At 58.1% G+C, this 57,671-nt stretch carries 51 protein-coding genes (1 of these 51 running past the window's edge); 27 read left to right on the plus strand and 24 right to left on the minus strand.

The features are described from left to right. Positions 1–136 precede the first annotated feature (136 nt). A complete protein-coding gene (locus DET50_RS14740; protein WP_113863571.1) occupies positions 137–1,912 on the minus strand; it encodes an acyl-CoA dehydrogenase C-terminal domain-containing protein in 1,776 nt (591 codons plus the stop codon). Between the two features lie 237 nt (positions 1,913–2,149). Between DET50_RS14740 and DET50_RS14745 the strand changes: the two genes are divergently transcribed. Further along, positions 2,150–2,887 (plus strand): SDR family oxidoreductase, encoded by a 738-nt coding sequence (locus DET50_RS14745; RefSeq protein ID WP_113863572.1) that lies wholly within the window; start codon positions 2,150–2,152, stop codon positions 2,885–2,887. A 55-nt stretch (positions 2,888–2,942) separates the two neighbouring features. On the opposite strand, the gene DET50_RS14750 is transcribed toward DET50_RS14745, so the two are convergent. The 3 genes from DET50_RS14750 to speA all read right to left on the minus strand — a co-directional run bounded on the left by DET50_RS14750 (position 2,943) and on the right by speA (position 6,258). Further along, positions 2,943–3,581: a ChrR family anti-sigma-E factor gene (locus tag DET50_RS14750; RefSeq protein ID WP_113863573.1), complete on the minus strand. Its 639-nt coding sequence runs from the start codon at positions 3,579–3,581 to the stop codon at positions 2,943–2,945. After that, positions 3,578–4,177, minus strand: a complete 600-nt coding sequence (locus tag DET50_RS14755; protein WP_113863574.1) for a sigma-70 family RNA polymerase sigma factor — start codon at positions 4,175–4,177, stop codon at positions 3,578–3,580. The genes DET50_RS14750 and DET50_RS14755 overlap by 4 nt, the downstream gene beginning before the upstream one ends. A gap of 170 nt (positions 4,178–4,347) precedes the next feature. After that, complete coding sequence (gene speA / locus DET50_RS14760) at positions 4,348–6,258, minus strand: biosynthetic arginine decarboxylase (protein ID WP_113863575.1); 1,911 nt, start codon at positions 6,256–6,258, stop codon at positions 4,348–4,350. A 201-nt stretch (positions 6,259–6,459) separates the two neighbouring features. On the opposite strand from speA, the gene speE reads away from it, so the two are divergent. Both speE and DET50_RS14770 read left to right on the plus strand, forming a co-directional pair. Further along, a complete protein-coding gene (speE, locus tag DET50_RS14765) occupies positions 6,460–7,341 on the plus strand; it encodes a polyamine aminopropyltransferase (RefSeq protein ID WP_113863576.1) in 882 nt (293 codons plus the stop codon). 104 nt (positions 7,342–7,445) lie between these two features. Next, complete coding sequence (locus DET50_RS14770; RefSeq protein ID WP_113863577.1) at positions 7,446–7,637, plus strand: DUF6316 family protein; 192 nt, start codon at positions 7,446–7,448, stop codon at positions 7,635–7,637. Between the two features lie 113 nt (positions 7,638–7,750). Here the strand turns inward: DET50_RS14770 and DET50_RS14775 are convergent, their stop codons facing one another. Then, complete coding sequence (locus DET50_RS14775) at positions 7,751–9,022, minus strand: ammonium transporter (protein WP_113863578.1); 1,272 nt, start codon at positions 9,020–9,022, stop codon at positions 7,751–7,753. 72 nt (positions 9,023–9,094) lie between these two features. Then, positions 9,095–9,433: a P-II family nitrogen regulator gene (gene glnK / locus DET50_RS14780; RefSeq protein WP_091997389.1), complete on the minus strand. Its 339-nt coding sequence runs from the start codon at positions 9,431–9,433 to the stop codon at positions 9,095–9,097. Positions 9,434–9,814: 381 nt separating this feature from the next. On the opposite strand from glnK, the gene DET50_RS14785 reads away from it, so the two are divergent. From DET50_RS14785 to trmB, 3 genes are all read left to right on the plus strand, one after another. After that, entirely contained in the window at positions 9,815–10,069 is a 255-nt protein-coding gene (locus DET50_RS14785; RefSeq protein ID WP_113863579.1) for an accessory factor UbiK family protein, read from the plus strand. A 51-nt stretch (positions 10,070–10,120) separates the two neighbouring features. Beyond that, a complete protein-coding gene (locus DET50_RS14790) occupies positions 10,121–11,653 on the plus strand; it encodes a YifB family Mg chelatase-like AAA ATPase (protein ID WP_113863580.1) in 1,533 nt (510 codons plus the stop codon). 71 nt (positions 11,654–11,724) lie between these two features. After that, positions 11,725–12,456 carry a tRNA (guanosine(46)-N7)-methyltransferase TrmB gene (gene trmB, locus DET50_RS14795; protein ID WP_113863581.1) on the plus strand — a complete coding sequence of 244 codons (732 nt, stop codon included), beginning with the start codon at positions 11,725–11,727 and terminating at the stop codon, positions 12,454–12,456. Positions 12,457–12,470: 14 nt separating this feature from the next. Here trmB and DET50_RS14800 read toward each other — a convergent pair whose 3' ends face one another. The 10 genes from DET50_RS14800 to DET50_RS14845 all read right to left on the minus strand — a co-directional run bounded on the left by DET50_RS14800 (position 12,471) and on the right by DET50_RS14845 (position 21,525). Next, the gene (locus DET50_RS14800) at positions 12,471–13,004 is read right to left on the minus strand and encodes a hypothetical protein (RefSeq protein WP_113863582.1); all 534 of its coding nucleotides are present in this window, start codon (positions 13,002–13,004) and stop codon (positions 12,471–12,473) included. Then, complete coding sequence (hemW, locus tag DET50_RS14805; RefSeq protein WP_113863583.1) at positions 13,004–14,152, minus strand: radical SAM family heme chaperone HemW; 1,149 nt, start codon at positions 14,150–14,152, stop codon at positions 13,004–13,006. The genes DET50_RS14800 and hemW overlap by 1 nt, the downstream gene beginning before the upstream one ends. A 4-nt stretch (positions 14,153–14,156) precedes the next feature. Beyond that, entirely contained in the window at positions 14,157–14,756 is a 600-nt protein-coding gene (gene rdgB, locus DET50_RS14810) for an RdgB/HAM1 family non-canonical purine NTP pyrophosphatase (RefSeq protein WP_113863584.1), read from the minus strand. 3 nt (positions 14,757–14,759) lie between these two features. After that, positions 14,760–15,215, minus strand: a complete 456-nt coding sequence (locus DET50_RS14815; RefSeq protein WP_113863585.1) for a DUF4426 domain-containing protein — start codon at positions 15,213–15,215, stop codon at positions 14,760–14,762. Further along, complete coding sequence (gene metW / locus DET50_RS14820) at positions 15,212–15,817, minus strand: methionine biosynthesis protein MetW (RefSeq protein ID WP_113863586.1); 606 nt, start codon at positions 15,815–15,817, stop codon at positions 15,212–15,214. The genes DET50_RS14815 and metW overlap by 4 nt, the downstream gene beginning before the upstream one ends. Next, positions 15,814–16,962 (minus strand): homoserine O-succinyltransferase MetX, encoded by a 1,149-nt coding sequence (gene metX, locus DET50_RS14825; protein ID WP_113863587.1) that lies wholly within the window; start codon positions 16,960–16,962, stop codon positions 15,814–15,816. Before metX ends, metW begins: the two co-directional genes overlap by 4 nt. Positions 16,963–17,090: 128 nt before the next feature. After that, a complete protein-coding gene (locus tag DET50_RS14830; protein ID WP_113863588.1) occupies positions 17,091–19,055 on the minus strand; it encodes a dynamin family protein in 1,965 nt (654 codons plus the stop codon). Positions 19,056–19,308: 253 nt separating this feature from the next. After that, positions 19,309–19,893 carry a YggT family protein gene (locus tag DET50_RS14835; protein ID WP_113863589.1) on the minus strand — a complete coding sequence of 195 codons (585 nt, stop codon included), beginning with the start codon at positions 19,891–19,893 and terminating at the stop codon, positions 19,309–19,311. Between the two features lie 22 nt (positions 19,894–19,915). Then, positions 19,916–20,749, minus strand: coding sequence for a pyrroline-5-carboxylate reductase (gene proC, locus DET50_RS14840; protein WP_113863590.1), 834 nt, complete (start codon positions 20,747–20,749; stop codon positions 19,916–19,918). Positions 20,750–20,811: 62 nt separating this feature from the next. After that, on the minus strand, positions 20,812–21,525 hold the full coding sequence (locus DET50_RS14845; RefSeq protein WP_113863591.1) for a YggS family pyridoxal phosphate-dependent enzyme: 714 nt from the start codon (positions 21,523–21,525) through the stop codon (positions 20,812–20,814). Positions 21,526–21,577: 52 nt separating this feature from the next. On the opposite strand from DET50_RS14845, the gene DET50_RS14850 reads away from it, so the two are divergent. From DET50_RS14850 to DET50_RS14860, 3 genes are all read left to right on the plus strand, one after another. Continuing rightward, entirely contained in the window at positions 21,578–22,612 is a 1,035-nt protein-coding gene (locus tag DET50_RS14850) for a type IV pilus twitching motility protein PilT (RefSeq protein ID WP_091997362.1), read from the plus strand. A 17-nt stretch (positions 22,613–22,629) separates the two neighbouring features. Then, positions 22,630–23,751, plus strand: coding sequence for a PilT/PilU family type 4a pilus ATPase (locus DET50_RS14855; protein WP_113863592.1), 1,122 nt, complete (start codon positions 22,630–22,632; stop codon positions 23,749–23,751). A 123-nt stretch (positions 23,752–23,874) separates the two neighbouring features. Next, on the plus strand, positions 23,875–25,392 hold the full coding sequence (locus tag DET50_RS14860; protein ID WP_113863593.1) for an OmpP1/FadL family transporter: 1,518 nt from the start codon (positions 23,875–23,877) through the stop codon (positions 25,390–25,392). 46 nt (positions 25,393–25,438) lie between these two features. Here the strand turns inward: DET50_RS14860 and DET50_RS14865 are convergent, their stop codons facing one another. Together DET50_RS14865 and polA are read right to left on the minus strand one after the other, a co-directional pair. Beyond that, positions 25,439–25,819, minus strand: a complete 381-nt coding sequence (locus DET50_RS14865; RefSeq protein ID WP_113863594.1) for a hypothetical protein — start codon at positions 25,817–25,819, stop codon at positions 25,439–25,441. A 276-nt stretch (positions 25,820–26,095) separates the two neighbouring features. Next, positions 26,096–28,816: a DNA polymerase I gene (gene polA / locus DET50_RS14870; RefSeq protein WP_113863595.1), complete on the minus strand. Its 2,721-nt coding sequence runs from the start codon at positions 28,814–28,816 to the stop codon at positions 26,096–26,098. 88 nt (positions 28,817–28,904) lie between these two features. On the opposite strand from polA, the gene DET50_RS14875 reads away from it, so the two are divergent. Continuing rightward, complete coding sequence (locus tag DET50_RS14875; protein ID WP_113863596.1) at positions 28,905–29,243, plus strand: DUF2782 domain-containing protein; 339 nt, start codon at positions 28,905–28,907, stop codon at positions 29,241–29,243. A 123-nt stretch (positions 29,244–29,366) separates the two neighbouring features. Then, positions 29,367–29,795: a hypothetical protein gene (locus DET50_RS14880; protein ID WP_113863597.1), complete on the plus strand. Its 429-nt coding sequence runs from the start codon at positions 29,367–29,369 to the stop codon at positions 29,793–29,795. An 82-nt stretch (positions 29,796–29,877) separates the two neighbouring features. Here DET50_RS14880 and DET50_RS14885 read toward each other — a convergent pair whose 3' ends face one another. Both DET50_RS14885 and pyrE read right to left on the minus strand, forming a co-directional pair. Beyond that, a complete protein-coding gene (locus DET50_RS14885) occupies positions 29,878–30,525 on the minus strand; it encodes a DUF4124 domain-containing protein (protein ID WP_113863598.1) in 648 nt (215 codons plus the stop codon). A gap of 3 nt (positions 30,526–30,528) precedes the next feature. Beyond that, positions 30,529–31,167 (minus strand): orotate phosphoribosyltransferase, encoded by a 639-nt coding sequence (gene pyrE / locus DET50_RS14890; protein WP_113863599.1) that lies wholly within the window; start codon positions 31,165–31,167, stop codon positions 30,529–30,531. A gap of 81 nt (positions 31,168–31,248) precedes the next feature. On the opposite strand from pyrE, the gene DET50_RS14895 reads away from it, so the two are divergent. Continuing rightward, on the plus strand, positions 31,249–32,055 hold the full coding sequence (locus tag DET50_RS14895; protein WP_113863600.1) for an exodeoxyribonuclease III: 807 nt from the start codon (positions 31,249–31,251) through the stop codon (positions 32,053–32,055). Between the two features lie 143 nt (positions 32,056–32,198). Here the strand turns inward: DET50_RS14895 and rph are convergent, their stop codons facing one another. Beyond that, positions 32,199–32,915, minus strand: coding sequence for a ribonuclease PH (rph, locus tag DET50_RS14900; RefSeq protein WP_113863601.1), 717 nt, complete (start codon positions 32,913–32,915; stop codon positions 32,199–32,201). A gap of 189 nt (positions 32,916–33,104) precedes the next feature. Between rph and DET50_RS14905 the strand changes: the two genes are divergently transcribed. Further along, a complete protein-coding gene (locus tag DET50_RS14905) occupies positions 33,105–33,971 on the plus strand; it encodes a YicC/YloC family endoribonuclease (RefSeq protein ID WP_113863606.1) in 867 nt (288 codons plus the stop codon). Between the two features lie 185 nt (positions 33,972–34,156). Next, positions 34,157–35,398, plus strand: coding sequence for a tyrosine-type recombinase/integrase (locus DET50_RS14910; RefSeq protein WP_113863602.1), 1,242 nt, complete (start codon positions 34,157–34,159; stop codon positions 35,396–35,398). Positions 35,399–35,408: 10 nt separating this feature from the next. On the opposite strand, the gene DET50_RS14915 is transcribed toward DET50_RS14910, so the two are convergent. Genes DET50_RS14915 through DET50_RS14925 form a run of 3 tightly spaced genes read right to left on the minus strand, consistent with a single transcriptional unit; the run spans position 35,409 to position 37,580 of the window. Further along, complete coding sequence (locus DET50_RS14915; protein ID WP_023008356.1) at positions 35,409–35,651, minus strand: helix-turn-helix transcriptional regulator; 243 nt, start codon at positions 35,649–35,651, stop codon at positions 35,409–35,411. Beyond that, the gene (locus DET50_RS14920; protein WP_022987608.1) at positions 35,644–37,368 is read right to left on the minus strand and encodes a DUF927 domain-containing protein; all 1,725 of its coding nucleotides are present in this window, start codon (positions 37,366–37,368) and stop codon (positions 35,644–35,646) included. The genes DET50_RS14915 and DET50_RS14920 overlap by 8 nt, the downstream gene beginning before the upstream one ends. 11 nt (positions 37,369–37,379) lie before the next feature. Continuing rightward, on the minus strand, positions 37,380–37,580 hold the full coding sequence (locus DET50_RS14925; protein ID WP_022987609.1) for a helix-turn-helix transcriptional regulator: 201 nt from the start codon (positions 37,578–37,580) through the stop codon (positions 37,380–37,382). 737 nt (positions 37,581–38,317) lie between these two features. Between DET50_RS14925 and mobI the strand changes: the two genes are divergently transcribed. The 13 genes from mobI to brxL all read left to right on the plus strand — a co-directional run. Next, positions 38,318–38,920, plus strand: a complete 603-nt coding sequence (gene mobI / locus DET50_RS14930) for a conjugative transfer protein MobI(A/C) (RefSeq protein WP_023011724.1) — start codon at positions 38,318–38,320, stop codon at positions 38,918–38,920. Between the two features lie 249 nt (positions 38,921–39,169). Beyond that, positions 39,170–39,379 (plus strand): helix-turn-helix domain-containing protein, encoded by a 210-nt coding sequence (locus tag DET50_RS14935; protein WP_008174223.1) that lies wholly within the window; start codon positions 39,170–39,172, stop codon positions 39,377–39,379. After that, positions 39,376–39,990, plus strand: a complete 615-nt coding sequence (locus DET50_RS14940; RefSeq protein ID WP_022988852.1) for a DUF1819 family protein — start codon at positions 39,376–39,378, stop codon at positions 39,988–39,990. Before DET50_RS14935 ends, DET50_RS14940 begins: the two co-directional genes overlap by 4 nt. Before the next feature lie 17 nt (positions 39,991–40,007). Next, complete coding sequence (locus DET50_RS14945; protein ID WP_011784100.1) at positions 40,008–40,598, plus strand: DUF1788 domain-containing protein; 591 nt, start codon at positions 40,008–40,010, stop codon at positions 40,596–40,598. Between the two features lie 43 nt (positions 40,599–40,641). Continuing rightward, positions 40,642–44,223: a BREX system P-loop protein BrxC gene (gene brxC, locus DET50_RS14950; protein WP_113863603.1), complete on the plus strand. Its 3,582-nt coding sequence runs from the start codon at positions 40,642–40,644 to the stop codon at positions 44,221–44,223. 40 nt (positions 44,224–44,263) lie between these two features. Further along, positions 44,264–45,937 carry an ATP-binding protein gene (locus tag DET50_RS14955; RefSeq protein WP_022992170.1) on the plus strand — a complete coding sequence of 558 codons (1,674 nt, stop codon included), beginning with the start codon at positions 44,264–44,266 and terminating at the stop codon, positions 45,935–45,937. 84 nt (positions 45,938–46,021) lie between these two features. Further along, complete coding sequence (pglX, locus tag DET50_RS14960) at positions 46,022–49,528, plus strand: BREX-1 system adenine-specific DNA-methyltransferase PglX (protein WP_113863604.1); 3,507 nt, start codon at positions 46,022–46,024, stop codon at positions 49,526–49,528. A 10-nt stretch (positions 49,529–49,538) separates the two neighbouring features. Further along, the gene (locus DET50_RS14965) at positions 49,539–50,819 is read left to right on the plus strand and encodes an AAA family ATPase (RefSeq protein ID WP_022988845.1); all 1,281 of its coding nucleotides are present in this window, start codon (positions 49,539–49,541) and stop codon (positions 50,817–50,819) included. Then, a complete protein-coding gene (locus DET50_RS14970; protein WP_022988844.1) occupies positions 50,816–51,457 on the plus strand; it encodes a retron system putative HNH endonuclease in 642 nt (213 codons plus the stop codon). Before DET50_RS14965 ends, DET50_RS14970 begins: the two co-directional genes overlap by 4 nt. 61 nt (positions 51,458–51,518) lie before the next feature. Further along, the gene (locus DET50_RS14975) at positions 51,519–52,631 is read left to right on the plus strand and encodes an AAA family ATPase (protein WP_022992172.1); all 1,113 of its coding nucleotides are present in this window, start codon (positions 51,519–51,521) and stop codon (positions 52,629–52,631) included. After that, a complete protein-coding gene (locus tag DET50_RS14980; RefSeq protein ID WP_022988842.1) occupies positions 52,628–53,305 on the plus strand; it encodes a DUF4276 family protein in 678 nt (225 codons plus the stop codon). Before DET50_RS14975 ends, DET50_RS14980 begins: the two co-directional genes overlap by 4 nt. Further along, positions 53,302–55,800: a BREX-1 system phosphatase PglZ type A gene (gene pglZ / locus DET50_RS14985; RefSeq protein WP_022988841.1), complete on the plus strand. Its 2,499-nt coding sequence runs from the start codon at positions 53,302–53,304 to the stop codon at positions 55,798–55,800. Before DET50_RS14980 ends, pglZ begins: the two co-directional genes overlap by 4 nt. A 12-nt stretch (positions 55,801–55,812) precedes the next feature. Beyond that, on the plus strand, positions 55,813–57,671 hold the 5' portion of the coding sequence (gene brxL, locus DET50_RS14990) for a BREX system Lon protease-like protein BrxL (protein ID WP_022992174.1). It continues 193 nt past the right edge of the window; the window shows 1,859 of its 2,052 coding nt (coding positions 1–1,859); its start codon is at positions 55,813–55,815; its stop codon lies off the right edge, out of view.

Below are 57,671 nucleotides of genomic sequence, written 5' to 3' on the forward strand. Positions count from 1 at the left end.
CGGCTCTTTGAGCATGGGGCAGCCTCTGAAAAGTCGATACCCCAATTACAACAAACCCCCGCCGCGATGGCGAGGGTTTGTCAGCAATCTGAGCCACGCCCGAAGGCGTGGCCTTGAGGAGGGGGCTATCGGGTCATCAGGCAGCCCAATGGTCATCGGAAAATGCCATCAGGCTGTCCTTGCCGCTTTCGATGTCCCTGAGCAGCCAGTCGATTTCCGGCAGCAGCTTATGGAAGTAGAAGCGTGCGGAAACCTGCTTGCCTTCGAGCAATGGCTGGTTGCCCTCACCACTGGCAAGTTGTTCGCCGGCAACACCGGCCATGCGTGACCACAGGTAACCGATCACGGTCAGGGCCATCAGGCGCAGGTAGGGTGTCGCGGCCGCACCGGCCTGCTCGGGATCCTTGGGAGCGTTGCTGGCAAGCCATAGAGTGGCCTGTTCCAATGCCTTGATCGCACCTTTCAGTTCCTCGCGATGGGGTGCCTCCGGATTGTCCTTGAGGTAGTCGGTCAGCGTGCCAAACAGGGTACGCACCAGTTGGCCACCCTTGAGTGACAGTTTGCGGCCCACCAGGTCCATGGCCTGGATACCATTGGTGCCCTCGTAGATGCGGGCAATCCGGCCGTCCCGGACCAGCTGCTCCAGCGGCCAGTCGGTGGTGAAGCCGGAGCCACCGAGGACCTGCAAGCCGGTGTTGGCGTTGTTGAAGCCCTCGTCGGTCAGGAATGCCTTGACCACCGGGGTCAACAGCTGCACCAGGTCATCGGCGGACTCACGAACGCCGGCGTCCGGGTGCGCCACGGACAGGTCGAGCTGGTGACCGGTGAACAGGGCGAGGGCGCGCATGCCTTCGTTCAGCACTTTCTGGCGCATCAGCATGCGGCGCACGTCCGGATGCACGATGATCGGGTCGGCCGGGCCGTCCGGGTTTTTCGGGCCGCTAAGCGAACGGCTCTGCAGGCGCTCCCGGGCAAAGCCGAGGCTTTCCTGATAGGCCATTTCGGCGAGACCAAGGCCCTGCATGCCGACCATCAGGCGGGCCTCGTTCATCATGGTGAACATGGCCCGCATACCGTCATTGGGTTCGCCCACCAGCCAGCCTTTGGCGCCCTCAAAGTTCATCACGCAGGTGGCGGAGCCCTTGATGCCCATCTTGTGCTCCAGGCCGCCACAGAAGGCCGGGTTGCGCTCGCCCGATTCCGGCAGGAATTTGGGCACCACGAACAGGGAAATACCCTTGGTGGTATCCGGTGCGCCGGGCAGCTTGGCCAGCACCAGGTGCACGATGTTGTCGACCAGATCGTGCTCACCACCGGTGATCCAGATCTTGGTGCCTTCCAGGTGGTAGCTGCCGTCATCGTTGGGCTTGGCCCGGGTACGGATCAGGCCCAGGTCGGTGCCGCACTGGGGTTCGGTCAGGCACATGGTGCCGGTCCACTCCCCGGAGATCAGCTTTTCCAGGTAGGTCTGTTTGAGTTCCTCGGAGCCGTGGGCATAGAGGGCGCTGATGGCGCCGTGGGTCAGACCCGGATACATGCCCAGGGACAGGTTGGTGGAGCACACCATTTCATCCACCACGAACTTGAGGGTATGGGGCAGGCCCTGGCCGCCGAACTCCAGGGGCGCGTCGAGGGCAGTCCAGCCGCCTTCAACAAATTTGCGGTAGGCCTCTTTGAAGCCATCCGGAGTCGTCACACTCCGGGTTTGCGGATCGTACTGACAGCCTTGCCGGTCACCGGTCTGGTTGGTGGGCTGAATGACTTCCGCCGCCAGCTTGCCGGCCTCGTCAATCACCGCGGACATCAGGTCCGGGGTGGCGTCGGCGTATTTTTCCAGCTCGTGCAGCTTGTCAGCTCCCAAGACATCGAACAGCAGGAAGCGAAGGTCATTCGAAGGTGCCTGGTATTGCATGGACGCTCTCCTCGTCGTTTTCAGGTCAGTCAGCCTGGATGTGATAGGCCCGGGCGTCTCAGCCCGGTACCCGTCTTCAAACTGGTGATTCATACGGCTGTTTGAACGCTTTGGTCTTCACGAATCGGGTAAAAAAGTGGCGCAACTTCATAAAAAAAACGTATCGACCTGTTGGGTTCGATTAATGGGTTTTTCTGAAAACCCTTTGGTAATCTTTTCAACCAGTTGGAGCACATCATGAAGCAGGTTTTGATTGCAGGTGTCAGCGGGGCGATAGGCTCCGCCCTGGCCCGCCAGTTACTCGATACGGATCCCGAACGGACCGTTCTCGGGCTGTGCCGGAACCCGGAGGCACTGCGGGAGCAGATCCCGGACAATCGGTTGCGACTGGTCCAGTGGGACGCGGAAACCGGCAGCGTGGAAGAACTGGGTAACGGCCTGGCGGAAGGGCTGGGTCCGGATGGCGAGCTGGACACCGTAATCTATGCCGCCGGCTTGCTGCACGACAGCGAGATTTTTCCCGAAAAACGGATCGAGGATCTTGAGGCTGGAGCGATGGCACGCTGCTTTGCCGTCAACTGCACCGGCTTTGGTACTGTGATGCGCGCGACCATACCCCATTTGCGGCATCGCCGGTTCAAGCGGATTGCGGCGATTTCCGCCAAGGTCGGGTCGATCGGAGATAACCGGTTTGGCGGGTGGTACGCCTACCGTTGTTCCAAGGCGGCGCTCAACATGCTGGTCAGGAATCTGTCGGTGGAATTGCCAAGGCGATGTCGGCCGGTGAGCTGTGTTGCCGTGCATCCGGGAACCACCGAATCGGGGCTCAGTGAACCATTCCAGCAGTCACTGGCCAGTCTGCAGGTACATAAGCCCGGGGAAACTGCAGCCAACCTGTTGAGGGTGATCGGATCACTGGATGAGAGCAGTAACGGGCGTTTCTTAAGTTGGGATGGTAGCGAATTGCCCTGGTGAGGTTGGATTCTGTACCGCCCCGAAGGAAAGGGCGGCACAGAATAAGGGTAGTAACCTACCGGATGAACGGATTGAGAAGGCGAGTAAATCGTCCGGTCAGCTTCACCGGAGCGCTTAGAACGGACAGAGTAATGCAGTCCTCACAGCCAACCGCAACCGGTTTGTGTTCATCCTGCTCGTTGAGCACGACAAAGTCCCACTGATTGAACACACCATTCTGGTCCGCGAACGCACCCTGGAGAACAATCGTCGTTTCATTGCCCCGGTGGGTGTGAGCGGGCGCCTTGCCTCCGGCCGCCAGTTTCTGCAACACCACCTGTTCGCTCTGGCCGGGAAATTTCTCGCTGATGTCCAGCACGCTGACATCGCCCAGCTGTCGCTTCCAGGGCAGTTCGTTCAGGTTTTCCCCGAGCAGCTTCTGCAGTGCGCTTATCCTCGGCGGAGCCGGTTGCACCGGTTCTCCGGCGGGCTCACTGTCAATGCGGGACAGAATGCTGTCAAACATGCTCTCGGAGACGTTGACCTTGGGCTGCTCTTCCATCATCACCGCGCCCAGGCTGTCCAGGGTGTCTACACGGCTCCTGCAGTGCGGGCACTTATCCAGGTGGAGCCGGATACACAGGGCATGGGGCTCGCTCAGGTTTCCTGCGCTGTACTCCATGAGGGTCAGGCTATCGGGATGGTGCCGTGTCATACGTTCTGATCCTGCAAAATCACTTTCAACTTGTTCAGGGCCAGGCGAACCCGGCTTTTCACCGTACCAAGGGGGATATTCAGCTCGTCCGCAACCATCTGGTGGGACTTGTTCTCCATGTAAACCTTGGCAATCACTGTGACCTGCTCCTCGGGCAGATGACTCAGTGATTCGCGGATTCGCCGCTCAGACATAAGACGGTGCAGAGAGGTAACCGGTTCATCCTCGTTGTCGCCCGGGATCTGCCAGAGGTCTTCGGTCTCTACCAGCATCTCGGCGCTGGATCTCTGCATCTTGCGCAGCATGTCGATGCGCTGGTTACGGGCAATGGTGAAAATCCAGGTGGATGCCGCCGCCTTGCGCCAGTCATAGAGACAGGAGCGCCGCCAGATCGAGACAAATACTTCCTGCACCAGTTCTTCCGCGTGGCTCGCCAGGCCATTGGCCATGGCGTAATACTTGATCTGCGGACCAAAGTGCTCGAACAGCGCGTGGTAGGCCTCGCGGTCCTGGTGTTTGCCCACTTTGTTCAGCAACTGGCTCCAGGGATCCTTTCGGCCCTCGGCTTTTGCTGGTTTCGGATCCAGTGTTGTCACCGGACGCTCCTTGACAGTCGCATGGCTTGAGCTTGTTCTGGTCATCATTCTATGCACTCGTCGCGGGTTTGTCAGTCGGAGGATTTACGAGGGCATAAAGACACCGGATCAGTGGGACCACAAAAAATCGGAAAAGTTTTCCGTTGCGGCCGGGCCGGCCGCAACGGCCGCTATTCCTCCAGGTAGGTGTAACCTTCCAGTCCGGCGGCCAATTCAGCCAGCAGGGCTTTCTGCTGGCTTTCTGACAGATCGCTGGCGGAGAACTTCCGACGATAGGCGGCCAGCAGCTGCTCCGGCTCGAAATTCACGTAGCGCAGTACCTTGGCCACGGTATCGCCGGTGATGGGGTCACCGATGACATAACCGCCCCGGTCATCCAGGCGGACGTCGACGGAGTGAGTGTCGCCGAACAGGTTGTGCATGTCGCCCAGGATTTCCTGGTAGGCGCCGGTCATGAAGAAGCCCATCAGTAATGGCTCATTGGGATTCTCTTCCGGCAGGGGCAGGGTGGTCTCGATGCCCTGGCCGTCCACGTACTGGTCGATACGGCCATCGGAATCGCAGGTGATGTCCTGGATGACCGCCCGGCGGGTGAGGGGACGGTTCAGCCCGTTGACCGGCATCAGCGGGAAAATCTGGTCGATGCCCCAGACGTCGGGCAGGGACTGGAACAGCGAGAAGTTCACGAACAGTTTGTCGGCCAGCTTCTCGTTGAGCTCGTCAATGATTTCCCGGTGGGCGCGGTTGGCGCTGTCCAGGCGGCTTCTGAGTAGCCGACAGCACCGGGTGTACAGGGTTTCCGAACGGGCCCGTTCGGTCAGTGACAGCAGGCCGTGGGCAAACTGGCTGTGAACTTCGGCCATGGCATGTAGCACGTCGTGGTAGATCTCTGCCAGTGAGCGGGGGGATTCGTTGTCCTCAAGGCTGGCCAGGTCTCGCCAGAGATCGTGCAGGGGCGCCGGCGCCTCTGCTTCCGGTTCGGTGGGGGTGCGGTTGTCCGGCTGTTCCTGGTCAATGACGTTGGTGACCAGCACCGAGTGGTGGGCGGTCAGGGCTCGCCCGGACTCACTAATCAGGTCGGGGTGCGGAATGCCCTGGCGCTCGCACTCGGCCTGAAGGACGTGGACCACGTTGTAGGCGTATTCGGACACGCTATAGTTCATGGAACAGCTGCTGCGGGAACGGGTGCCTTCGTAATCCACACCCAGGCCGCCGCCGATATCCACGGTTCCGATGGGGGCACCGAGATCGTGCAGCTCGGCGTAAAAGCGGGCACATTCCTTCAGGCCGGTCTGGATATCCCGGATGTTGGCAATCTGGGAGCCCAGATGGAAGTGCAGCAGTTGCAGGGACTCCAGAGCGCCGGCGCCGCGCAGGGTGTCCACCACATCCAGAACCTGGCTGGCGGAAAGCCCGAATTTCGATTTCTCGCCCCCGGTGTTCTGCCAGTTGCCCTTGCCGATGGTGGCCAGGCGGGCTCGTACGCCGATCAGCGGGGTTACCTCAAGCTCCCGGGCCTGCTCCAGGATCAGGGGCAGTTCGGATTGTTTCTCCACCACGATAAAGACCCGGTGCCCCAGTTTCTGGCCAATCAGGGCAAGACGGATGTATTCACGGTCCTTGTAGCCGTTGCAGACAATCACGGAACCGTTCTGGCGGGACAGCGCCAGTACCGCCATCAGTTCCGGCTTGCTGCCGGCCTCGAGGCCGATCTGGCCGGCGGAGGCGGCGGGTTCTGCCGCCAGCAGTTCTTCCACCACCCGGCGCTGCTGGTTGACCTTGATCGGGTAGACCGCAGTGTAGCGGCCCCGGTAGCCCTGGTCCGCTGCGACACGGTTGAACGCATTGCAGAGCGTGTTGACCCGGTCATGGAGGATGTCGGTGAAACGGATGAGCACCGGTAGCTGCACTCCCGACTGGCCGAGGTTGCGGGTCAGTTCCGGCAGGTTGATGGCGGCCGGGGTGCGGCCCCGGTCCGGCCTGATCAGGACCTCACCCTGCGGGTTGACGCTGATGTAACCGTCGCTCCAGTGGGCAATGTTGTAGACCTTGTGGGCAGGAGTGCCGTTGGCTTCGCTCATGCTTGCTATCCTTTCAGGAAACCGGGCCGGACGGGTGCCGGAAATATGGGCGCCATTGTAGGGCCAACCTTCGTTGGCTGAAAGAACCGGATGTGGAAAATACGTGCTTCCGGACGACCATAAATACTTTGGCTGCCGGGATCCCGGCCCTACAATACGCCCCTTTCAACATAGCCCATGGTGCACAGCGGGAGGCAACAGATGACAGCATTGAACGAGGGATGGTTTACCGAGGTCTTTCAGGATCAGGGTACGGCCTTTTCCCTGCAGGTGAAGAAGAAACTGCACGAGGAACAGACACCGTTCCAGAAACTCGAAATCTACGAGACCGAAACCTTCGGCAACCTGATGGTGCTGGATGGCTGTGTGATGCTGACCACCCGTGACAACTTCCTGTACCACGAGATGATGACCCATCCGGCCCTGTTCACCCACCGGGATCCGAAAAAGGTGGTCATTGTCGGAGGTGGTGACTGTGGCACGCTGAAAGAAGTGCTGAAGCATCCGGGTGTGGAAGAAGCCTGGCAGGTGGAAATCGACGAGCGGGTGACCCGCATGTCCGAGAAATATTTCCCGGAACTGTGCGAGGCCAATGACGATCCCCGCGCCAACTTCTTTTTTGGTGACGGTATCCAGTGGATGCGCGACATTGAGCCCAACAGCGTTGACCTGATCATTATCGACAGCACCGATCCGGTCGGCCCCGCCGAGGGCTTGTTCGCCCTGGATTTTTACCGGGATGCCATGCTGGCGTTGCGGGAGGGTGGCCTCATCGTGCAGCAGAGTGAATCACCGCTACTGCACACCGACACCATCATCAAGTCCATTCACGAGGACATGCGCAAGGCCGGTTTCGAACACGTGCAGACCCTGCCATTCCCCCAGCCGGTCTATCCCACCGGGTGGTGGAGCTGCACCATGGCCAGCAAGGCCAACCCGCTGCGTTATTTCCGGGAGGAGGATTCCGCAAATCGCCCGTTTGTCACCCGTTATTACAATCCGGGCGTCCATCACGGAGCCCTGGCCATGCCGCAGTTCATGCTGGATGCCCTGGAGGATCAGGTCGTTCCCGGGGAAGCGTGACGCAAAATTAGACACTTCCCGAGTCTGATCTAGACTTTAGGCAGTGATCGTCTTTCGATCATCAGCATTGGATTCAGCCAGAGGAAGTTGTAGAGGAAGTCGTTATGGATGTACGCAAGGGAGAGCAGGAGCGTAACTGGTTCCGCAGTAAGCGCTTTGAAATGATCAACGGTCAGTGGTACTTCCAGACCCGGGAGGGAACCATCGAGGGGCCGTTCGACAGCATGCGGGAAGCGGAGATGGAGTTGCTGCTGTATCTGCGTCATGCCGACGATGCCCTGTTCCAGGGCGTCTGAATGAAAGAAGGGGTCAGATGAAAGCGTTCATCTGACCCCATGTTCACTTCCAGTCTGCGGTATCCCTCGGGGTCAGATGAAGTTCTTCATCTGACCCCTACTTCACAGCGACTTCACTGCTTGCCGCTGACAAACTCCGGATAGGCTTCCATACCACACTCGGACAGGTCCACACCTTCGTACTCGTCTTCCTCGCTGACCCGCAGACCGATGACGGCCTTCAGGATGCCCCAGACAACCAGGCTGGCCACGAAGACCCAGACGAAGATGGTGATGGCGCCGATGATCTGGCCGCTGAAGCTGACGTCACCATTAGTGACCGGCACCAGCAGCAGACCCAGCAGACCACACACACCGTGTACGGAGATGGCACCCACCGGGTCGTCGATGCGCAGCTTGTCCATGGTCACGATACTCAGCACCACCAGGACGCCGCCGATGGCGCCGAAGAGGGTGGCTGTCAGGGCGCTAGGCGTGGAAGGCTCGGCAGTGATCACCACCAGGCCGGCGAGGGCACCGTTGAGCAGCATGGTCAGATCAGCCTTGCCGAACATCAGGCGGGCCGTGATCAGGGCGGCAACTGCACCACCGGCCGCGGCGGTGTTGGTGTTCAGGAATACCATGGCCACGGAGTTGGCGCTGGCGATGTCACCCAGTTTCAGGACAGAGCCGCCGTTGAAGCCGAACCAGCCCATCCACAGGATGAAGGTACCGAGGGTCGCCAGCGGCAGGTTGGCACCGGGGAAGGCCCGGATCTCGCCGTTCGGGCCGTACTTGCCTTTACGGGCACCCAGCAGGAGAACGCCAGCCAGGGCCGCAGCCGCACCGGCCATGTGCACGATACCGGAGCCGGCAAAGTCACTGAAGCCGAGGTCGCCAAGGCTGTACATGCCGAATACAGAGGCACCGCCCCAGGTCCAGGCACCTTCTATCGGGTAGATGAAGCCGGTCATGAATACTGCGAAGACCAGGAAGGCCCAGAGCTTCATGCGCTCGGCCACGGCACCGGAGACGATGGACATGGCTGTGGCGACAAACACCACCTGGAAGAAGAAGTCAGAGGCGCCGGAGTAGATGGAGCCACCCTCGAAGCCGTCTTCACGGCCGGCGAAATCGCCCAGTACACCAGCAACGTCCACATCGGCAATGCCGGACAGGAACACGTTGCCGCCGTACATGATGGCGTAACCGCAGACCAGGTACATGATGCAGGAAATCGCGAACAGCGCGACGTTCTTGGTCAGGATTTCAGTGGTGTTCTTGGCTCGCACCAGGCCGGATTCCAGCATGGCAAAGCCCGCGGCCATCCACATGACTAATGCGCCGCACACCAGGAAATAAAACGTATCTATAGCGTATTGCAGGTGAAAAAGATTGCTTTCCATTTGAAGCCCTCCGCACAAGGCTCTTCAGGTTATAGGTTTTTTGCGTTGGCTGACTGGTTGGTCAGGTCAGGCTCAGACCGCTTCTTCGCCGGTTTCACCGGTCCGGATGCGGATCGCCTGTTGCAGCTCGGTCACGAAGATCTTGCCGTCACCGATCTTGCCGGTGTTGGCTGCCTTGGTGATCGACTCGATAACCTGGTCCAGCAGGTTGTCGCCGATGGCGATCTCGACCTTGACCTTGGGCAGGAAATCCACCACATATTCAGCGCCACGGTAGAGCTCGGTGTGGCCTTTTTGCCGACCGAAGCCTTTGACTTCAGTGACGGTTACGCCTTGAACGCCAATCTCGGATAGTGCCTCACGGACATCATCCAATTTGAAAGGCTTGATGATCGCTGTCACAAGTTTCATTGCTTTCTCCTTGGTAAAGCCGTCCCAACAGTGAGGGCCCGTCGGCCGATTGTTGAGTTCGGGATGCTGCCACCTCGCACACCAATTGTGCGGATTGCGTACGAGTGTTCTAGCATCGGGTATGCCAACGCAAAAAAAATATTTTAAAACAACAAGATATCTATTGCTTGTCCCAGATTGGCGCAAAAGTGCGCACCAAAACAGGGCGGCTCGCTGCCCGGCGGTCCATTTTGGAGCCATTCGCCGCACAGCGACGGCAGCCATTATATAGCTGACAGGCAACAGTATGGCAGGCCCACGTGTGTGATACACTCCCGGAACTGCTTTTTGGTGTCCGGCCCAGGCCGGAATCCGCAAGTTTGGGAACCAGTGAGGTAAAACGTGAAAGGTCCGCAGGATATACTCGCTCAGCTACAGGGCCAGTTTGGTCAGTTCGTCCCCGATATGGCCCGTGCCGCCCGGGAAGACTTTGAAACCCAGGCCCGCGCCACGGTGATGTCGGTCCTGTCGCGCCTGGAACTGGTGACCCGGGAAGAATTTGATGCCCAGCAGGCGGTACTGATGCGGACCCGGGAAAAGGTGGAGGCACTGGAATCCCGCGTGGCCGAGCTGGAACAGAAACTCCAGGGCAAGTAATGCCCTGTTGGTGGGCAGGATGCCCGCCCGAACGAACCATGGAAGGTGATTATGCTTGCCGTTGTCCATTCCCGCGCCAGCATTGGCGTGTCGGCCCCTGCGGTTACCGTGGAGGTCCATCTCTCCGGCGGCCTGCCCGCCCTGTCCATTGTCGGCTTGCCGGAAACCGGTGTCCGTGAAAGCAAGGAACGGGTGCGCAGTGCACTGCTGAACGCCGGCTTCGAATTTCCCGCCAAACGCATCACCATCAATCTTGCTCCGGCCGATCTTCCCAAGGAGGGTGGGCGCTTTGACCTGCCGATTGCCCTGGGCATCCTGGCGGCTTCCGGGCAGATTCCGGAGCAGAGTCTGGAGGGCTGCGAGTTTGTCGGCGAACTGTCCCTGGATGGCGCGCTTCGACCCCTCAAGGGCATTCTCCCGGCCGTACTGGCGGCCCGGAGTGAGGGGCGTCAGCTGCTGGTGCCCCAGGCCAACGCCGAAGAAGCGGCGCTGGCGAGCCGGGATGATGTGCTGGCGGCTGCTCACATCCTGACCGTAAGCGAGCATTTGTCCGGCCGGGCGCGACTGGTTCCTGTCCCCGGCGCGACCCGGGAGCAGGCCGCGGACGACCGCCAGCCGGTGGCCGATCTCTCCGAGGTGCGGGGCCAACGGGTGCCCCGCCGGGCGTTGGAGGTCGCTGCAGCCGGTGGTCATAACCTTTTGTTGTTTGGTCCGCCTGGGACGGGCAAGAGCATGCTGGCGAGTCGTTTGCCCGGCATTCTGCCCATGCTGACGGATGACGCCGCCATGGAAGTGGCGAGCGTACATTCGGTGGCCGGACTGCCGGTCCGGGAAGGCCGCTGGCGGGAGCCGCCGTTTCGCGCACCCCACCACACTGCTTCCGCCGTGGCACTGGTGGGTGGCGGCAGCAGCCCCCGTCCGGGTGAGATCTCCCTGGCGCACCGGGGCGTACTCTTCCTTGACGAGTTACCGGAGTTCGAACGGCGGGTACTCGAGGTGCTGAGGGAACCGATGGAAACCGGGGAAATCGCCATCAGCCGGGCGGCCCGGCAGGTGCGATTCCCGGCCCGTTTCCAGGTGGTGGGAGCGATGAACCCCTGTCCCTGTGGTTACAGCGGTCACCCATCCATCGACTGTCAGTGCACGCCTTCCCAGGTGATGCGATACCGCTCGAAAATCTCGGGGCCTTTGCTGGACCGTTTCGACCTGCACGTGGAGGTGCCGGTGCAAAGCGGCGAAGTATTGATGCAGTCGGGTACGGAAGAGGAATCGAGCGCCTCGGTGCGTGTCCGGGTGGAAGGCGCGCGGGCGCGTCAGCTGGAACGGGGGCAGCTCAACGCCCTGTTGTCCGGGCGTGCCCTGCATGAGGCCTGCCGCCTCGATGCTGATAGTGAGCGGATGCTGGCCGGCGCCATGGAACGGCTGGGACTGTCGGCCCGGGCGCTCCACCGTATCCTGAGACTGGCACGCACGCTGGCGGATCTGGAGGCGGTGGAAACGGTGTCCTACGCCCACCTTGTGGAAGCCCTGGGCTACCGTCAGCTCGATCGGCAGCAGGGCCGGCACTCGGTGGTATCCGCCTGAGCCGACGGACTCTGGTAAACTGTGGCCCAGATTGTTAACCAGAACCCGCAGCCTGCGGTTAAGGATTCCAGATGACCGACCAGAAAGAACCGCAAGACCAGAAGGATACCGCGGATTCCCCGGTAACCACCCGCCGCGGTGTCCGCAGCTTTGTGCTCCGTCAGGGTCGTATGACCGAGGGCCAGAAAAAAGCTTTTGACCGGGGCTGGGCCAAGTACGGCCTGAGCCGCGATGACGGCATGATCGATCCCCGTGAGGTGTTTGGCCGTGATGCCATGCTCAACCTGGAAATCGGCTTCGGTATGGGCAAGTCCCTGGCCGAGATGGCCGAGGCCGCGCCGGAGCAGGATTTTATCGGGGTGGAGGTGCATCTGCCGGGTGTTGGCGCACTGCTCAAGGAAATCGAGGACCGGGGCCTGGAAAATGTCCGCATCTACAACATTGATGCCAATGATGTCATTGACCTGTGTCTGCCGGATGCCTGCCTTGATCGGGTCATGGTGTTTTTCCCGGATCCCTGGCCGAAGAAGAAGCACCACAAGCGTCGGTTGATTCAGCCGGAGTTTGTCCAGCGTCTCCGGCACAAGCTCAGGGTAGGCGGTGTGCTGCACCTGGCGACTGACTGGGAAAACTACGCAGAGCACATGATGGAAGTGATGAGCGAATCGGAGGGCTTTGCCAACGCGAAGGAACCGGGGGAGTTCTCACCGCGTCCGGATGACCGGCCGATCACCAAGTTTGAAAAGCGCGGTGAGCGCCTGGGCCACGGCGTCTGGGACGTGCTGTTCCACCGCACCAACTGATCAAGGTGACCGGGTCAGCCGTGTGCGAGGGGATGTCGCCGGGCGGCCCGGATGATCACCAGGCCGGCCACGCCCAGGGTCAGACCGGTAAACTTGACCAGCGCACAGAGCGTGGCGGAAAGGCTGACCGCGTCCGTGGGCGGGTTGAAGTTGTTCAGCAGCAGGACGTTCTCGGTAACATCCGCAAGGCCCGCCGCAATAAACAGTGCCCGTACCCAGCGGGCAATCACCCTCTCCCTTACACCCGGCCGGTCCCGCATCAGGTGACGGGTCAGGTGCAGCAGGGCGAGCAGGTAGGCAGCTATAAAGACGAAATCGAGCCACAGGGAAACCCGGGCCCAGAACTGGCCGTCGGAGCGCCAGCTGCGAAGAATGGCATGGGTCTGGTCAGCGGTGGCGGCCAGCTGGAAGCTGACGATGCCCTGGGGCGCAGAACCGGTCTGCAATGGCTGGTTGACCACCAGCAATCCTCCCAGCAGGAGAGCAGCGGTGATCAGGCTGGTCTTCAGCGTTTTTGGCAGGGCTGCCCATCCGTGTGCCGGGTCCATCAGAGAAAACGCTCCAGCAGGCTGTTGAGATATCGCTGGCCAAGCTCCGTTGCCTGCAACCGGTCGCTTACCAGCAATCCTTCCTTCCGTAACTGATCAAGTTGTACCCTAACTGACTCGAGGGGTAAACCCGTTCGTTCCGCAAACAGCGATTCCGCCACACCGTCCTTGAGCCGCAACACATTCATCAGGAATTCCAGCGGCCGCTCGTCCGGTTCAATGGTTTCCACACCGGCGGTGCGGCTGCCGATGCGGTTGAGGTAGGCCTCGGGCTGGCGGGTTTTCCAGTAACGCCGGATGCTGCCATCGGCGAGGCTGATCTTGCCATGCGCGCCGGCGCCCAGCGCGAGGTAGTCGCCGAACGTCCAGTAGTTCAGGTTGTGCCGGGAGGCCCGTCCGGGCTGGCACCAGGCTGACACCTCGTAGTCCTCGAAGCCGTTCTCCCGCAACAGTCCGGCACCGGCCCGGTAGATGTCCCAGAGCCGGTCATCGTCCGGCAGGTCCGGCGGGCGGCTGAAAAATTCCGTGTTCGGTTCCAGAGTCAGCTGGTACCAGGACAGGTGCGGCGGCTCGTGGCTGAGCGCTTCGCGCAGGTCCGACAGGGCCTGATCCGGGGTCTGGCCGGGCAGCCCGTGCATCAGGTCCAGGTTGAAGTTGTCGAAGCCTGCGGTTCGGGCCGCTTCCACGGCACGGTGGGCGGAATCGCGATCGTGAATGCGCCCGAGCACACGCAGGTGCTCCGGGTTGAAACTCTGGATGCCGATGGAAAGGCGATTGATGCCAGCCTGCCGGAACGCTTCGAAGCGGCCCTGTTCCAGGGTGCCGGGGTTGGCTTCCAGAGTGATTTCCGCATCCGTCGCAAAGGCAAGCTTGTCCCGCAGGGCTTCGAACAGCTGGAAATAGAAATCGCCCGTCATCAGGGAGGGCGTGCCGCCGCCGATGAAGACTGTCTGGATCGCCCGGCCCTGAACCAGCCCCAAATCCTGCTCCAGATCCTCCAGCAAGGCAGCCAGGTAAGCCTTCTCCGGAATGTCGCCGCGGATCGCGTGGGAGTTGAAGTCGCAGTAGGGGCACTTGCGCACGCACCAGGGCACGTGGATGTAGAGGCTCAGGGGCGGATTCACCGCCACCGGGGTAGTGGCGGACATGGCCTCAGAGCTCCGCCTTCAGGTGTTCCAGCAGCTGGGCAAGGGCACGGCCCCGATGGCCGATGCGGCCCTTTTCGGCCCGGCTGAGTTCAGCGGCGCTGCAATCGTGTTCCGGCGCCAGGAAGATCGGGTCATAGCCGAAGCCGCCGTCGCCCCGGGGCTCGCGCAGAATCCGGCCCGGCCAGCGACCGTGGCAGATAATGGGCGTCGGATCGTCGGCGTGGCGCAGATAGACCAGTACGCAATGGAACTGGGCTCCGCGGTTCCCATCGGGGACGTCCTTGAGGGCATCAAGCAGGGCGTCGATGTTGTCCGAATCGGTTGCCTCCTCGCCGGAAAACCGGGCAGAGCGCACGCCGGGTCGGCCGCCCAGGGCATCCACGGCAATGCCGCTGTCGTCGGCAAGCGCGGGCAGGCCGGTCTCGCGGGCAGCGTGCCGGGCCTTCAGGATGGCATTCTCCACAAAGGTAACCGCCGGTTCTTCCGCCTCACCCACGCCCAGCTCGCCCTGGGCAACTGGTGCGAGACCCAGGGGGGCGAGCAGTTCGGTCAGTTCGGCAATCTTGCCCTTGTTGTTGCTGGCGATAACGAGTTGCTGTGACATGATTCAGTCGCTGAACAGGGTGTGGGCAAAACGGATCGACAGGTCCTGCTGGTGGCCGGTCGGGCGCGCGGTGATATTGAAGGTCATCAGCTCACCCGACGGATACTGGTACTCGGCGATGAAGTAGACCGCATCGCCTTCCTGGATGCGTCGGAACGCCAGGAAATTGACCTGCTGGATATCGTTGGTGACTTTGCCCTCTACCTGCCCTCCGACGGGTTTGAGGGTGCCGTTTTCCTGCTCCTGCATGATGGAAATATTGACGATGCCGATGCCCTTGCTGCGTTGCAGGTCGTTGGCCTTGGCCACTTCCGGTGACAGGAAGGTGCTCGGCAGCACACTCCAGTGCACCTGGTAGTCCCCGAAGTCCTTGGAGCCGGCGGCCTGGGCCTGCAGGCTGGCCAGGGCCAGGAGGGCGGTGGCCAGAACGGTTGTGAAAATCCGGAGTTGCTTGATCATTGCTCGTTCTCCCGTGTGATGCGGTAAATGGCGATTTCCCCCAACAGGTTAGGCCATAACCGGGCAGACCAGCTGTTCTGGTGCTGGCCGTCGACCACCCGGCGGCTCTTGATCCGGATGCCCTTCTGGCGGCACAGGGCCTCGAAATCCTTGAAGGTACACAGGCGGATGTTGGGGGTGTTATACCATTTATACGGCAGTGCCTCGGATTCGGGCATACGACCGCTCAACGCCAGGCCCCACCGCAGCCGCCAGTGGGCGAAGTTGGGGAAGGTGACAATGCCCTCCCGGCCCAGTCGCAGCATCTCGTCCAGCACCTTGTCAGGCCGGCGAACGGCCTGCAGGGCCTGGGTCATCAGTACAACATCGAACATGCCGTCATCGAAGTTGTCCAGGCCCTGGGTATCCAGGTTCTGTTCGATCACGGCCACACCCCTGTTCATGCAGGTGGTGATGTGGTCCGGGTTGATCTCCAGGCCGAAGCCGGTGGCCCGGCGTTCCCGCTGCAGGTAGTCGAGCAGGGTACCGTCACCACAACCCAGATCCAGCACGTGATGACCGGGTTTGATCCATTGCTGGATGATCTCGAGGTCAGGTCTCATGCGCCCACCTCCCTGGCTACCCGGTCCATGTAGGCGGTGAAGACGTCGGTATACCTGGGGGTGGGGATGAGGAAGGCATCGTGCCCCCAGGGTGCGTCAATCTCGGCGTAGCTGACTTTCTTGCGGGCAGAGATCATGGCGTTCACCATTTCCTCGGAGCGCTGGGGCGTGAAGCGCCAGTCGGTGCTGAAGGACAGCACCAGAAACTCGCACGTGGCCGCGGCAATTGCCCGGGACAGGTCGCCGCCGTGCTCATAGGCCGGATCGAAATAGTCCAGGGCCCTGGTCATGAGCAGGTAAGTGTTGGCATCGAAGGACTCTGAGAACCGCTCGCCCTGGTACCGCAGATAGCTCTCCACCTGGAACTCGGCGTCATAGCCAAACTTGTAGGCTTCCTCCCTCAGCTCCCGGCCAAACTTCTCACCCATGGAGGCATCGGACAAGTAGGTGATGTGACCGACCATCCGTGCCAGCATCAGGCCGCGGCGGGGCAGGGTGTCAAAATCGTAGTAGCGGCCGCCATGGAATTCCCGGTCGGAGGTGATGGCCTGGCGTGCCACTTCGTTGAACGCGATGTTCTGGGCGGTCAGCCTGGGCGTGGAGGCAATCACCACCGCGTGCCGGAGCCGGTCAGGGTAATCGAGGCTCCACTGAAGGGCCTGCATGCCGCCGAGGGAGCCGCCAACCACCGCCGCCCAGCACTCGATGCCCAGGCGATCGGCGAGCAGGGCCTGGCTTTTCACCCAGTCACTCACGGTAATTACGGGGAATTCGGGGCCAAAGGGTTTGCCGGTGGCCGGGTTATCCGAACTCGGGCCGGTACTGCCGTGGCAGCCCCCCAGGTTGTTCAGGGAAACCACGAAGAAACGGTTGGTATCGATGGGTTTGCCGGGGCCGATGCAGCTGTCCCACCAGCCGGGCTTGCGATCACCCATGCTGTGGAAACCCGCGGCATGGTGATGGCCGCTGAGGGCATGGCAGATCAGCACGGCATTGCTGGCGTCGGCGTTCAGCTCGCCGTAGGTTTCCACCACCAGGTCGTAGCTGCCCAGTTTCTGGCCGCAAGCCAGTTCGATGGGAGTGTCAAAGTGGTAAGACTGTGGGGTAACTATCCCGACAGAATCCGCGGGCAGGGAATCGGGCATCGGCGCGACAGGTTCCTGGTTCGATCCGTAAGTAACTGGAACGGCGACAGCAAAGCCATCGCCAGCCCAGCAGTTTATAGCCGGGTGGAGATGGCTGCAACCGGGAAGCAGGTGCCTGGGAACCGGGACTAGATCACCCCGGAAATATTCACCACCTTCTGCTGGATCAGGGTTGGCGCCGGTTTACGGATCTGGCGCTGCATGGCATCGGCCAGCTCAAGCTGGCGACGCAGGTCGGCAATGGTGGTTTCGAGCTTCTCCCGCTCGGCCCGGCCGTCCCGGTCGCTCCTGACCATGTCTCTCAGCCGGCGGATCTGGTGTTCCAACAGCTGCTTCTGCTCCATGGAATACTGCATGATGGGGAGCAGGGCCTCGTGGGGCCAGCGTTCTACATCCTTGCGTACCCGCTTGTGAAGGGTGCGGGCCTCTCCGACCATGACGTTGAAAAAGCGCCGCACCAGCAGGGATTGCTCGGTCAGCAAGTTTTTCGGGCTGATCCGGAAGCGCCTGGCTTTCTTGCGCAGCTCCCGGATGGCGATGACATGCCGACCGGCGCGCAGTGGAATGGGTTCCAGGTGCCGGGCCCGGGTGTCTTCGTTGTAGCGCCGGTAAATGGCGCCGACCATCTTCTCCGCCAGGTGACCCTCACTCATCAGGTTGGTGAGGTCGGCCTCCAGCAGTTCGAAGAAATGATCCATGGCCCGGTTCATGCCGGCGGTGGTCCAGCTCTTCGACATCGACGCCCGGATTTTCTCGGCATGCTCTTCGAAGCGTTGCTCGCTGACCAGTCCCTTGAGCGTCTTGCCCTGGGAATCCACCAGCCGCCGGCTGGAGCGCAGGGAGATGAGCTTCTTGTAGTAGAAGTCGTAATCCTTCTGGGCCCGCTCCGCTAGCCGGCTCAGGGCGTCTTTGTCCATGGTAGCGCCGGAGCAGGCCTGGAGTTCCTCTTCCAGGGCCTCGAGCCGGGTCTGCATGGCCGCCTGGCTGTTCTGGAGCATGCCCAGCAGATCATTGATCAGGCTCTGGGTAATCAGCTGTTCCTTGTGCATCAGGATGCGTTTGATGATCAGCTGTTCCAGCTGGCCGATGTTGGCTCGTTCGAACAGGTCGGCATCCCGGCGGACGCGGGCAATCAGGCCCTGTTTGGCCGACAGCGGAATGACGTCGTGCTGACGGATGCCCAGGTGATCAGCAGTGTAGCTGCGCACCCGTTCGATGGCGTCCCGGGTGTGTTTTTCACCCTGCAGGTCATCCCAGAGCACATCGATCTTGTTCAGGGCTGCAAACCGGCCGGCCCGGTGATCGGCATGCTCGGTGTCGATGTGTTCCTTCCAGATGGTCATGTCACTGGCGGTGACACCGGTGTCGGCGCTGAGTACAAAGATCACCGCGTGGGCCCGGGGCAGCATGCTGATAGTGAGTTCCGGTTCGGAACCGAGGGCGTTCAGGCCAGGGGTGTCAAGAATGCGCAGGCCGCGCTCGAACAGGGGGTGGCGGATGCTGATCTGGGCGTTACGCCAGGCCGGTACCAGAACATTGCCGGGATTGTTGCGGTCATGCTCGAGCATGGCCTCGTCGAAACCCAGGTTCCGGGCCTCGTGCGGTGGCACGCTCTTGACTCGGGCAACCTCGGCCAGGACTTCGCGCATGATTTCCGGGTCGCGTTCGTCGAGCTCGTGCTTGACCCAGCGTTCCGGCTGCTTGCGCAGTTGCTGCAGGGACAGTTCTCCGGTGCGGGTTTCGATCGGAAGCAGGAGCAGATAGTTCTGGTTGGCCGTGCGGTCAAAGAACAGCTCGGTCGGGCACATGGTGGTTCGCCCGGCCTGGGAGGGCAGCATACGCTGGCCATACTCCGAGAAAAACAGGGCATTGATGAGCTCGGTCTTGCCCCTGGAATACTCGCCGACAAAGGCAATCGTGAGCTCATCCTCGATGAGCAGCTCGAGCCCGTTTCGGATGCGGGTGCTGATGTCGTCGGAAAACAGGTCGTTATCCTGCAGCCAGAGGCGATAGCGCCCGATCTGCCGGATCAGTTCCTTCTTCCAGTTATGGTAAGCCTCTACCTGCTGCGACAGAGTTCCCTGCGGGTTCATTGGAGTTTCCTTCTGCGCGACTTCCCGGTATACCGGCGCCCGCCGCCTGCCGGGCGCGCGGACTACAGCAATTCATGAATAAGTAGTAATACTATCCCGTCTTCTGAATCCATGTGTACCTTCCCTTGGCATTTCGACGGACAGGTCACAATTTTTTGCAATAAAAAGCCGCAAAATCAATGAGATGATTTTGCGGCCTGGATTCATTGTTTTTCGTTTCCGGGTGTTACCGAATGTATATCCGAAAGACAGGTTACATGCCGAGGCCAATGGACCCGAGGCCGGCGGCCAGTTTCATGTGATCAATCACAACCGAGATCACGTTCAGGATCAGGAACACGATAATCGGGGACAGATCCAGCCCGCCCATGGCGGGCATGATGTTGCGTACCGGGCGCATGACCGGCTCGGTGATCTGGGCAACCAGCTGAATGGCCGGGTGGCCACTCTGGGGAGCGATCCAGCTCACCACCACCACCGCGATGACCGACCAGAAGTAGATTTTTACTATCAGGCTGAGCACATTGAGAACGGCCCAGACCAGCAGGGTGATCGGGTTGATCGCCGGAATGCCGCCGTTGAGTGCGATCAGGATGAAGAAGAAGGTGATGGCCTGGATGATGATCGCCAGCACCAGGGAGGCGCCGTCGATACCGCCCCAGCCCGGAATGAAGCGCCGCAGCGGGCGTAACAGCGGGTTGGTCGCCTTGACCACGAACTGGGAAATCGGGTTGTAGAAATCGGCCCGGGCCAGCTGCAGCAGGAAACGCAGTAGCACAATCGTCAGGTAAAAGGTGGACGCGATCAACAGGATGGTGATCAGGATGTCTGCCAGCATGAAGCTGTGTCTCCGTTATCGGTTACTGTTTGCCGGCCAGTTCTTCGGCCATTTCTTCCGAGCGCTTGAATGCGGCGCCATAGGCTTTCTTGACCAGGTCTCGCAGGCCGCCTTCCTCGAAGGTATTGATTGCCTGCTCGGTGGTGCCGCCGGGGGACATGACATTGCGCTTGAGCTGGGCAGGGTCGTGCTCGCTCCGGGCGGCCATTTCCGCGGCGCCGGCCATGGTCTGGATCGCCAATTCCCGGGCGGTGGCCGGTTCAATGCCGGCTTCTGTGGCTGCCGTCTCGAGCGCTTCGAGCATCAGGAAGAAGTAGGCGGGACCACTGCCGGACAGGGCAGTCACCCCGTGCAGCAGGTTTTCGTCATCCACCCACAGCGCAGAGCCGATACTTTCAAACACGGCCTGGACCATCTTCTTCTGGTCGTCTTTCACGTGATTGTTGGCGAACAGGCCGGCAGCGCCTTTTCCCACCAGCGAGGGTGTGTTGGGCATCACCCTTACCATGGGCAGCCCCCCGCCGAGCCATTCGTCGAGGGTGTCGGCAGTGAGTCCGGCGGCAATGGAGACCATCAGGGGGCGGGTGTTCTGTACCACCGGGGCAATATCGCGGCAAACGTCCGCCATGACCTGGGGCTTGACCGCCAGGATGACCATGTCAGCCTGCTGGGCGCAATAACGGTTGTCGGTGGTCACGCTGACGCCAAAGCGCTTGCGGATGGCCTGCAGATGACCGTCATCCGGGGCGCTAACCCAGATATCACCGGCTTTATAGCCGTTGTCCAGCATGCCACCGATAATGGCGCTGGCCATGTTGCCGGCTCCGATAAACGAGATAGTGGGCGATGTGCTCAAGGTTCACTCCAACGGTTGAACGGTTAACAGTTTGAACCGGATGATAGCAGGAACTGAGGGATTCAGCTCTGGGGCTCCTTGGGTGGCCGGGCTCCGAACACCGCGGTGCCAATCCGGACCCAGGTCGCGCCCTCGGCAATGGCCATTTCCAGGTCACCGGACATGCCCATGGACAGGGTATCCAGCGGGCCGGCCTCAGGACATTTCTGCTTCAGGGATTTGAGGGCGTTGGCCAGTTTGCGGAAGCTGGACCTGAGCTCCGATTCCGGCTGCTCGGGATCCGGAATGGCCATCAGGCCCCGCAGGCTGAGGTTGGGAAGTTCGCCGATTGCCGAAACCAGCTCGGGCAGCTCCTCCAGGGTACAGCCGGACTTGGTGTCTTCCTCATCGATATTGACCTGCAGACAGATGTTGAGGGGCGGTAGTGACGGCGCACGCTGCTCGCTGAGGCGACGGGCGATCTTCAGGCGGTCGACACTGTGGACCCAGGCAAACGATGCGGCGATCTGCCGGGTCTTGTTGGACTGGATCGGACCGATGAAATGCCATTCGATGCCGTCCAGATCCTCCAGGGCCTCGATCTTCTCGAGGGCTTCCTGCAGGTAGTTTTCGCCAAACGCAATCTGGCCCGCAGCGAAGGCTTCACGCAGGTCTTCCGGCGGTCGGGTCTTGCTGACTGCCAACAGGCGCACACTGCCGGGGTCCCGCCCCGCGTTCAATGTTGCTTTTTGTATGCGTCGGGTTACGCTCCCGATGTTGTCTGCTATGCTGCTCATACTGTGAGTTTGCCGCTTCTGGATTAAAAGAAAAAGCCCTCCGAGGAACCCTATGGATATTACTGAACTGCTTGCCTTTTCGGCCAAACAGGGTGCGTCCGATTTGCACCTTTCCTCTGGTTTGCCCCCCATGATTCGTGTCGACGGCGATGTACGCCGGATCAACCTGCCGCCGATGGAGCACAAAGAAGTGCACGGCCTGATCTACGACATCATGAACGACAAGCAGCGCAAGGATTACGAAGAATTCCTGGAAACCGACTTTTCCTTCGAGGTTCCCGGTGTTGCCCGTTTCCGTGTAAACGCATTTAACCAGAATCGCGGCGCCGGTGCCGTGTTCCGGACCATCCCCTCGAAAGTGCTTACCATGGAAGATCTGGGCATGGGCCAGGTTTTCAAGGATATCTCGTCGGTTCCCCGCGGGCTGGTGCTGGTGACCGGGCCCACCGGTTCCGGTAAATCCACCACGCTGGCGGCCATGATGGACTACATCAACGACACCCGCTACGAGCACATCCTCACCATCGAGGACCCGATCGAATTCGTGCACGAATCCAAGAAATGTCTGGTCAACCAGCGGGAAGTGCACCGGGACACCCTGGGCTTCAACGAGGCCCTGCGTTCGGCACTGCGGGAAGACCCGGATATCATCCTGGTGGGTGAGCTCCGGGACCTTGAAACCATCCGCCTGGCACTGACCGCCGCAGAAACCGGTCACCTGGTATTCGGCACCCTGCACACCACCTCGGCGGCCAAGACCATCGACCGGGTGGTGGACGTGTTCCCGGCCGAGGAGAAGTCCATGGTCCGGTCCATGCTCTCCGAATCCCTGCAGGCGGTTATCTCCCAGACCCTGATGAAGAAGATGGGCGGCGGACGGGTTGCCGCGCACGAGATCATGATCGGTACCCCGGCTATCCGGAACCTGATCCGGGAAGACAAGATCGCCCAGATGTACTCCGCGATCCAGACCGGCGGCTCGCTCGGCATGCAGACTCTGGACCAGTGTCTGGAGCGGCTGCTGCAGAAAGGCCTCGTTTCCCGTGAGGCTGCGCGCGCCAAGGCGAAGATGCCGGATAACTTCTGAGGTAAGTAGGTAACAAAATGGAATTCGAGAAACTGTTGCGGCTGATGGTGGAAAAGGGCGGCTCGGACCTGTTTATCACGGCAGGCGTGCCGCCGAGCATGAAGGTCAACGGCAAGGTTCTCCCGGTCACCAAGAATGCCCTGACCCCGGAACAGACCCGTGAACTGGTCTACGGGTCGATGAACGACAAGCAGCGCGCGGAGTTTGACGCCACCCACGAGTGCAACTTTGCCATCAGTGCCCGGGGTATCGGGCGTTTCCGGGTCAGTGCCTTCTTCCAGCGCAATCTGTGTGGCATGGTGCTGCGGCGGATCGAGGTCAAAATTCCGCAGATTGATGACCTCTCCCTGCCGGAAGTCATCAAGGACCTGGCCATGACCAAACGGGGCCTGATCATGTTCGTGGGCGCCACTGGTACCGGTAAGTCTACCTCCCTGGCCGCCATGCTGGGACATCGCAACCGGAACAGTCGCGGTCATATCATTTCCATCGAGGATCCGATCGAATTCGTGCACCAGCACCAGGGTTGTATCGTGACCCAGCGCGAGGTGGGGATCGATACCGAGAGCTTCGAGGTGGCCCTGAAAAACACCCTGCGTCAGGCCCCTGACGTGATCCTGATCGGTGAGGTGCGGACCCAGCAGACCATGGAATATTCCGTGCAGTTTGCCGAGACCGGTCACCTGTGTCTGGCGACCCTGCACGCCAACAACGCCAACCAGGCGCTGGACCGTATCATCCAGTTCTTCCCGCCCGAGCAGCACAACCAGATCTGGATGGACCTGTCCCTGAACCTGAAAGCCATCGTGGCCCAGCAGCTGGTGCCCACTCCCGATGGCAAGGGGCGCAAGGCAGTAATCGAGGTGCTGATCAATACCCCGCTGGTGTCGGACATCATCCGCAAGGGTGAGGTGCACAAGCTCAAGGAGCTGATGGCGAAATCCGGCGAGGCGGGAATGCAGACCTTCGACCAGGCACTGTACAAGCTGTACTCCGAAGGCTCGATCACCTACGAGGACGCCCTGGCCCATGCCGATTCGGCGAACGACCTGCGCCTGATGATCAAGCTTGGCGCCGATTCCGCCGGAGCCGATCAGCTCTCCACGTCGGTGGACAAACTGTCCATCCAGGATGACTGAACCACGATTCATGCCTTCAGACTAAAGTCGTAAGTAGTTAGGGCCTCGAACCAGTAGTTTTGGCATTTGAGGCCCTTGGCCCGTGCTGCGTATACTCCGCCCCGAATCAATCAAGGAGATACCATGCACAAGAATACCAACGCACTCGTAAAGGCAATCCGCCTTGCAACCCTGGCAGCTCTTGCCGCGCCAGCCAGCGTCATGGCGGGTGGTTTCTCGCTCAACGAACAAAGCGCCAGCGCCATGGGCGTGGCTAATGCCGGTGCCGCCGCCAATCCCGAGAATGCGACCACCGTGCTGTTCAACCCGGCCGGGATGAGCCAGCTTTCCGGGATGAACGTTTCCTTCGGTGCCGCGGTTCTGGATATTGATGCCGAGGCGAAAGAGGGCACTACCTCGGCAACCAACCAGCTCGACCTGCCAGTTACCGGCACTACAGGCGGAGACATTGCGGATCCTGCGGTCCTCCCCAATTTCTACTATACCCACGAGATCAGTGACACCATTGACGTCGGGTTTGGGATCCATGCTCCGTATGGCCTGGCCGCTGATTACGACAATGACTTCATCGGTCGGTACTTCGCGGACAAAACGGAGCTGACCGCGATTGCTTTCAGTCCTTCGATTGCTGTCAATAACGGCAAAGGGCTGTCCATGGGGGCCACACTGAATATCATGTACGCCGAGGGTCGTTTGTCTAAATTCCAGGACATTCGGGGTGGAGTTTACCAGCAGGGAGTTCAGCAATACCTGACGGCTAACAATCTCAACAGCCTGGACGAGTTGCCGGCTGCTGCCCGGCAGCAGGTGCAAGACCAGGTCAGTCAACAGACCGCGGCACTCGCTGATGCCTACGAGGCGAATTTCGGCGCACCCTACGCTGACATCGAGGGTGACGATATCGCGATGAACTTCCGCGTGGGCTTCCTTTATGAGCTCTCGGATAGAACCCAGGTTGGCCTCACGGCTCAAACTGGTACAGAGTTCAACCTCGAAGGAGACATAGAGCTATCCGGGTATCCCGTGCCAAATCCGGAATCCCCGATTGGAGTGTCTCCCACTACCCTGACGGAAGAGGTTCGGGTGCCATTGGCAATTCCCGAAAGCGCTACCTTCGGTGTTCGCCACCAGTTATCTGATTCTTTTACCCTTCTTGCTGGAGCGACCTATGCGCGGTGGAGTCGTTTCGAAGAATTGGATATTTACAGCCGGGAGGGTGATTCAGGCGAGGTCTCCAGTGCAATCGGTCGCACTGGAGACGCACCTATTACTCACATTACTGAAGAGTGGAAAAACACCTGGCAGTTCAATGTGGGCGGCATCTGGCAAGCCACACCGGAGTGGGCCCTGAAAGCAGGGTACGCGTGGGACGAGTCTCCGGTCGATAACTACGTCACTGCCCGGATTCCGTCAGAGGACCGTCACTGGCTGACCCTTGGTACCCAGTGGAAAGATGTTCAGAGCGGCTGGACCGTCGATGCCGCGGTTGGGACGCTCATTTTCGCAGACGATGCGAAAGTGGATGACAGGGAATACAGTCACGAGGATCCCACCGGTGAGCCGGTCAGCGCAGCAAGCTACCAGGGTGAATACGACCTGAGTGCCTGGAGTGCCTCAGTCCAGGTCAGCAAAGCCTTCTGATCTCGCTTTCAATCGGCACTTTGTGTGAGGCTGGCGGCCAGCGCCGTCAGCCGATCACCTGGCCCCGGTAGATCACCTGCTTCTTCCTTGCAGGCATTCCGCCATCCTGCGCTCCCTCCTCAGTCGATCTCGCGGGCCGATCATCGGCAATCGCCTGACCGCGATACATTCGCCTCGGATTTTCGTCGTCCGTGTTCCCTGAGTCCTGCTGCAATTGCGGTACCTGTGCCTTGAGCGCTTCCCACGTCCGGACCAGGTGGCCGGAGCGGCTTTTGCCCGCATAGTCTGCCAGTTGCTGTTCAAGATGCTGTTCGGTGAGATGAAGTTTGACCCCGAACTCGGAATGAATAAGCCGGCGGCACTGGTGTACCAGTTTCAGCAGGCTTGGGTTAAGGAGCCACTCTCTCTCGGATGCCAGAGTATCCATGGTTACGGCCTCGGAATGTATGTCACAACCAGGTTGCGGTTCGGTATGGCCCGAATCCGGCAACCGACACCGTTTTCGATGCGAATTTTGTGCCGTTCTTCGCAACATACCCTGTAGGCCACCAAAACAGCGGGTTCTCTGGGGCAGTGATGGGGCTGAAGGCCGGTTGTTAAAGTGGTTGCAGTGTCACTCGGCGGTGCAAGAGTAGGGAGTTTGCCCCGTTTTGGGGTAGGGGAGCCGGCCGGGACGGTTCCCGGCCGGCTGATCAGACAGAAATCAGTGGGCTTCGTCCCAGTTGTCACCGACTCCGGCATCCACCACCACGGGAATGGCCAGTTCCGCCGCCGCTGACATCCGTTTAACCAGCCCGTCCCGGACCTTATCTAGGGCGGATTCTTTTACTTCGACGATCAGTTCGTCGTGAACCTGCATGGTCATGCGGGCCTCGTCCGCATGTTCATTACGCAGCCAGTTGTCGACTTCGATCATGGCCCGCTTGATGATATCCGCTGCGGTTCCCTGCATCGGCGCGTTGATCGCTGTGCGCTCCGCCGCCTGTTGCATCTGCTTGTTGCGGGCATTGATTTCGGGCAGGTACAGGCGACGACCGAACAGGGTTTCCACGAAGCCATCCTCGTGGGCCTGTTTGCGGATGTTGTCCATGTATTTCAGCACGCCCGGGTAACGCTCGAAATAGCGGTCGATGTATTCCTGGGCCAGTTTCCGTTCCACGCCCAGTTGTCGTGACAGCCCGAACGCGGACATGCCGTAGATCAGACCGAAGTTGATGGCCTTGGCGCTGCGGCGCTGATCGGAGCTGACCTCTTTGAGACTGACGCCGAATACCTCTGCCGCCGTGGCCTTGTGGATGTCCTCGCCATGTTCGAACGCGTTGATCAGGCCCTCGTCGCCGGACAGATGGGCCATGATCCGCAGCTCGATCTGGGAGTAGTCCGCGGCCACCAGCTTGTAACCCTCCGGCGCAATAAACGCCTGGCGGATGCGCCGGCCCTGTTCGCTGCGGATGGGGATGTTCTGCAGGTTGGGCTCCGACGAGGACAGCCGCCCCGTCGCCGTGACCGCCTGGTGATAGGATGTATGCACACGCCCGGTGCGATGGTGGATCAGTTCCGGCAGGGTGTCGGTATAGGTCGACTTGAGCTTGCTCAGACTCCGGTGCTCGAGGATCAGCCGGGGCAGTTCGTGCTCGTGGGCCAGTTCCTGCAACACCGGCTCGGCGGTTGATGGCGCGCCCTTTGGTGTCTTTTTGATGACCGGCAAGCCCAGCTTGTCATAGAAGATGGCCTGCAGCTGCTTGGTGGAGCCCAGGTTGAAGGTTTCTCCGGCGACCTCGTGGGCTTCCTCTTCCAGTTCGGCCATGCGTTCGGCCAGCTCCTGGCTGTGCTGCCTCAGCACGCTGGCGCTAATCAGGGTGCCCCGTTGCTCCATGCGGGACAGTACCGGCACCAGCGGCAAATCGATCTCCCGGTAGACCGAGTCCAGTTTGCCGATTTCCCTGAGCCGGGGGCCCAGAGTCTGGTGCAGGCGCAGGGTGATGTCGGCGTCCTCGGCGGCATAGGGGCCGGCCTTTTCCAGATCGATCTGGTTGAAGGTCAGCTGTTTGGCACCCTTGCCGGCAATGGATTCGTAGGTGATGGTCTGTTCGCCAAGGTACTCCCGGGCCAGGCTGTCCATGTCGTGACGGGTGGCTACGGAGTTATAGACATAGGACTCCAGCATGGTGTCCTCGGCAATGCCTTCCAGGTTGATGCCGTGGTTGGCCAGTACGTTCTTGTCGTACTTGAGGTTCTGGCCCACTTTTTTCTGTTTCGGATCCTCCAGCAGCGGCTTGAGTTGCTCCAGAACCTCGTCGCGGTCCAGCTGTTCCGGTGCGCCCATGTAGTCGTGGGCCAGTGGGACGTATGCGGCTTCGCCGGCCTCGACTGCGAAGGACACGCCTACAATCTCGGCGTCGATGTACCGCAGGCTGGTGGTTTCCGTGTCAAAGGCGAACAGGTCGGATGCCTTCAGGCGCTTGATCCAGTCATCCAGTTCGTCCTGCTCGGTGATGACGCTGTAACGCTTTTCCTTCGGGGTGGCGGGGGCGTTGTTGTCAGTTTTTCCCTCCGCATCGCTTTCACTTTCCAGTTCGTTCACCCAGTTACGGAACTCGTATTCCTTGAACAGGTTCAGCAGCTGTTCGTCGTCCTGCTCCCGCAGCTTGAGGTCTTCCAGGCCGAAATCGAGATCGACATCGGTCCGGATAGTGGCCAGCTCCCGGCTCAGGGGCAGGGTGTCGATGGCTTCGCGCAGGTACTCGCCGATCTTGCCCTTGATTTCGTCCGCATGCTCGATGAGGTTGTCCAGATCCTTGTAGGTCTGCAGCCATTTGACGGCGGTCTTCGGGCCGCACTTGTTCACGCCCGGGATGTTATCCACCTTGTCGCCCACCAGGGCGAGGTAGTCGATAATCTGCTCCGGCGTGACGCCGAACTTTTGCACCACGCCTTCGCGATCCATCCGGGTCTCGGTCATGGTGTTGATCAGGGTGACATGGTCACTGACCAGCTGCGCCATATCCTTGTCGCCGGTGGACACGACCACATCAATGCCCTTGCTGGTGGCTTCGTCGGCCAGGGTGCCGATGACGTCGTCCGCCTCCACTTCCGGAACGATCAGAAGGGGCAGGCCCATGGCGCGGACGATCTCGTGAATGGGTTCAATCTGCATGCCGAGGTCTTCCGGCATGGGGGGGCGGTTGGCCTTGTACTCCTCGTACATCTCGTGCCGGAAGGTTTTGCCCTTGGCATCAAAGACCACCACCATTTTCGAGCCGGGAAAATCCTGCTCCAGGCGCCGGATCATGCTGATAACGCCCTTGATAGCCCCGGTCGGGTGATTCTTGCTGTTGGTCAGAGGCGGCAGCGCGTGATAGGCGCGGAACAGATAGGATGAGCCGTCGACGAGCACCACGGGTGGGGTCTTTTTGTCATTCATATAAATACGGATCCGGATTCTGATTGAAGCGTTGGTTGGCTTGTGCAACTCTGTAATGAACTGGAATTGACGAAAGGGTATCACGAAAATGAAGCGAATCGCTTACCCCGCCATACTGCTGTTTGGCCTGCCACTGGCAGCAGTGGCCCAGGAAGAGGGGGCACTCGACCAGACCCCGGTGGAGACTCCGAAAGAGCCGGTGGTGGTGACCGATTACCAGCCGGAGGCCGAAGGGCCGGCCATTGTTATCCGTCCTGGTGAAAACGAGGTGTTCTACGAGTACCGGGTGAACGGCCAGCTTATGGAAATCAAGGTGGTTCCTGAAGTGGGGCCCGAGTATTACCTGGTCCCTGCCGATGGCGGTGGCTGGATCCGGGAAACCGAATCGGATCTTCTGGTGCCTAGCTGGGTACTGTTCCGCTGGTAACCGGTTTTTAGTATGAACATTCTAATTTTTGCCCGTATCTTGGTCAGTGAGATCCAAAGAAGGCCCGTGATTTAAGCGGTTAGCGGGCCTGGCGAATGTTCACGAAACCAAGGAGAGTCCATCATGGGTAAACTCAAGTCTTACCAGGAACAGATTCAGGAAATCGTCGAGAAGGGTATCAACGCCGCGGAAGAGCAGCAGAAGAAAATCACTGCCAAGCCGTTCGAGTACGCCGAGAAGCTGGAATCCGAAGCGCGCGAGTACAGCGTCAAGAACCTGCGCAAGCGCTACGATGGTTACAGCGAGAGCCTGTTTGAGCAGCTGCGTAGCCTGAACTCCCGTTTCGGCAACTTTGCTGCCGAACTGGTGGCCAAGCTGGAGAAGGAAGCTGCTGAAAGTGCGGAAGCGGTCTCCGAAGCTGCCGAGGACGTGTCCGATGCGGCCCAGGAAGCCAAGAAGAGCGTTGAGCCGAAGAAGCCGGCCGCTCGCAAGACCACTGCCCGCAAGAGCACCAGCTCCGCAACTGCCAAGAAGAGCACTGCCTCTGCTTGATCGGAGTTGCCATGAAGATGGGGTCAGATGAAAGTTTTCATCTGACCCCTTTTTACTTCTGACCCCATTTTCATATCTGGCCTTAGTGCTCTTTAGCCAATTCCAGCGGCAACGTCCGTTCCTTGCCGGTAATCACTTCCAACCGCTCAATATCCGCCCGGTAGTTCTTTTTGAGCTCCGTAATCTCCTTGCGCTGGCTGGCGATATCCCGCTCGATTTCCTCAATCTGGGATTCAAGCCGGTGGATCTTGTTCAAGGTGGCCTGCGGAATGTCACGGCCTGCGCGCTCCATATCCGCGGCACGGCTCTGCTCGTTGTTGAGCTGGGATGAGATCACCTGGATGTTGCCGCGCTTGAGCTGGATCAGGCCATTCATTTCCCGCACCTTCCGGTGCATGGCTTCAACTGCCTGATCCGGGTGGCTATAGCGTCTGAGCAGTAGTTCGTCCTGCTCGCGCTGGCGTTCAAGCTCCTGTTGGCGTTTTTTCTCGGCCTTGCGGGCTGCAATCTCTTCTTCGGTCGGCGCCGGCGGGACGGTTTCGACCACCCGGCCGTTGCTGTCCAGGATGTCGTAGCCCCGCTTGGTGGCTTCCTGGGGAATGGTGTTACTGATTACTACCTGGCCCTGTGCGTCGGTGTAACGATACATCTGGGCATATGCCGGCAGTGAGGCGCCCATGGCCGCTACCAGCAGCAATGCCGAGAAATACACAGACAGACGATTGCCCATCAGTCAGACTCCGTATTGATCACGGTAATCGGCTACCTTGTCCGCGTGACCGGCAAACTCCGGGTTTGCCTTGAGGTAGTCGAGTACCTGTTCCAGGCGAATGATACTGACCACCGGAATGCCGAATTCCTTTTCCACTTCCTGGATGGCCGAGAGTTCGCCGTTACCTTTTTCCTGTCGATCGAGGGCGATCAGTACGCCTGCCGGCTCGGCACCTGCAGCCCGGATAAGGTCAATGGACTCACGGATGGCGGTGCCGGCGGTGATGACGTCATCCACGATCAGCACTTTGCCTTCCAATGGTGCGCCGACGATGTTGCCGCCCTCACCATGATCTTTCTTTTCTTTGCGGTTAAAGGCAAACGGTTTGCTGTTACCTTCTGTAGCCAGGGCCATGGCGGTAACCGTGGCCAAGGGAATGCCCTTATAGGCAGGGCCGAAAATGATGTCATAATCCAGCCCGCTGCGGCTGATAGCGGCGGCATAGGCTTTGCTTAGTTGCAGCAGGTCGTTTCCGGTGTTGAACAGTCCGGCGTTGAAAAAGTACGGGCTGGTGCGGCCGGATTTGAGTGTGAACTCTCCAAAACGCAACACGTTCCGCTGGATGGCGAATTCGATGAAATCTTGCTGATAGTCGTGCATGACAAGGCTTCTGGCGGGTGTGGATCTTTAATTAGTGCGTAAAAACGGTATCATACACACAAACCGAATCAGGGAACACGTATGCGGGTAGTATCAATCAGCGTCAATGGTCTCGCCCAGGCTGTTGATAAGGGCTTTTTTGACTGGCTGGCCGACCAGGACGCTGACGTGGTTTGCGTTCAGGATCACCGCATGCGCGCTTACGAGATTGAAGACTACAATCTCATCCCCGAGGGCTACGAAGCCTATTTCATTGACGGCGAGAAGAACGAGCACGGCGGCGTCGGCATCTATACCCGTCATTTTCCCAAGGCGATCATGTACGGCTTCGCCAATGAGCAGGCGGACCGGGAAGGGCGTTTCCTGCAGGCAGACTTCGACAAGGTCTCTGTAGCCTGTGTGCTGGCACCCTGCGCGCTCGGGCGTGAGGAAGAGCTGATCGGTGAGGATGACCTGACTGTCCTGGACCACAAGGACGAGTTCATGGATGCCTTCGGTCTGCACATGCAGAAGACTCTGCGCAAGCGTCGCCAGTTCATCTTCTGTGCCAACCTGCAAACCGCCCATCATGTGACGGATGCCTCTCCGCTTTATCACAAGTTCGATTTCTCCGGTTTCCTGCCCCATGAGCGGGCGTGGCTCGATCGGCTGTTTGATGAGATGGGCTGTATTGATGCCTTCCGTGAGGTGAACAAGCAGAGCAATCAGTTTACCTGGTGGCCGGAGCAGGCTGAGGGTGCCCGTCGGAATGCCGGTATCCGGGTGGATTATCAGTTGCTGACGCCGGGAATTCGCAAGACTATCCAGGATGGCTGGATTGATACTTCAACCCGGTTCTCGGATCACGCGCCGGTGATCATGGATTACGACATCGAGATCGGTTTTTAAGTCCCGGTTCTGGGGAAGGTCCCCATCACGACAACCATTCCCCAGAACCGCTACGAGCACATCCATGTGCGCTTGTTTCCGGCCGTCCATGGCCTCCAACATTCTGGGGAATGGTTGCCGCAATGGCTCCCCAGAATCTTGAATTAGCCTTCCAACGCTGTTTTCTGGATTTCAAACAACTGCTCGATGCCCCGTTTTGCCAGGGTCAGCATGCTGTCCAGTTCTGACTGTTCAAATGGTGCGCCTTCAGCCGTTCCCTGGATTTCGATGAAGCCACCCCTGTCGGTCATGATGACGTTCATGTCGGTTTCGGCCTCGGAGTCTTCAGGGTAGTCCAGATCGACTACCGGCGTTCCCTTGTAAACACCTACGGAAAGTGCCGCCACCATCTGCTTGAGCGGGGAGGCTTTAATGCGCTTTTCCGCCACCAGGTAGTTCAGAGCATCCACCAGGGCGACGCAGCCGCCGGTGATTGCCGCGGTGCGGGTGCCGCCGTCGGCCTGGATGACGTCGCAGTCGACGGTGATGGTGTGTTCGCCCAGGGCGGAGAGGTCGACGGCAGCGCGCAGGGAGCGGCCGATCAGGCGCTGGATTTCGACGGTGCGTCCGCCCTGTTTGCCGCGGGCGGCTTCCCGGCCCATGCGGCTGCCGGTGGAGCGGGGCAGCATGCCGTATTCGGCGGTGATCCAGCCTTTGCCTTCGCCGCGGAGGAAGGGAGGTACCTTGTTTTCGACGGAGGCGGTGCAGATCACTTTGGTGTCCCCGAATTCCACCAGCACGGAACCTTCGGCATGGCGGGTGTAGTTACGGGTGATTCGGACGTCTCTGGGTTGCTCGGGCGTTCTGCCGCTTGGTCGCATAGTGTGTCCTGTAGTTGAATCTGAATGTCCGGACTCGGGTCCGGGCGGGGGTAATGAAAGGACAGCGAGTATAACACGCTCACCGGATAACACAGGTGGATCGTTCCTGCCTCTTTGGTCGGGTTCGCCGCAACTGTTAAGAGCCTGTTAAACTCCGGTGATCTGCCAAACATGATGATTGGAGCCGATATGATCCGGAGTATGACTGCCTTTGCCCGGAAGGATGCCCGTGGAGACTGGGGCACCCTGACCTGCGAGATTCGCACCGTGAACCATCGTTACCTGGAGCCGTCGTTCCGGTTGCCGGAAGCGTTCCGGGAACTGGAAAACAAGTTTCGGGAGGGGCTGCGCAAGGGCCTGAAGCGGGGCAAGGTGGACATCTCCATGCGGCTTCAGTCCGCCGAGAACACCGCCCAGAGCTTCGAGGTCAGTGACGAGATGGCGAAAGCGGTGAATGACGCCGCCAACCATATCAACCGGATGCTGGATAACCCGGCCCACATCAGCGCTCTCGATATTCTTCGCTGGCCCGGTGTGCTGTCGGTGCCGGAGCAGGACTACAGTGCCGCACGGGAGGCAGCGGCAGAGCTGTTTGCCGATACCGTGGCTGAGCTGGTTACTGTTCGTGAGCGGGAAGGGGAACGGCTGCGTCCTTTGTTCGAGGACCGCCTGGAGACCATGGCCAGGCTGGTGGCGGATGTTCGCGCCCGGATGCCGGAATTGCTGGAAGCCCAGGAGCGTAACTTGCGGGAACGGTTCGAAAAGGCCGGTGTGGAGCTGGATCCTGACCGGATCGCCCAGGAAATGGTCATGTTGGCCCAGAAAAGCGATGTGGCCGAAGAGCTGGATCGCCTCGATGCCCACATCGGCGAAGTTTCGGATACTCTGAAGCGGGATGACGCGATTGGCCGTCGCCTGGATTTCCTGATGCAGGAGCTGAATCGGGAGGCCAATACCCTGAGCAGCAAGAGCATCGATGCCGATGTCACGCGTGCAGCTGTGGACCTCAAGGTGCTGATCGAGCAGATGCGGGAGCAGGTGCAGAATATTGAGTGATGTTCTTGGGGGTTCGACGTTGTTCTTGATGGCATTATAAATCAAATAGTTATGTAATTTTGACGCTCATAATGTTCGTGTAAGTTCTGCCAAGTTTGGGTAGTGATGGGTAGTAGATTGGGGAGTATTTTCTCGCTATATTGTATCGGCGAGATTGTACTCCCCAATTTTTTTAAGGCAGGAAAGTGGGCAAGCTACACGACAAGACCGTCAAGAAACTGATCAAAGAGAAGCCATCCGTGCGGCATGCCGATGGCAATGGTCTCTACCTCATGACCCCGAAGCGCGGCGATGCCTACTGGATGCTGCGCTATACCACCCCAGCTACCAAGCTCCGGCGCGAATACACCATCGGCAAGGTGGACGACTGGTCATTGGCCGACGCCCGTGATGAGGCGGCGAAGCTGAGGTTGGCGATCAAGCGTGAGGGTGCTGACCCGGTTCAGGAGCGGCAGAAGGTCAACCAAAACCCCTTCAAAACGCTCAATGACCTGTACGCGGACTACTACGAGCTTCGCAAACGAGAAATCGCGTCCCACCATAAAGAGAATAGCCTGTACGAGCGTGAGGTCGCCTGGCGCATCGGAAAGGTGGAACTTGAAAAGATCCGACCAGTGGATATCAGTGAAATCCTGCGGGACGTGGCCACTGGCTATGACGACAATAAGCCCCGCCCAACCCTATCAAATGATTTGATGCGCCTGCTGAGGAACCTGTTTGATCATGGCATCAAACTGGACGTCACCAGGTTCAATCCAGCCTCGCCATTCCGTCCCAGGGACGCCGGCGGGGAGGAGAAGGCCGCCAACTACCCAATGAATGAAGACGAAGTCACCGAGTTCTTCACCAAACTCCGGGTGATTCCGGCGCAGTTCAGCCGTGAAAACTACCTGGCCTGTGCTTTGTTGATTGCGACCTGTACGAGAAAAATGGAGCTGCTGGCAGCGCCTTGGTCGGAATTCGATCTGGAGAACCGTATCTGGTACCTGCCCGAGGAAAGGACCAAAAAGAGAAGGGCCATCGATATCCCGTTGGCGGAGCCCGCCGTGGAATGGCTGAATGAGCTGAAGGTACGTTCCTGCGGTAGTGAGTGGGTATTTCCAGCTCGCAGGATCAGTAAAAAAGCACGGACGCCGTTTGTGTGTGAAAACACGCTGAACCATGCGCTCAAGAAACTCTTTGAGAAAAAGTTCTTTTCGTTCGACAAGCGCCGCGTCCACGATCTGCGTGGCACGGCCAGGACGAAGCTGGGCAAGCTTGGTTTTGATGACAATCTGGCTCAGCGCTGCCTGAATCAACTGCCCGGCAACCGGACGGACCGGGTTTATAACAAGCATGCGTACTTTGAAGAGCGAAGAGCGGCTCACGAGGCGCTCTGCGAGTGGCTGGCGCCCATCGTGAGAGGTGAAGTCAGCTCTGGAGGGTAAAGGGGCCAGATCAGGCCCCTTGTTGCTCAATCCAGGCCAACAGATCCGACAGGCGCCAGGCCACTGAGTTGCATCCCAGCTTGAGTCGTGCCGGAGCCACTCGCTTTCGTTCCAAGGTCCACCACTGCGTCCGGCTGACGGCTGTAATCGCTCGACGGTCCGACTCCCGAACCAGCCGCTCACACTGTCCAGAACGAGCCAGCAGCTTGGCGCGCACCTCCTCCGAAGGCGGACTGAAGGTCTTGTTACTCATTCTCCGTTACCTCCGAATCAACACTGGGATAAGTGGGAAACTGGGAAAGTCCATCTCCATCCGGTAGCGCTTCCCAATACGCCTTGATGCGATCAGGCCACAGGGCGAAAAAACGCTCCGATCGATCCCGTAGCTTGATTTTCATGGTGCCACGGCTCTGTTCATTGGTTTCCAGGAAATCTCTCTGGATCAGCGGCTCAATTTCCCGGGTGTATCGACTTCGAAGGCCAAGCTCCTTGATAAGAGTATTTTTGGGTATCAGCCACTGCGTCTCACCGGCCACTTTGCGTCGCAGACCAATTGCTCTTCCGTAATCCCCCCGCTCTATGTCAACGAGACGGTGATTCCATTTGTAAATAGCATCGCGAAGGCGGGCCAACAGGCGGTACTCCTCCGAATTGAAGATGTGACCCCGGCTCCGAAGCCAGGCTCCAACGACTTGGTGTACTGCTCGAACCGACTCCGCTTCCGTCCAGGGGAGGAGATAGTTCCGACATGCCAGGCATAGTGCAGCGGTGATCAGTGCGAACCGCCTGATCACTCGGACGACTTGCGAAGCCATATGAGGGGTCTTCCATTGCTCCGTCAACCGGGCAACCTCATTCTGGATGTAGCTGGGTAGGTCATTCACATCTTCTGTAAGACGCTCGAGCCAGTGCCGGAACAGTGTGCCGTGGTAGTGCCCGGTACGGCTTTTCAACGTGTCCACGAACTCTTGGGCACTGTTGAATCCATGCAACTTGTCAAAGGCTCCAAACCTCCCAAAAATCGGAATCTCGACAAGTCGGGTTTCTTGGCCGGCTTTAACCGACTTGCCTATTTCCTGAAATACTTCCGATAGCCATACCTCACCGGTACTTAAAGCCAGAGTTCGCCAGTGCGTTTGTGCAGTAAGGTCCCCTGATATATTCGCACGCAACTTACTGGCACCGGTCATTATATGATACGTCGCTACATCGACATCTTCCGGGCGCGCCAGGCCAATTTCATCCAATGCCAGCAACATGTCATTGTGCTCAGCAGCCACGGCTGCCAAGCCATTGGCAGTCGATACCCAGTTCCGCACAAACGTTGGTGCACCACACACGCTCGCGGCCGCCTGCAGTAGTGTCGTTTTACCGCTGGAGCTATTGCCGCCGAAGTGAAAAGCCCCATTTTCAATCTCCGCATGCTTCAGCAGTGGTGCCGCAAGGGCTACCCCAATGCTGAACATCGCCAGCGGGTTGCCCTCACACAGCTTCCCCACTTGAGCTTGCCAATCCTGGAGAGAACCGTTTTCCTGAAGTAGAGGGGAGGTTGATAGCTGCCCGACGAAGTAGTGCTGCTCATCCGCCTGACCTGCCGTCCAGCTACTCGTCGCGAAGATGGGGCCGTGCCAACCTGTACGGTCGACGGTTGTGGCCGGCGGCGCCTTTGCCATTTCCTCAAGCAGGTAGCGTTGTAGTCGTGCCCAACTGATATTGCCAGGCTCCAGCGGATAGCCGCTGTCCACGAGCAGCTCCCGTATCTGTCGGGCGTTATCGCCGTTCAGGTTGCGCGCATACACCACCTCGCGGAGCAGGACGTTGTCCATATTTTTCCACTGCAGCAGCGCACCGTGACCGTGCTTCTTGTTGGAGAGTCGGGTTCTGGCAATAACCTCAATCCATCCACCAACTCTTTGCCATTCATCAGAGCTGAAGCAGTACAGGCCAGAGTCTCTCAATTGAAATTTCATTTGCCCCTCCGTCACAACCGATCCAGCCAGTTTCTAACATCCTGGATCCGAAACCTGACGGCTCGACCTTGCGGGTTTGGCTTGATGGGGGCGGGGAAGCGACCTGATCGGACGTATCGACGTAGCGTGGCTTGCGATAGCTGAGTGACGGCGCACACTTCTTCGTATGTGAGCAAGCGCTCGTTGGTCTCGCTAGAAAACATGTGTTTCATTATCTACTCCTGGTTCGTTGATTAACGGCAGGAGTGATTATTAGTAATCAGGAGTCAGGACCAGAACCGTGAAATTGGCCATTTTGGGCGCAAAGAGAAAAAAATTATAACTAGATGAAATTAAAGGTTAACTTCTGTCATTAAGGCGATTTTCATGGGAGCCTCATCGGTTTACGAGCAAAATCTGGCGAAATGTAAGCAATCGCTGTTACCCGCCACCATCACGGCATCATTTTGTGAAGCGGTAATGCGCATTGACTTTCACATGTGAAAGTCAATGCTGGACGTGATCAAAACAGCCTCTTAAAGAGCCTTTTCGAGGCCCTGTTATTTTACGGGGCATGTCCATATCACAACGGGGCTCCAAAAGGTCTCTTCCAAGCCCTTTGTAAGTGCCCCGAGGAAGTAGCGGGAATTGTCGTAGCGACGACAGTCAGTCCGGTTCCATCAAGCCACCGGATACCGGTGTTTTCACTGAGGTGGGAGGCCAGGGTCCCAAATAAATAATGGAGCGCGGATCCTTCAGCCCATGCGAGCTATTTCATGGCGCGTGGGAGCGCAGCGGCAAAGTCCCAAATCAGGTAGTCACGTGGACAGGAATTGGAAAGGTCCCATGGCTTGGAGGAAGGAATCTGCCTCCGCCCCCGCCTTTGTGTCCAAAAAGGACAAAAGCACATGGCAGCTCAAAGCACTCGACGGATTACGATTGTTGGCAAATCCATAGCGAGGAGCCAGCCATGAGCAAACGAATGACTCACCAGGAAATCTGCGAAGAGTGGGAGGCGGTCAGCCGAGCCCAAAATGTGAACCACCAACGTGGTATCAAAGCCGCCATAACGCAATGCCGTCAGTTTCTGACGGCGATTCACCAGCAAGCGGACGTGGAGCAAGCAAGGTACCGCTATCTGGCGCAGCGGCTCTGTGATCACTTCTGGTCCCACAACATGGCTCATCGTACCGACAAGACACCCGGCTATCCCGGGCACTTCGGCTGCCGCGTTCGACTCAGAAAAAGAAAACTGGAATTGTCCTGGTACTACAACCGCTTTATCCCGAAGAAGAGTGGCGAGGGCCGATCAGTTTTCAGTGAGTACATCCGCAAAGAAGGTCGGTTCCGCTATCACAAACCGGCCTTCACGCGGGCACAGGACTGGGAGAAACCGCTCATCATGGAAACTGAGGACGGTTTTGAAATGTTGCGAAGGCTCAATGCCAACCAGGCGGAGCTTTGTCGAATCGTGCGGAAAAGCGAGCGCCTCCTGAAAAATCTGGAGGAGCACCTCGGTGGACTGAAGGAGGCGACCAGCGGGAGTTCAAGCCCCTCCAACGAGGAGGGATGAGGGCTGTTGGCGGTAAAAGGCATGCCGCTCACACCGCAGGTGTTGATTGCGTGGGGCTATTGATGGGATCGCCCAGATTTCAGGTGGCTATATATGCCGTTCTTTGCTGGTCTATCCGGGTCAAATCGGTTGAATGCAGCGTGGTACCTCTATATATTGATCAGTCAATGTAGTGTAGGGCTGTTCCGCCCATGAGACCGTGCCGCCTCAGATAAGGTGGCAACACCATCGCCCATAGGAAGCGAAAACATGGCCGAGATGGAAGATCGCTGGTTATCCGTAGACGAAATTGGCAAGCACCTCGGTGTCAGCAATGACACCGTGTACCGCTGGATCGACAAGCACGCAATGCCCGCCCACCGCATGGGGCGATTTTGGAAGTTCAAAAAAGTCGAAGTGGATGAGTGGGTCAAGGGCGGTGGAGCCGCTGAGACGAGCAAAGGTGAGCGTTCCGAATGACCCAAGGCCGGTATCGCATCTCCTTCACGTCCGGCAGCCTGTATCACCGCGAATCGGTGAAGTTGGCCGAGCTGTACCTGTCGCTCCGTGACTGGGAAGATGTGCGGACTCAAGCTCTACATGACAACCTGCTACAGGCCAGAACAGAAAGCACGGCAAAGCGCACCTGTAGAGAGGCGATTGCACGCCTGAAGACGTTGACCGAAAGCGAACTGACTTTCCTGGCCGAGGCAAACCACCAGGACCAGGCTCACCTTCTGTGGGTTGCCGTGTGCCGCCTGTACCGCTTTATCGCGGACTTTGCGGTGGAAGTGCTACACGAACGGTTTGTCGCGATGAAGCTGGATCTCAGTTTTGAGGATTTCGATGCCTTCTATAACCGTAAATCGGAATGGCATGACGAACTGGATAATGCCAGCGCCTCAACGCGCGATAAATTGCGGCAGGTCCTGTTCAGAATGCTGCGGGAGGCAGGGTTGTTAGCTAAGGACAAAACCATAAACGCAGTTCTGCTCAGCCCCAGGCTGGTTGAGTTGCTGCGTCAGAACAATCCTGACGAGTTTTTCTACTTCCCAGTCTATGAATCCGATATCAGGGGGATGTCAGCTTGAAAAAGGACATTGCCAAAATGCCGATGCAGGAGCGACTACAGCACCTGTTTAGCGTGGTTTCCGGCCAGCGGTTCCTGAACAAACAGGGACTGGGTAATGAAGTGCCTTTCTTCATCTGTCCCTACCGGCCTGAAGAAGCGGTCGAGATGGAGCGTCTTCAGCGGCAGTTGGTTAACCGGCTGGAGCAGGCGGGCATCCGGATCCTGAGTATCAATCTGTACGACCTGGCCGTCGATATTTTGAAAGAAAGAGACATCTGGGAGCAGGTGTTGGAGCTCGAGCCCACGGTCTCAAAGGATCAGCTGAAAGAACTGCTACAGGGAGTGCTGGACCCGGAAGCCCATTTGGTGCCCGCTATTGCGGCAAAACTCCAGTCCGTTGAGTTTGACGTGCTGTTTCTCTCAGGGGTGGGCGAGGTTTTCCCCTACATACGCTCCCATAACGTGCTCAACAACTTGCAGAGCACCGCCAAAGACCAGCCAACGGTGATGTTCTTTCCGGGGTCCTATACCCACTCGCTGGAAACCGGTGCATCGCTGGATCTGTTCGGCAGGCTGCATGACGACAAGTACTACCGTGCGTTCAACATCTTTCATTACGAAGCCTGAGCGGACGATACGATTCGAGGCGTAATCATTAAGGGAAAGTACAATGACATTGAAGAATATTTTTCTAAAGCCCGTTGACCGCCCCATTGAAGGCGTTATCAAAGCCGACGATGAAGCCAGTCTTCGCCTCGAAATTGAAGAATACGTACTGACCAACGAAGTCGAGAAACGCCTCGAAGAGTTCCTGGACGCCTACAATAACTACGAAGGGGCGAACGGGGTCTGGGTATCCGGCTTCTTCGGCTCAGGTAAGTCGCACCTCCTCAAGATGCTGGCCCTTCTGCTTGAAAACCGGGAGATGGACGGTGCTACTACCCTGGACCTGTTCCTTCCCAAGTGCAGTGAGAATGAAATTCTCCGGGGCGACCTGAAGCGAGCTGTCTCAATTCCGGCGAAGAGCATTCTGTTCAACATCGACCAGAAAGCCGATGTCATCAGCAAAACCCAAATCGATGCGCTTCTGGCCGTGTTCGTTAAAGTCTTCGACGAAATGTGCGGCTACTACGGCAAACAAGGGCACATTGCCCAGTTTGAGCGCGATCTGGACGGCCGTGGCCTGTACGAACAATTCAAAGCCGAGTACGAGACCATCGCCGGCCGCCCCTGGCAGAAAGGCCGGGAGCAGGCCCTCCTGGAAGGCGCGAATATCGCCAAAGCCTACGCCGCTGTGACCGGTGGCGACCCGCAGTCGGCAGCGGGCATTCTGGACAAGTACCGCAGCGAATACCGAGTTTCGATAGAGGACTTCGCGGACAATGTGAACACCTATATCGAGAAGCAGGCAAAAGAGGGTGGCCACAAAGAGTTCCGCCTGAACTTCTTTGTGGACGAGGTTGGCCAGTACATTGCCGACAACACCAAGCTGATGACCAACCTGCAAACCATTGCCGAGAGCCTCGCCACCAAGTGTCGTGGGCGGGCCTGGATTATCGTCACCGCCCAGGAAGAAATGAAAAACGTGGTTGGCGAAATGGGCAAGCAGCAAGGCAACGATTTCTCGAAAATTCAGGCACGGTTCAATAACCGTATGAAGCTGTCCAGTGCGGACGTGGCGGAGGTCATCCAGAAGCGCCTGCTAACCAAGACCGAAGAAGGCGTCAATCAGCTGTCGGACGTCTATCACGCGCAGGCAAACAACTTCAAAACCCTGTTTGACTTCGCGGATGGATCGGCCACCTACCGGAACTTCCGGGACAGGGACCACTTCATCCACAGCTACCCCTTCGTCCCCTACCAGTTCGCGCTGTTTCAATCGGCGATCCAGAATCTGTCGCAGCACAACGCCTTCGAGGGTAAACACAGTTCTGTCGGTGAGCGCTCCATGCTGGGTGTTTTCCAGCAGGTGGCCATCCACATCGGCAACCATGAGGTGGGCCAGCTGGCCACCTTTGACCTGATGTTTGAAGGCATCCGCTCTGCACTGAAATCACAAATACAGCGGGCGATTATTCAGGCCGAGAACCATCTCGATAATGCCTTCGCTATCCGGCTGCTGAAGGCCCTGTTCCTGGTCAAATATGTCAAGGAATTCAAGCCCACGGTGCGCAACCTTTGCGTGCTGATGCTGGATGCCTTCGATCAGGATCTACCGGCACTTCGCACCAAGGTCGAAGAAGCCCTGAGCCTTCTGGAGCAACAGACCTACATACAGCGCAACGGCGACCAGTACGAGTACCTGACGGACGAGGAAAAGGACGTCGAGCAGGAGATCAAGAACACAGAGGTTGAGTCATCGGACGTTGCGGACGAGCTGGAAAAGATCGTTTTCGACTTTGTTATAAAACAGCGCAAAATCCGCTATGACGCCGGCTCCTCCCAAAACCAGGGGCAGGACTACTCCTATTCGCGCAAACTGGATGATCGTCTGCATGGGCGTGAATACGAGCTCTCGATCAATGTCATCAGCCCGTTCCACGAGCATACTGACAACGAGCAAATGCTACGCACAGCCTCGACCTACAAGGCGGACGAGCTGTTCGTGCTCATGCCGTCGGACGAGCGCCTGGTGCGCGATCTGCTCATGTTCAAGCGCACCGAGAAGTACATCAAGCAGAACATTTCCGTTACCCAGCAGGAAGCCGTTAAGCGGATCCTGAATGACAAGGGCTTCCAGAACCGTGAGCGCGAGGCCAGGCTCCGGCAGCAGGTTCAGACCCTCATGGGCAAGTCCAAGTTGCTCATTGGCGGCGCCGATGTGGAAGTGGCGAATGAGGACCCCCAGACGCGCATTATTCGGGGCTTCCATGAGCTGATTTCACGGGCTTACCCCAACCTCCGCATGTTGCGCGGCGTTTCCTACACGGAAAACGACATCAGCAATTGCCTCAACCGTACAGACGATGGCCTTTTCGGTAACGACGCCACGGCCCTGGCAGAATCCGAGCAGGAAGTGCTGGCGTTCATTCAGAGCAACAATCGGGGCGGTGTCCGCACCACCCTCAAGAGCCTGCTGGAAAAGTTCGAACGCAAACCCTACGGCTGGTATTACGCCGCGATTCTCTGCACCCTGGCCAACCTTTGTGCCCGTGGCAAGGTGGAAGTTCGTCTCGACGGTAACATCCTGGAGGACAGCGAGCTGGAGCGCGCCCTGCGTAACACTCACGGCCACGGCAACGTGGTGCTGGAACCACAGATTGAGTTCACCGCCTCTCAGGTCCGAGCCCTCAAGTCGTTCTACGAGGACTTCTTCGACAGCCCGCCCCGCAGCAGCGAAGCCAAGGCCCTGGGTAAAGAGGCCGGCGAAGCCTTCCAGGACATGTACCACGACCTGGATCGGCGGATAGCGCAGGTCGATCAGTACCCGTTTCTCAATGCCTTGAAACCTGCCCTGGTGACGCTGAAAGAGGTCGCCGGAAAGCCCTACACCTGGCACCTGACGGAATTGGGCAAGCAGGAAGACCAACTGCTGGACCTGAAAGAGGATGTCATCGATCCCATCCGCAGGCTTATGGGCGGCTCACAGAAAGACATCTACAACCAGGCTCGGTCCTTCCTGCAGAGTCAGGAGCCCAACTTCATCTATGTGTCCGGGGACGAGATCGAGCAGATCCGCACCATCCTGAACGACCCTAACTGCTACAAGGGGAATCGCATTCAGCAGCTCAAGGGCCAACTGGATAGCCTGCAGGAGCGCATCGATGAGAAAGTGCAGCAAACCCGAGCTCAGGCAGAAACCTCCCTGAAGACCATGCAGGAACGCATGCAAAGCATGGACGAATACCAGTCCCTGCCGGAACCGCGCCAGGATGAGCTCAATAAACCGTTCCGGGATCTGGTCGATTACATCGGACAGGAGCGCCTGATTGCTGTGATCAAGGACCGGACCCGGTACTTTGAAGAAGAGGGCTACCAGAAGCTGCTGGGCAAAATGGTGGCGCTGGCCAATCAGAAATCAGCACCGGCAGACGACCCCGATCAGCACCCAGGTAGCCAGAGTGAAGACCAGAGTGACGGGGGGACTCCCGAGGTCAAGGAATCGGCAGCCGACTACGTTCACACTCGCAACCTCCGTGTCGCGTTCGACAAGGCCTGGCTGGCCAACGAGGGTGATGTGGACCGGTACCTGAATGCCCTGCGCGAGGCCCTGCTGGTTGAAGTCCAGCAAGGCCGAAAGGTCCAGATCTAAGCGTGCCGAACCGTCTAACCGGTCGATGTTGGGGATAGCCATGCACGAAGCCGAACAGGAAATCCAGACGCTCATTCGCGGCGGCGAGAGCCTCGCCGTCGAGTTCAAGAGCGACGTCAAAAGCCTGCCGGACCGGGATCTGGTGGCCGCGGTGGTGGCCCTGGCCAACACCGAGGGCGGCGACCTGTTCCTGGGCGTTGAAGACGATGGCACCCCAACTGGGCTGCATGCCAACCACCGCAACCTCGCCGGCCTGCCCGCACTGATTGCCAACAAGACCATTCCCTCGCTGGCCGTGCGCGTTGAGGCCCTGGAGCTGGAGGGGCAAACTATTGCCAGGATCCAGGTTCCCAAGTCCCGGCAGCTGGTGTCGACCTCGGATGGCCTGCTGCAACGTCGGCGCCTGAGAATGGACGGCACTCCGGAGGCCGTGCCCTTCTACCCCCATGAGTTTGTTCAGCGCCAGTCCAGCCTGGGAGTAACGGACCCCTCGGCCTTGCCGGTGGAAAACCTGGCGGTTGAGGATCTGGACCCGATTCAGCGGATCCGCATCCGCAACGCCATCAAGAAATACGGCGGCGACCAGAGCCTGACGCCCCTGGCGGATGATGAGCTGGACGGCGCCCTGGGGCTGACCGTGAACGTGGGAGGCCAGCGTCACCCCACCGTGGCAGGGCTGCTGCTGCTGGGGAGCGACATGCAGCTCCGACAACACCTGCCCTCCCACGAGGTAGCATTCCAGGTGCTGCGCGGTACCGATGTGCTGGTCAATGAGTTCTACCGCAAACCGCTGCTGGAGACCTTCGAGGAGGTCGAGGTACTGTTCCGCGCCCGGGTGGAAGAAGAGGAGATTCAGGTCGGACTGTTTCGCGTGCCCATCCCCAACTTCGACCGCCGGGCCTTCCGGGAAGCCTTTGTGAACGCCCTGGTTCACCGCGACTACAGCGCCCTGGGCGCCGTGCACGTCAAACTGGACGATGACGGCCTGAGCATCAGCAATCCCGGTGGTTTTGTGGAGGGCGTCAACCTGGACAACCTTCTGGTGGCTGACCCTCGCTCCCGTAACCCCTTGCTGGCTGACATTATCAAGCGCATCGGCCTGGCCGAACGCACGGGCCGAGGCATCGACCGGATCTTCGAGGGCATGCTCCGCTACGGGCGCACTGCACCCGACTACTCCATGTCGTCCGCTCACACCGTCTCCGTGCGCATGAGCGCAGCGGACGCGGACGCCGAGTTCCTGCGCATGATCGTCGAGCGCGAGGAACAGACCGGCGCCGCCATGCCAATCGACAGCCTGATTATCCTGTCCCGGCTGCGCAATGAGCGGCGCTTGAGAACGGCGGACTTGGCCAAGTCGGTACAGAAGCCGGAAACCGTGGTCCGGGGCACCCTGGAGAAACTGGTGGAAGCCGGCATGGTGGAAGCCCACGGAACCGGCAAGGGCCGCACCTACACCTTGGGCGCCAAGGTATATCAAGGGGCGGGGCAAAAGGCCGCCTATGTACGCCAGGCAGGGTTTGATCCTATCCAGCAAGAGCAGATGGTCATGAGCTTTATTGATACGCACGGCAGCATCAAACGTGCTGACGTGGTTGAGCTGTGCCATATCAGCCCGGATCAAGCCTACAAGTTGTTGGCCAGATTGAAGAAAAGGGGAGAAATCGAGCAACTAGGCGAGCGTAAAGGGGCTATTTACAAGCGCACGCGTTAATTTATGCGCTCAGCGTAAATATATACGCTCATTTATGCGTCAGCGTATATCGCTCGGTCACGATCAAAACCAAGGCATGAATCGATGGAAACCGCAAAACTCAGAAAATTCGCTCAGTTCGCCCGCCGCAGCCTGATTGAACAGGTCGGCGCCAAGCTAAAACTGGTATTGGCCGAAGAAAGCCCCGCCCGGCGGGAAAGCTCATCGGCCATCAAAAAGCTGGAAGAGGCGATAGCCGAGCAGGGTAAAGAGCAGGTTGTCGAGCGGGTGGCGTATATCTGGTTTAACCGGCTCGTAGCCCTGCGGTTTATGGACGTGAACCGATATAACCGCATTGGCGTGGTCTCGCCTGCCGAGGGGCAGTTTCAGCCCGAGATCCTGGCGGATGCCAAGATGGGCCATATCGATGAAGAGATGGTCGTGGAAAATACCCGAAAACGGGTCTTCGCCCTGCTCGATGGCAAAATGCCCAGCCAGGATCCACAAGGGGAAGCCTATCGCTTACTGGTCGTAGCCGCCTGTAACTATTGGTACAGCGCAATGCCGTTCCTGTTTGAGCGCATTGACGATTACACCGAGCTTTTGATGCCGGATGATCTGCTCTCCGGCAACTCAATTCTGGCCTACACCCGCGAGGCCATGACGCCGGTTGCCTGTGAGGATGTCGAGGTGATCGGCTGGCTGTATCAGTTCTATATCTCCGAGAAGAAAGACCAAGTATTCGCCGATCTTAAGAAGAACAAGAAGGTTACTCCCGAGAATATCCCTGCGGCAACCCAGCTGTTCACGCCGCACTGGATTGTTCGGTATCTGGTGGAAAACTCGCTGGGACGCCTCTGGATGCTCAACCGTCCCAACTCTGGCTTGATCGAGCAGATGGATTACTACATCAAGCCGGAAGAGCCCGAGACCGACTTTTTGCGGATCAGTAGCCCGGAAGAGATCAAGATCTGTGACCCGGCCTGCGGCTCGGGACACATGCTGACGTATGCCTTCGATTTGCTGTATGCCATTTACGAAGAGGAAGGCTACGAACCTGGTGATATTCCGGCCAAGATTCTGACTCACAACCTCTATGGTGTTGAGATAGATGAGCGTGCCGGCGAGCTCGCCGCCTTTGCGCTAAGCATGAAGGCACGGGCTAAGCAGCGCCGGTTTTTCCGGAAGCCGGTGCAGCCGAATGTTGTCGTTCTGGAGAAGGTCACCTTTACTGACTCCGAGATGCAAGATGTAGCTGCTCTTGTGGGTAAAGATTTTTTTACTGAAGAACTGCGCGAGACGCTAAGGCAGTTTGGGCAGGCGAGAAACTTCGGCTCATTAATCGTGCCGAGGTTGCGCGAACCGGCCGAGATGCTGCGAGTGATTGAAGCTCGGGATTTTGGCGGCGATCTGCTGCTGAAGGAGGTGCAGGCGCGTGTCGTTTCCGTGTTGCGCATGGCTGAGGTTCTTTCCCAAAGATATCACGTAGTAGTGGCGAACCCGCCTTACATGGACATCAGCAGCGCGAATCAAGAGCTGAAAGCATGGGCTCTCAAAGAGTTTCCCGATAGTTCCGCGAATCTCTTTGCTCTCTTTATGGAGCGAGGGCTTCAGTCTTCACTGCGCTTCGGTATGCTGGCTATGATAAATATGCAGGCATGGATGTTTCTGTCATCATTTTCAAAGTTGCGCCGAAAGCTCCTCAGTGAAAACACACTGCTCTCGATGGTCCATCTTGGTGAAAATGCGTTCGATGCTATTGGCGGAGATGTAGTTTCGACCACCGCGTTTGTATTTGCTAACGCAAAAATCCCAAACAAGAAGGCCGAGTTCCTTCGGCTAGTTAATGGCAAAAGCGAAGCTGAAAAAGAATGTGAATTTGCGACTGGTAAAGATAAGCGCTGCGCTCCCTACTACTTTGTCGCGGAAGTAGACGATTTTTCTAAGCTCCCAGGCGCTCCATTATCCTACTGGGCAAGCAATGAACTTCGAGAAACATTTGCCAATTCAAAAAAACTCAGCGACTTTGCAAGCCCAAGGAAAGGGATGGTTACAGCTGATAATCCTAGGTTTATTAGACTGTGGTTTGAAGTTGAGCATTCAAAGTTTGCTAAGGGCTTGCCGGACCGACAGGCGGCACATGCCTCTGGAGCTAAATGGTTCCCATATCTTAAGGGCGGACCTTTTAGACGCTGGTACGGCAATGTCGAACATGTCGTCAACTGGGAAGACGATGGTTACGAACTTCTAAATATGAGGGGTAATGGCTATAAGGTAGGGTCAACTAACCACAACCTTGAGTACATCTTCAAGCCAGCGCTTTCGTGGACAAAGATTACCACCGGTTTAGTTAGCTTTCGCTCTACTGGAGAGGGATTCCTATTTGACGACGCATCCGGCCTTTGCCCGATACACGATCCATCACTGCAGGCGCAGTTCGCTGCTTTGCTTAACTCGCCAGTTGTGTACTCAGCACTTGGGGCTTTGAACCCAACACTCAATGTAAACCCCGGAAATCTTGCGGACATTCCAGTGTCCGTGCCAACTGGGGCTGGAGCAATTGCTGATAATTGTATTTCAAGAGCCAAACTCGATTGGGACATCTACGAGACCTCGTGGGATTTCACCACTATCCCACTGCTCTCGTTCACTCAACGCACGGATTCTCTGGAAGCCAGCTATGCCAGCCTTCGCAACCATTGGCGAGAGGCGACTCAGGAACAGCAACGTTTGGAGGAGGAAAACAACCGCATTTTTATCGACGCCTACGGCCTGCAGGATGAGCTGACACCAGATGTACCGCTGGAGGAGGTCACTCTGACCTGCAACCCCCACTACCGCTACGGGAACAACAAGAGTGAGGAGGCGCTGGAGGCGCTTCTACTGGCTGACACCATACGCGAACTGGTCTCCTATGCCGTAGGCTGTATGTTCGGTCGTTATTCTCTGGAAGAACCGGGGCTGATCCTGGCCAATCAGGGCGAGACCATCGAGGACTACCTGAAGCGGGTTCCGGAGCCGAGTTTTCCTGCAGACGATGACAACGTCATCCCCATGCTAGATGGCGACTGGTTCACCGACGACATCACCGAACGCTTCCGTGAATTCCTGCGCATCGCCTTTGGCGAAGAGCACTATGAGGAAAACCTCCGCTTTGTCGAGCAGGCGCTGGGCAAGGACATTCGCAAGTACTTCCTGAAGGACTTCTACAACGACCACGTGCGTCGTTACAAGAAGCGGCCCATCTACTGGTTGTTCTCCTCACCCAAAGGCTCATTCAACGCGCTGATCTATATGCATCGCTACCAGCCACACACCGTGGGCACGGTGTTGAAGTACCTGCGCGATTTCAAAGACGAGAAGCTAAAAGCCCGGAAAAACCATCTGGAGGCCCTGAGTATCAGCGCCGGGGCCTCCCAGGGTGAGAAGACCAAGGCCCTGAAAGAGATCGAGAAGATCAACAAAACCCTCGCCGAGCTGGATGACTACGAGCGGGATGTGCTCTACCCACTGGCCACCGAACAGGTGGAAATTGATCTCGATGACGGGGTGAAGACCAATTATCCGAAATTTGGCGAAGCTTTAAAGAAGATTACCGGCCTCTCTGGCTAGGAGCACAGGCATGCATATCAACAAACTAACCTTGCAGCGCTTTCGTGGCGCTCAAGATCTACCGCTGGATCTGGATGACAAGCTTAATGTGTTTGTCGGCATGAATGGCACGGGTAAATCCAGCATTCTGGATGCCTCGGCCATCATGCTGTCCTGGCTGGCGAATCGGATTAAGCATGCGGGTGCGTCTGGGCGTCCGATTGCCGAATCCGATATCAGGAATGGTGAATCCTCCGCCAATCTGGCCATTCAGCTATGTGATGAGGGTACTTCCTTCGGCTGGAACTTGGCGAAGGTGCGTAAGGGGTACAGCAAAAAGGACCTGGCCTCTGTTCTGATTTCTGCATCCGAAACGGCCAAGGGTATTCAGGCCGGCATCACCGAACACAACGGGAAGGTAAACATCCCCTTGTTTGCTTACTACCCGGTGAATCGCGCTGTGTTGGATATTCCACTGCGTATCCGAGAAAAGCATCAGTTCGGGCTTCTTTCTGCTTACGAGGAGTCGCTAACCAGTGGCGCCAACTTCCGTACTTTCTTTGAATGGTTCCGGGAGCGTGAAGACCTTGAGAACGAGAACCGCAAATACATAGATGATCTGATCAAGCCGGACGATTTCGAGTTCCCGGATTCGCAGCTAACGGCGGTGCGGCGGGCCCTTGAGATTTTCATGCCGGACTTCCAAAACCTGACCGTAAGGCGCCAACCGCTGCGGATGGAGGTAACGAAGAAAGGCCAGCGGCTGACGGTAAACCAGCTTTCCGATGGCGAAAAATGCTTGATGGCCATGGTTGGCGACCTTGCCAGGCGCATGGCCATAGCCAACCCGGAGCGAGAAGATCCGCTGCTGGGAGATGGCATTGTGATGATCGATGAAATTGATCTGCACCTGCATCCGAAATGGCAGCGCCTGGTGGTGCCCAGTTTGAGGGCGGTTTTCCCGAACTGTCAGTTTTTTATCTCCACTCATTCACCGCATGTAATTACCCATGTGAAACCGGAGAATCTGTTCCTTATGAACATGACAGATGCCGGGGAATTGGAGATTGTTCGCCCGAATGAGTCCTACGGGAAGACGGTGGACAGGGTACTTGAAGATCTGATGGGCCTTGAGACCACACGCCCTGACCAAGTGGAAGATGCTCTTCGAGCTATTTACGGGCAAATCAATGATGGCGAGCTTGATACTGCCAGAAAAGGCATTGCTGAATTGGAACGAGACATTGGCGAAGATCCGGAACTGGTAAAAGCCAAGGTGCTGATCAAACGCAAGGAGCTGATTGGCCGATGAAGTATGTGGAGAAGCGCCACGAACCTGAAGTTTTTACGCAATGGAAGGCTCTGGCCAATGTCAATGAAGACTGGCAGCCTACCTATGGCGACCTGAGGGGTGAGCCCAAAGCCTCGGTAAAGAGATCATTGATGCGGGAGCAGGGTTACATCTGCTGCTATTGTGAACGCCGGTTAACCGAGGGCGATTCCCACATAGAACACTTTCAGCCTCAGAGTGACCCGACTGTGGATCCGCTGGATTACGGCAATCTTTTGTGCTCCTGCCAGAATCAGATCAGAAAGGGTGAGCCCCGTCACTGCGGTAACCTGAAAGGCGACTGGTTTGACCCCGAGCTGTTGATATCTCCGCTGGATGCGAATTGTGAGCCCCGGTTTGGTTTTGAAGGTGATGGTTGGATTAAACCTGCTGACAATAACGACCGGGCGGCCTGTGAAACCATTACCCGACTGGGCCTCGACCTGCCCAAGTTGAATGAGTTGAGAGCTGGAGCAATTGAGCCTTTCCTGGATGATAGCTTGAGCCATGATGAGCTGGGTCAGTTCGTGTCGGGCTACTTAACCATGGGAGCAGACGGCCGTTTCGGTGAGTTCTGGACCACCATCAAATACCTGTTTGGGGACTATGCCGCCGCATGAGTAATCGAATTTCCCAGGCCTCTCATGAATATCCCAGGTCGCTCATGAAGGAGGGCTACCTATGAAATTGAAAGAAATTGCCGTTAAAGGCTTTAAATCCATCAGCAATCACGACTACGAGCGTATTGCCTTTAACGATGTCACGGTGCTGTTGGGGGCGAATGGCTCCGGGAAAAGTAACCTGATTTCACTGTTCCGGCTGTTGGGATTTATGACCACTGGTGCTCTGCAGCAGTACGTTGGCAGGCAGGGCGTCAGCCAGCTTCTGTTTTATGGCCCAAAGGTGACCGAATCGCTGAGTTTCAGCGTGAAACTGGAAGATGACAGCACCACGGACTCCTACGATGTAAAGCTATCGTATGGGTTGCCGGACCGGCTGTTCGTCAGCGGTGAACAGGTAAGCTATCACAAGGCCGGTCACCCCAGACCGCAGGAATACTTTCTGTCCAGTGGTGGCCCCGAAGCGGATCTGGGGCAGGATGATCGGCCCACCAGTAAAGTGCTTACCGGTCTGCTCAGAGGCATACAAACCTTCCAGTTTCACGACACATCCGACACCGCCCGAATCAAGGACCGGGTGTACGTTGATGATGTGTCCTACCTGCGCAGCGATGGGGGCAACCTCGCGGCCTTCCTCAAGATGTTGAAGGAGTCGGACAGCTATCGTCCTTACTACGAACGAATTGTCCGGCATATTCGCAAGATTATGCCGCAGTTCAACGACTTCGTACTGGATACCCTTCCTGGCAATGACCGTTTCGTGCGACTGAACTGGTCTGATACCTACCGCCAGGATTATCTTTTTGGTCCGGATCAGATTTCCGACGGGTCTCTTCGCTTCATGGCGCTGACCACACTACTGTTGCAGCCACCGGCGTTGCTTCCAAAAGTGATCGTTCTGGATGAGCCGGAGTTGGGTCTGCATCCGGCTGCCACGCTTGAGCTTGCCGGTATGATCAAACGTGCATCCCAGAAAACGCAGGTGGTCCTGGCCACCCAGTCCACACGGCTGGTGGATGAATTCCTGCCGGAGCAGATTGTGATTGTGGAGCGCGATTCAAAGACCGGCGCCAGCTCGTTCCACCGTCTGGAAGCGGAGGCGCTGGGTGAATGGTTGCAACGGTACAGCCTCTCGGAGCTTTGGGAGAAAAATGTGTTGGGAGGGCAGCCGTGATTCGACTGCACATAACCGCAGAGGGCCAGACCGAGAAAGCCTTCGTCGACCAGGTTTTGACACCCCATCTGGCGCACTTTGATGTCTACACCGACGCGCGCTGTGTGTTAACGAGCAAGGACAAACGGGCAGCCAAAGAATACCGGGGTGGCTTGATCAGTTACCAGAAGGCAAAAGCAGACATCGAAACCTGGATGAAGGAAGACGCCAACCAGGAATGCTGGTTTACCAGCATGTTCGATTTATATGCCTTGCCAGACGATTTCCCAGGATTTGACGAGGCGGAACGGCTGGAGCCTTATCAAAGGATCGAACGGCTCGAAGCTGCTTTTGGCAATGAAATGAACAAGCCAAACTTTATTCCCTATATCCAGTTGCATGAATTTGAAAGCCTGATTCTGGCTGACCCGGCCAAGCTGGATTGGGAGTACCTGGAGCACGACCAGCCAATTGGAAATCTAGTGAAGATGGTCGGCTCCCAAAATCCGGAGCTCATCAATGACGGTCGAGAAACAGCGCCATCAAAACGAATTCTCAAAGAGATACCGGAGTACGACAAGGTGACATCAGGGGTATCGGTTGCGGCTCACATCGGCCTCGGTGCTCTGCGGGCCTCATGCAAACACTTTGATGAGTGGGTGTCGCGCTTGGAGAAGCTCGGGGGCAAAGAATGAGCCAGCAAATCAATTATGCGCTGGGCAGGCTTTTCGATAAGCACCGGGTTGTGTTCTGGTACGACACCAAGCAAGAGCTGCGCAGTGACTTCGAGGCGGTTTCCATTCCGGACGTGGAGAAGCTGGAGATCGCCAACAACGAGTACGGCCTGAAACATCGCATCCTGCGGGAGGCACCGGAACAGAAATTCTTGCTGTACAAAGAAGGGCCACAACCGGAGGATCTGGACAACTGGTTGCTGGACGTACAGCTGGCCCACGGCGAGTTCCGGACCGACCAGGTGGCCATCTGGCTGTCCGAGTTGGAGTTGGGCCTGGAGTTCGCCGAGATAGCTCAGGCCCATACGGAGTTCTTTCAGGCGATCAAGCGCAAGGAGGCACTGAAGAAGTTGCTGAAGCCGGACGATACCGCCGGCCAGCTGCGCCTGAAGATGCTGGCCGTGTGTGCCGGTAGCGAGCCCCGTATGGACTCGGTGGTGGAAACCCTGCTGCAGCAACTGGCTGAAGACCGTGATGATGGCATCCGGCTGATTGAGCGCTGTGGTCTGGGCAGCTTCCTGTGGGAGCAACTGACCCGTTTCTACGGCTACGAGGCCAGTGAACCCAGCCTGCGCGATTTCGTGATCGAGCTGTTCAAGTCCTGCTACGCCATGGGTACCGATGGCGATGTCAAACTGACCGGCGACGCCCTGGTGTTCCTCAAGCGCTGGAAAGACAGCCGGCAGTTCGAGCAGGGGTTTGAAACCCTGTCTGCCGAGTGTGCCGAGGTGCTGGGCATTGAGCAGGATCTGGGTAAGCGGGACTTCCGGGACCTGGTTGAGCTGGATTACTTCCGGCTAATCGACCAGAAGATTATCAGTGACCTGGTGCGGGCGGTGGTAGGCCGCACGGTCACTAGTGGCGATGTGGCATTGTGGGTACGGCAGCGGCGCCAGGGCCACTGGTACGGGGAGTTCCGCCACCTGTATGAAGCCATTGAGTTTGCGGCCCGTTTTGTCCAGATGCTCGGTGAGGCTCGTCTCACCATGGACAGCCTCTCCGACGGCGTTCAGCGATACAGCCGTTCCTGGTTCCAGTTGGATCAGCTCTACCGCAAATTTACCTACCATGTGCGCATGTCCGGCCAGGCATCGTTAATGGGCGATCTCAGTGAGCAGGTGGAGAATTTGTATTCCAACAACTACCTGCTCAAGCTGGGCGACGGCTTCCAGGTTCACGTGGATGCCGCGCCGCGCTGGGAGGCCTATCCGGTCGTTCAGCAAACAGCCTTTTTCGAGCACTGGGTTCGCCCGTACCTGTGCAAGGACAAACGGATCTGCGTGATCATTTCCGACGCCATGCGCTATGAGATTGGTGATGAGCTGCTGGGCCTTATCCGGCAGGAAGATCGCTACAGCGCGGAGCTTGAACCGGCACTCTCGACCCTTCCCAGCTATACCCAGCTCGGTATGGCGGCGCTACTGCCCAACAAGTCCCTGGCAATCGCCGACAACGATACCGGTACGGTACTGGTGGATGGCCAAAGCTCACAGGGCACGGTCAACCGTACCAAAATCCTGCAGGCCGCCTTGGATGGTCGGGGCCAGGCCGTCAAGGCGGAGGATTTTATGCAGCTCAACCGGGAAGACAGCCGTGAGCTGCTCAAGGGTAATGATGTGCTGTACATCTACCACAACCGCATCGATCACACCGGCGACAAGATGCATTCAGAGGGGCAGGCCTTTGAAGCCGCAGAACAAACCCTGGATGACCTGATTCGACTGATCAAGAAGCTCACGGCGGCCAACGCCAATAACCTGCTGATCACCGCTGACCATGGCTTTATTTACCAGAACCGTGAGCTGGATGAGAGTGATTTCCTGGGCGATGCCGTTTCTGGCGATGATATTCGCTACCGGGACCGTCGGTTCGTGCTGGGTAAGGGGCTGTCCGCCTCTCCGGCCTTCCATCACTTCTCGTCTGAGCAGCTTGGGCTGGATGGCGATATGGAAGTGCAGATTCCCAAGTCCATCAACCGGCTGCGTCTTAAAGGCTCTGGCAGCCGCTTTGTGCATGGCGGCGCATCCCTTCAGGAGGTTGTGATTCCAGTCCTGAAGGTTAACAAGAAGCGCCAGAGTGATGTCAGCGCCGTTGAGGTGGACATCCTGCGTGGGGCCAGCTCGGTGATCACTTCCGGCCAACTGGCCGTCACCTTGTATCAGTCCGGACCGGTTACCGAGAAAGTACAGCCTCGCCACCTGCGGGCTGGGATTTATACCCAGTCAGGGGAGTTGATTTCGGACAGTCACGAACTGTCGTTTGACCTGACCTCGGAGAACCCCCGCGAGCGGGAGCTTCAGGTGCGCTTTGTGCTCAGCCGCAAGGCGGACGAGGCCAACGGCCAGGAGGTTTTCCTGAAGCTGGAAGAACAGCACGCCGGCACCTCCCACTACAAGGAATACAAGTCGCTCAGGTATTTGATGCGGCGGTCCTTTACCAGCGATTTTGATTTCTGAGGGTTATAGCCAATGAGTACGCTTGACCAAAAGATCAACGAACACTTCCCCGGGTTGGTGGTGCGCAAAGACCTGGTGAAAACGGTCAAGGGCAACGCCATCGTTCCCTCATACGTGCTGGAGTATCTGCTCGGCCAATACTGCGCCACTAACGACGAGGCCACGATTAAAACAGGGATTGAAACGGTCAAGGAGATTCTGGCCAAGCACTATGTCCACCGGAACGAGGCCGGACTGGTGCGCTCGAATATCAAGGAAAAGGGGCGCTACAAGGTTATCGACAAGATCAGTGTGGCCCTGAATGAGAAGACGGATGCCTACGAGGCGCAGTTTTCCAACCTGGGAATCAAGAAGGTATTGGTGGATTCTGGGACCGTCAAGGCCCACCCCAAACTGCTGGTAAGCGGCGTATGGTGCATTGCGGACATCGAATACGTATTTTCTGAAGACCAGAACGTCAGCCCCTGGATTCTGTCCACCCTCAAGCCGATTCAGCTATCGCACTTCGACTACGACGCCTACGTTGCCGCGCGGCAGCAGTTCAGCACCGATGAGTGGATTGACCTGCTGATCCAGAGTATCGGCTTTAACCCGGAGATGTTCGGACGGCGCAGCAAGCTGACGCAACTGGTCCGATTGATTCCGTTCTGCGAGCGGAACTACAACCTTATCGAACTTGGCCCCAAGGGGACGGGTAAATCCCACGTTTACTCCGAATTCTCGCCCCATGGGATCCTGGTTTCCGGTGGTGAAGTCACCGTACCCAAGCTGTTTGTGAATAACTCCAGCGGCAAAATCGGCCTGGTGGGCTACTGGGATTGCGTGGCCTTTGACGAATTCGCCGGTAAACAGAAGCGAGTCGACAAGGCCCTGGTCGACATCATGAAGAACTACATGGCCAACAAGTCCTTCTCCCGTGGCGTGGAAACCCTGGGCGCCGAGGCGTCCATGGTGTTCGTGGGGAACACCCGGCACACTGTTCCTTACATGCTGAAGCATTCAGACCTGTTCGATGAACTGCCGGACAAGTTCTACGATTCTGCCTTTCTGGACCGGATCCACTTCTATATTCCGGGATGGGAGGTCGACATCATCCGGGGCGAGATGTTCTCCGACGGCTATGGCTTCGTGGTGGACTACCTTGCAGAAATCCTGCGCTCGATGCGGAACTACGATTACTCCGACCAGTATAAGGAGCACTTTACCCTTTCTTCGGATATCTCGACCCGTGATCGGGACGGTATTAACAAGACCTTTTCCGGCTTGATGAAGATCCTGTTCCCCCAGGGGGGAGCGACCAGGGAAGAGGTTGAAGAAGTGCTGCGCTTTGCCATTGAGGGGCGCAAGCGGGTCAAGGACCAGTTACAGCGGATTGATACCACCTACGGCGAAGTACGCTTTTCCTATCAGGATCAACAAGGCCAGGAAATACTGGTCACGACACTTGAGGAGGAAGAGTACCCAGGCTACTACCACCAGACGGTCTCGACTCCTGATGACGAGGGAGTAGAACCCGAGCCAACAGCGGACGTTAAAGGTGTCGAGCCAGAAGAGCTGAATGCCCCCGAGCCAGTACTGGAAGAAAAGCACCTGACCTTCCAGGAAAATCAGAAGGGCATCTCATTCGACGGCTTGTTTGGCGCATACCTGAAAGGAGCCAGCAAGATCACCGTCACAGACCCCTACATCCGGCTTTTCTACCAGATCCGCAATTTCATGGAGTTTCTCGAAGCCATCGTGAAGAACAAGGCCGAAGAAGATGAAGTGGAGGTTCACCTCGTCACCGTCAGGGACGAGTTCAAGGGTGACCTGCAAGACGAGAGTTTTGAAAAAATCCAGGAATCCGCTCGCACCGTGGGCATCGACTTCAC

The sequence above is a fragment of the Marinobacter pelagius genome (assembly GCF_003315345.1).
GTDB lineage: Bacteria > Pseudomonadota > Gammaproteobacteria > Pseudomonadales > Oleiphilaceae > Marinobacter > Marinobacter pelagius_A.

What these genes read in the sequence shown, in the direction of transcription:
- glnK (WP_091997389.1), bottom strand. Translation starts at nt 9,433, where the DNA reads ATGAAACTTGTGACAGCGATCATCAAGCCTTTCAAATTGGATGATGTC.
- DET50_RS14940 (WP_022988852.1), top strand. Translation starts at nt 39,376, where the DNA reads ATGACCCAAGGCCGGTATCGCATCTCCTTCACGTCCGGCAGCCTGTAT.
- rdgB (WP_113863584.1), bottom strand. Translation starts at nt 14,756, where the DNA reads ATGTCACAGCAACTCGTTATCGCCAGCAACAACAAGGGCAAGATTGCC.
- brxC (WP_113863603.1), top strand. Translation starts at nt 40,642, where the DNA reads ATGACATTGAAGAATATTTTTCTAAAGCCCGTTGACCGCCCCATTGAA.
- DET50_RS14970 (WP_022988844.1), top strand. Translation starts at nt 50,816, where the DNA reads ATGAAGTATGTGGAGAAGCGCCACGAACCTGAAGTTTTTACGCAATGG.
- DET50_RS14750 (WP_113863573.1), bottom strand. Translation starts at nt 3,581, where the DNA reads ATGACACGGCACCATCCCGATAGCCTGACCCTCATGGAGTACAGCGCA.
- DET50_RS14920 (WP_022987608.1), bottom strand. Translation starts at nt 37,368, where the DNA reads ATGAAATTTCAATTGAGAGACTCTGGCCTGTACTGCTTCAGCTCTGAT.
- speA (WP_113863575.1), bottom strand. Translation starts at nt 6,258, where the DNA reads ATGAGCGAAGCCAACGGCACTCCTGCCCACAAGGTCTACAACATTGCC.
- speE (WP_113863576.1), top strand. Translation starts at nt 6,460, where the DNA reads ATGACAGCATTGAACGAGGGATGGTTTACCGAGGTCTTTCAGGATCAG.
- DET50_RS14860 (WP_113863593.1), top strand. Translation starts at nt 23,875, where the DNA reads ATGCACAAGAATACCAACGCACTCGTAAAGGCAATCCGCCTTGCAACC.
- DET50_RS14875 (WP_113863596.1), top strand. Translation starts at nt 28,905, where the DNA reads ATGAAGCGAATCGCTTACCCCGCCATACTGCTGTTTGGCCTGCCACTG.
- DET50_RS14845 (WP_113863591.1), bottom strand. Translation starts at nt 21,525, where the DNA reads ATGAGCAGCATAGCAGACAACATCGGGAGCGTAACCCGACGCATACAA.
- pglX (WP_113863604.1), top strand. Translation starts at nt 46,022, where the DNA reads ATGGAAACCGCAAAACTCAGAAAATTCGCTCAGTTCGCCCGCCGCAGC.
- DET50_RS14740 (WP_113863571.1), bottom strand. Translation starts at nt 1,912, where the DNA reads ATGCAATACCAGGCACCTTCGAATGACCTTCGCTTCCTGCTGTTCGAT.
- DET50_RS14830 (WP_113863588.1), bottom strand. Translation starts at nt 19,055, where the DNA reads ATGAACCCGCAGGGAACTCTGTCGCAGCAGGTAGAGGCTTACCATAAC.
- DET50_RS14880 (WP_113863597.1), top strand. Translation starts at nt 29,367, where the DNA reads ATGGGTAAACTCAAGTCTTACCAGGAACAGATTCAGGAAATCGTCGAG.
- pyrE (WP_113863599.1), bottom strand. Translation starts at nt 31,167, where the DNA reads ATGCACGACTATCAGCAAGATTTCATCGAATTCGCCATCCAGCGGAAC.
- DET50_RS14915 (WP_023008356.1), bottom strand. Translation starts at nt 35,651, where the DNA reads ATGAGTAACAAGACCTTCAGTCCGCCTTCGGAGGAGGTGCGCGCCAAG.
- rph (WP_113863601.1), bottom strand. Translation starts at nt 32,915, where the DNA reads ATGCGACCAAGCGGCAGAACGCCCGAGCAACCCAGAGACGTCCGAATC.
- DET50_RS14850 (WP_091997362.1), top strand. Translation starts at nt 21,578, where the DNA reads ATGGATATTACTGAACTGCTTGCCTTTTCGGCCAAACAGGGTGCGTCC.
- DET50_RS14815 (WP_113863585.1), bottom strand. Translation starts at nt 15,215, where the DNA reads ATGATCAAGCAACTCCGGATTTTCACAACCGTTCTGGCCACCGCCCTC.
- DET50_RS14905 (WP_113863606.1), top strand. Translation starts at nt 33,105, where the DNA reads ATGATCCGGAGTATGACTGCCTTTGCCCGGAAGGATGCCCGTGGAGAC.
- polA (WP_113863595.1), bottom strand. Translation starts at nt 28,816, where the DNA reads ATGAATGACAAAAAGACCCCACCCGTGGTGCTCGTCGACGGCTCATCC.
- mobI (WP_023011724.1), top strand. Translation starts at nt 38,318, where the DNA reads ATGAGCAAACGAATGACTCACCAGGAAATCTGCGAAGAGTGGGAGGCG.
- DET50_RS14935 (WP_008174223.1), top strand. Translation starts at nt 39,170, where the DNA reads ATGGCCGAGATGGAAGATCGCTGGTTATCCGTAGACGAAATTGGCAAG.
- DET50_RS14945 (WP_011784100.1), top strand. Translation starts at nt 40,008, where the DNA reads ATGCCGATGCAGGAGCGACTACAGCACCTGTTTAGCGTGGTTTCCGGC.
- DET50_RS14855 (WP_113863592.1), top strand. Translation starts at nt 22,630, where the DNA reads ATGGAATTCGAGAAACTGTTGCGGCTGATGGTGGAAAAGGGCGGCTCG.
- DET50_RS14895 (WP_113863600.1), top strand. Translation starts at nt 31,249, where the DNA reads ATGCGGGTAGTATCAATCAGCGTCAATGGTCTCGCCCAGGCTGTTGAT.
- metW (WP_113863586.1), bottom strand. Translation starts at nt 15,817, where the DNA reads ATGAGACCTGACCTCGAGATCATCCAGCAATGGATCAAACCCGGTCAT.
- DET50_RS14965 (WP_022988845.1), top strand. Translation starts at nt 49,539, where the DNA reads ATGCATATCAACAAACTAACCTTGCAGCGCTTTCGTGGCGCTCAAGAT.
- pglZ (WP_022988841.1), top strand. Translation starts at nt 53,302, where the DNA reads ATGAGCCAGCAAATCAATTATGCGCTGGGCAGGCTTTTCGATAAGCAC.
- DET50_RS14835 (WP_113863589.1), bottom strand. Translation starts at nt 19,893, where the DNA reads ATGCTGGCAGACATCCTGATCACCATCCTGTTGATCGCGTCCACCTTT.
- DET50_RS14800 (WP_113863582.1), bottom strand. Translation starts at nt 13,004, where the DNA reads ATGGACCCGGCACACGGATGGGCAGCCCTGCCAAAAACGCTGAAGACC.
- metX (WP_113863587.1), bottom strand. Translation starts at nt 16,962, where the DNA reads ATGCCCGATTCCCTGCCCGCGGATTCTGTCGGGATAGTTACCCCACAG.
- DET50_RS14955 (WP_022992170.1), top strand. Translation starts at nt 44,264, where the DNA reads ATGCACGAAGCCGAACAGGAAATCCAGACGCTCATTCGCGGCGGCGAG.
- hemW (WP_113863583.1), bottom strand. Translation starts at nt 14,152, where the DNA reads ATGTCCGCCACTACCCCGGTGGCGGTGAATCCGCCCCTGAGCCTCTAC.
- trmB (WP_113863581.1), top strand. Translation starts at nt 11,725, where the DNA reads ATGACCGACCAGAAAGAACCGCAAGACCAGAAGGATACCGCGGATTCC.
- DET50_RS14790 (WP_113863580.1), top strand. Translation starts at nt 10,121, where the DNA reads ATGCTTGCCGTTGTCCATTCCCGCGCCAGCATTGGCGTGTCGGCCCCT.
- DET50_RS14775 (WP_113863578.1), bottom strand. Translation starts at nt 9,022, where the DNA reads ATGGAAAGCAATCTTTTTCACCTGCAATACGCTATAGATACGTTTTAT.
- DET50_RS14865 (WP_113863594.1), bottom strand. Translation starts at nt 25,819, where the DNA reads ATGGATACTCTGGCATCCGAGAGAGAGTGGCTCCTTAACCCAAGCCTG.
- DET50_RS14885 (WP_113863598.1), bottom strand. Translation starts at nt 30,525, where the DNA reads ATGGGCAATCGTCTGTCTGTGTATTTCTCGGCATTGCTGCTGGTAGCG.
- DET50_RS14770 (WP_113863577.1), top strand. Translation starts at nt 7,446, where the DNA reads ATGGATGTACGCAAGGGAGAGCAGGAGCGTAACTGGTTCCGCAGTAAG.
- DET50_RS14975 (WP_022992172.1), top strand. Translation starts at nt 51,519, where the DNA reads ATGAAATTGAAAGAAATTGCCGTTAAAGGCTTTAAATCCATCAGCAAT.
- DET50_RS14745 (WP_113863572.1), top strand. Translation starts at nt 2,150, where the DNA reads ATGAAGCAGGTTTTGATTGCAGGTGTCAGCGGGGCGATAGGCTCCGCC.
- DET50_RS14925 (WP_022987609.1), bottom strand. Translation starts at nt 37,580, where the DNA reads ATGAAACACATGTTTTCTAGCGAGACCAACGAGCGCTTGCTCACATAC.